The organism is Bradyrhizobium sp. CCBAU 11386 (assembly GCF_028128955.1).
Taxonomy (GTDB): Bacteria; Pseudomonadota; Alphaproteobacteria; order Rhizobiales; family Xanthobacteraceae; genus Bradyrhizobium.
In genome coordinates, this window is record NZ_LBKA01000224.1 from 1 (window position 1) to 57,671 (window position 57,671).

43 protein-coding genes and 3 pseudogenes are annotated in these 57,671 nt (G+C 66.0%); 18 read left to right on the forward strand and 28 right to left on the reverse strand.

The genetic code is table 11. From position 1 onward, the window contains the following. Positions 1-630, forward strand: a pseudogene (locus XI09_RS20035) (DUF2155 domain-containing protein); the annotation flags it as partial. A gap of 231 nt (positions 631-861) precedes the next feature. On the opposite strand, the gene aat reads toward XI09_RS20035, so the two are convergent. From aat to XI09_RS20085, 10 genes are all read right to left on the reverse strand, one after another. Beyond that, a complete protein-coding gene (gene aat / locus XI09_RS20040; protein ID WP_271568366.1) occupies positions 862-1,542 on the reverse strand; it encodes a leucyl/phenylalanyl-tRNA--protein transferase in 681 nt (226 codons plus the stop codon). Positions 1,543-1,589: 47 nt separating this feature from the next. Next, positions 1,590-2,705 (reverse strand): sensor histidine kinase, encoded by a 1,116-nt coding sequence (locus XI09_RS20045; RefSeq protein ID WP_271568367.1) that lies wholly within the window; start codon positions 2,703-2,705, stop codon positions 1,590-1,592. Continuing rightward, on the reverse strand, positions 2,702-3,139 hold the full coding sequence (locus XI09_RS20050; protein WP_271568368.1) for a response regulator: 438 nt from the start codon (positions 3,137-3,139) through the stop codon (positions 2,702-2,704). Before XI09_RS20050 ends, XI09_RS20045 begins: the two co-directional genes overlap by 4 nt. Next, on the reverse strand, positions 3,136-4,662 hold the full coding sequence (locus XI09_RS20055; protein ID WP_271568369.1) for a sensor histidine kinase: 1,527 nt from the start codon (positions 4,660-4,662) through the stop codon (positions 3,136-3,138). The genes XI09_RS20050 and XI09_RS20055 overlap by 4 nt, the downstream gene beginning before the upstream one ends. Before the next feature lie 102 nt (positions 4,663-4,764). After that, positions 4,765-6,123, reverse strand: a complete 1,359-nt coding sequence (gene accC / locus XI09_RS20060) for an acetyl-CoA carboxylase biotin carboxylase subunit (protein WP_271568370.1) — start codon at positions 6,121-6,123, stop codon at positions 4,765-4,767. Positions 6,124-6,211: 88 nt separating this feature from the next. Beyond that, entirely contained in the window at positions 6,212-6,700 is a 489-nt protein-coding gene (accB, locus tag XI09_RS20065; RefSeq protein ID WP_271568371.1) for an acetyl-CoA carboxylase biotin carboxyl carrier protein, read from the reverse strand. Between the two features lie 37 nt (positions 6,701-6,737). Next, positions 6,738-7,205, reverse strand: coding sequence for a type II 3-dehydroquinate dehydratase (gene aroQ / locus XI09_RS20070; protein WP_092182532.1), 468 nt, complete (start codon positions 7,203-7,205; stop codon positions 6,738-6,740). A gap of 227 nt (positions 7,206-7,432) precedes the next feature. Beyond that, entirely contained in the window at positions 7,433-8,281 is an 849-nt protein-coding gene (locus tag XI09_RS20075) for a DUF1236 domain-containing protein (protein WP_271568372.1), read from the reverse strand. Between the two features lie 208 nt (positions 8,282-8,489). Continuing rightward, the gene (locus XI09_RS20080) at positions 8,490-9,257 is read right to left on the reverse strand and encodes a DsbA family protein (RefSeq protein ID WP_271568373.1); all 768 of its coding nucleotides are present in this window, start codon (positions 9,255-9,257) and stop codon (positions 8,490-8,492) included. A gap of 94 nt (positions 9,258-9,351) precedes the next feature. Continuing rightward, positions 9,352-10,752: a M48 family metalloprotease gene (locus XI09_RS20085; protein ID WP_271568374.1), complete on the reverse strand. Its 1,401-nt coding sequence runs from the start codon at positions 10,750-10,752 to the stop codon at positions 9,352-9,354. A gap of 206 nt (positions 10,753-10,958) precedes the next feature. On the opposite strand from XI09_RS20085, the gene XI09_RS20090 reads away from it, so the two are divergent. From XI09_RS20090 to XI09_RS20100, 3 genes are all read left to right on the forward strand, one after another. After that, positions 10,959-12,146 (forward strand): pyridoxal phosphate-dependent aminotransferase, encoded by a 1,188-nt coding sequence (locus tag XI09_RS20090; protein WP_271568375.1) that lies wholly within the window; start codon positions 10,959-10,961, stop codon positions 12,144-12,146. A gap of 90 nt (positions 12,147-12,236) precedes the next feature. Further along, a complete protein-coding gene (locus tag XI09_RS20095) occupies positions 12,237-12,794 on the forward strand; it encodes a biotin transporter BioY (protein WP_271568408.1) in 558 nt (185 codons plus the stop codon). An 84-nt stretch (positions 12,795-12,878) separates the two neighbouring features. Then, positions 12,879-14,213, forward strand: coding sequence for a dicarboxylate/amino acid:cation symporter (locus XI09_RS20100; protein WP_271568376.1), 1,335 nt, complete (start codon positions 12,879-12,881; stop codon positions 14,211-14,213). Positions 14,214-14,252: 39 nt separating this feature from the next. On the opposite strand, the pseudogene XI09_RS20105 reads toward XI09_RS20100, so the two are convergent. Beyond that, positions 14,253-14,405: pseudogene (locus XI09_RS20105) on the reverse strand (3-beta hydroxysteroid dehydrogenase); the annotation flags it as partial. A gap of 102 nt (positions 14,406-14,507) precedes the next feature. Here XI09_RS20105 and XI09_RS20110 point away from each other — a divergent pair. Continuing rightward, on the forward strand, positions 14,508-16,577 hold the full coding sequence (locus XI09_RS20110; protein WP_271568377.1) for a tetratricopeptide repeat protein: 2,070 nt from the start codon (positions 14,508-14,510) through the stop codon (positions 16,575-16,577). On the opposite strand, the gene XI09_RS20115 is transcribed toward XI09_RS20110, so the two are convergent. Genes XI09_RS20115 through XI09_RS20125 form a run of 3 tightly spaced genes read right to left on the reverse strand, consistent with a single transcriptional unit; the run spans position 16,574 to position 20,586 of the window. Further along, positions 16,574-17,806 (reverse strand): NAD(P)/FAD-dependent oxidoreductase, encoded by a 1,233-nt coding sequence (locus XI09_RS20115; protein WP_092182516.1) that lies wholly within the window; start codon positions 17,804-17,806, stop codon positions 16,574-16,576. The genes XI09_RS20110 and XI09_RS20115 overlap by 4 nt on opposite strands. Positions 17,807-17,821: 15 nt before the next feature. Next, on the reverse strand, positions 17,822-19,045 hold the full coding sequence (locus tag XI09_RS20120; protein ID WP_271568378.1) for an MFS transporter: 1,224 nt from the start codon (positions 19,043-19,045) through the stop codon (positions 17,822-17,824). A gap of 44 nt (positions 19,046-19,089) precedes the next feature. Next, positions 19,090-20,586 carry an amidase gene (locus XI09_RS20125; RefSeq protein ID WP_271568379.1) on the reverse strand — a complete coding sequence of 499 codons (1,497 nt, stop codon included), beginning with the start codon at positions 20,584-20,586 and terminating at the stop codon, positions 19,090-19,092. 208 nt (positions 20,587-20,794) lie between these two features. Here XI09_RS20125 and XI09_RS20130 point away from each other — a divergent pair, with 208 nt between their 5' ends. Further along, a complete protein-coding gene (locus XI09_RS20130; RefSeq protein WP_271568380.1) occupies positions 20,795-21,475 on the forward strand; it encodes a helix-turn-helix domain-containing protein in 681 nt (226 codons plus the stop codon). Between the two features lie 67 nt (positions 21,476-21,542). Here XI09_RS20130 and XI09_RS20135 read toward each other — a convergent pair. Continuing rightward, positions 21,543-24,618: pseudogene (locus tag XI09_RS20135) on the reverse strand (Rne/Rng family ribonuclease). A gap of 701 nt (positions 24,619-25,319) precedes the next feature. On the opposite strand from XI09_RS20135, the gene XI09_RS20140 reads away from it, so the two are divergent. The 6 genes from XI09_RS20140 to XI09_RS20165 all read left to right on the forward strand — a co-directional run bounded on the left by XI09_RS20140 (position 25,320) and on the right by XI09_RS20165 (position 33,891). Continuing rightward, complete coding sequence (locus XI09_RS20140; RefSeq protein WP_271568381.1) at positions 25,320-26,615, forward strand: N-acetylmuramoyl-L-alanine amidase; 1,296 nt, start codon at positions 25,320-25,322, stop codon at positions 26,613-26,615. A 258-nt stretch (positions 26,616-26,873) separates the two neighbouring features. After that, positions 26,874-29,375: a penicillin-binding protein 1A gene (locus XI09_RS20145; protein WP_271568382.1), complete on the forward strand. Its 2,502-nt coding sequence runs from the start codon at positions 26,874-26,876 to the stop codon at positions 29,373-29,375. Between the two features lie 108 nt (positions 29,376-29,483). After that, a protein-coding gene (gene prfB / locus XI09_RS20150; protein ID WP_271568383.1) for a peptide chain release factor 2 occupies positions 29,484-30,615 on the forward strand; the annotation gives its coding sequence in 2 pieces (ribosomal slippage) (positions 29,484-29,552 and positions 29,554-30,615; 1,131 coding nt in all). A 2-nt stretch (positions 30,616-30,617) separates the two neighbouring features. Next, positions 30,618-31,499 carry an NAD(P)-dependent oxidoreductase gene (locus tag XI09_RS20155; RefSeq protein ID WP_271568384.1) on the forward strand — a complete coding sequence of 294 codons (882 nt, stop codon included), beginning with the start codon at positions 30,618-30,620 and terminating at the stop codon, positions 31,497-31,499. Between the two features lie 135 nt (positions 31,500-31,634). Continuing rightward, the gene (locus XI09_RS20160) at positions 31,635-32,546 is read left to right on the forward strand and encodes a DMT family transporter (protein ID WP_271568385.1); all 912 of its coding nucleotides are present in this window, start codon (positions 31,635-31,637) and stop codon (positions 32,544-32,546) included. A gap of 109 nt (positions 32,547-32,655) precedes the next feature. After that, positions 32,656-33,891: an ABC transporter substrate-binding protein gene (locus tag XI09_RS20165; protein ID WP_271568386.1), complete on the forward strand. Its 1,236-nt coding sequence runs from the start codon at positions 32,656-32,658 to the stop codon at positions 33,889-33,891. On the opposite strand, the gene XI09_RS20170 is transcribed toward XI09_RS20165, so the two are convergent. Genes XI09_RS20170 through XI09_RS20190 form a run of 5 tightly spaced genes read right to left on the reverse strand, consistent with a single transcriptional unit; the run spans position 33,892 to position 39,402 of the window. After that, positions 33,892-35,172, reverse strand: coding sequence for an O-antigen ligase family protein (locus tag XI09_RS20170; protein ID WP_271568387.1), 1,281 nt, complete (start codon positions 35,170-35,172; stop codon positions 33,892-33,894). A 2-nt stretch (positions 35,173-35,174) separates the two neighbouring features. Then, a complete protein-coding gene (locus XI09_RS20175; RefSeq protein WP_271568388.1) occupies positions 35,175-36,563 on the reverse strand; it encodes a glycosyltransferase family 4 protein in 1,389 nt (462 codons plus the stop codon). Beyond that, the gene (locus tag XI09_RS20180; RefSeq protein ID WP_271568389.1) at positions 36,560-37,300 is read right to left on the reverse strand and encodes an ABC transporter ATP-binding protein; all 741 of its coding nucleotides are present in this window, start codon (positions 37,298-37,300) and stop codon (positions 36,560-36,562) included. The genes XI09_RS20175 and XI09_RS20180 overlap by 4 nt, the downstream gene beginning before the upstream one ends. 3 nt (positions 37,301-37,303) lie before the next feature. Beyond that, on the reverse strand, positions 37,304-39,232 hold the full coding sequence (locus tag XI09_RS20185; protein ID WP_271568390.1) for a glycosyltransferase: 1,929 nt from the start codon (positions 39,230-39,232) through the stop codon (positions 37,304-37,306). 8 nt (positions 39,233-39,240) lie between these two features. Then, on the reverse strand, positions 39,241-39,402 hold the full coding sequence (locus XI09_RS20190) for a hypothetical protein (protein WP_271568391.1): 162 nt from the start codon (positions 39,400-39,402) through the stop codon (positions 39,241-39,243). Between the two features lie 126 nt (positions 39,403-39,528). Between XI09_RS20190 and XI09_RS20195 the strand changes: the two genes are divergently transcribed. Together XI09_RS20195 and XI09_RS20200 are read left to right on the forward strand one after the other, a co-directional pair. Next, positions 39,529-40,443, forward strand: a complete 915-nt coding sequence (locus tag XI09_RS20195) for a DUF6502 family protein (RefSeq protein ID WP_271568409.1) — start codon at positions 39,529-39,531, stop codon at positions 40,441-40,443. Further along, positions 40,440-41,642 (forward strand): DUF5666 domain-containing protein, encoded by a 1,203-nt coding sequence (locus tag XI09_RS20200; RefSeq protein ID WP_271568392.1) that lies wholly within the window; start codon positions 40,440-40,442, stop codon positions 41,640-41,642. Before XI09_RS20195 ends, XI09_RS20200 begins: the two co-directional genes overlap by 4 nt. A gap of 40 nt (positions 41,643-41,682) precedes the next feature. Here the strand turns inward: XI09_RS20200 and XI09_RS20205 are convergent, their stop codons facing one another. Together XI09_RS20205 and XI09_RS20210 are read right to left on the reverse strand one after the other, a co-directional pair. Then, positions 41,683-43,038 carry a M23 family metallopeptidase gene (locus tag XI09_RS20205; protein WP_271568393.1) on the reverse strand — a complete coding sequence of 452 codons (1,356 nt, stop codon included), beginning with the start codon at positions 43,036-43,038 and terminating at the stop codon, positions 41,683-41,685. A 110-nt stretch (positions 43,039-43,148) separates the two neighbouring features. Beyond that, positions 43,149-43,835, reverse strand: a complete 687-nt coding sequence (locus XI09_RS20210; RefSeq protein ID WP_271568394.1) for a peroxiredoxin — start codon at positions 43,833-43,835, stop codon at positions 43,149-43,151. A 204-nt stretch (positions 43,836-44,039) separates the two neighbouring features. Here XI09_RS20210 and XI09_RS20215 point away from each other — a divergent pair, with 204 nt between their 5' ends. After that, positions 44,040-47,846: a YhdP family protein gene (locus tag XI09_RS20215; protein WP_271568410.1), complete on the forward strand. Its 3,807-nt coding sequence runs from the start codon at positions 44,040-44,042 to the stop codon at positions 47,844-47,846. A gap of 168 nt (positions 47,847-48,014) precedes the next feature. Here the strand turns inward: XI09_RS20215 and XI09_RS20220 are convergent, their stop codons facing one another. From XI09_RS20220 to tyrS, 4 genes are all read right to left on the reverse strand, one after another. After that, positions 48,015-49,709 carry a methyl-accepting chemotaxis protein gene (locus XI09_RS20220; protein WP_271568395.1) on the reverse strand — a complete coding sequence of 565 codons (1,695 nt, stop codon included), beginning with the start codon at positions 49,707-49,709 and terminating at the stop codon, positions 48,015-48,017. 363 nt (positions 49,710-50,072) lie between these two features. Then, the gene (locus XI09_RS20225; RefSeq protein WP_271568396.1) at positions 50,073-50,510 is read right to left on the reverse strand and encodes a DoxX family protein; all 438 of its coding nucleotides are present in this window, start codon (positions 50,508-50,510) and stop codon (positions 50,073-50,075) included. A 225-nt stretch (positions 50,511-50,735) separates the two neighbouring features. Then, positions 50,736-51,995 (reverse strand): MFS transporter, encoded by a 1,260-nt coding sequence (locus tag XI09_RS20230; RefSeq protein ID WP_271568397.1) that lies wholly within the window; start codon positions 51,993-51,995, stop codon positions 50,736-50,738. 57 nt (positions 51,996-52,052) lie between these two features. Beyond that, positions 52,053-53,306: a tyrosine--tRNA ligase gene (tyrS, locus tag XI09_RS20235; RefSeq protein WP_271568398.1), complete on the reverse strand. Its 1,254-nt coding sequence runs from the start codon at positions 53,304-53,306 to the stop codon at positions 52,053-52,055. A 165-nt stretch (positions 53,307-53,471) separates the two neighbouring features. On the opposite strand from tyrS, the gene XI09_RS20240 reads away from it, so the two are divergent. The 3 genes from XI09_RS20240 (at position 53,472) to XI09_RS20250 (ending at position 55,683) form a co-directional block, all read left to right on the forward strand. Continuing rightward, on the forward strand, positions 53,472-54,575 hold the full coding sequence (locus tag XI09_RS20240; protein WP_271568399.1) for an anhydro-N-acetylmuramic acid kinase: 1,104 nt from the start codon (positions 53,472-53,474) through the stop codon (positions 54,573-54,575). A gap of 96 nt (positions 54,576-54,671) precedes the next feature. Next, positions 54,672-55,349: a glutathione S-transferase family protein gene (locus XI09_RS20245; protein ID WP_271568400.1), complete on the forward strand. Its 678-nt coding sequence runs from the start codon at positions 54,672-54,674 to the stop codon at positions 55,347-55,349. 10 nt (positions 55,350-55,359) lie between these two features. Further along, positions 55,360-55,683, forward strand: a complete 324-nt coding sequence (locus XI09_RS20250; protein WP_271568401.1) for a DMT family transporter — start codon at positions 55,360-55,362, stop codon at positions 55,681-55,683. Positions 55,684-55,795: 112 nt separating this feature from the next. Here the strand turns inward: XI09_RS20250 and XI09_RS20255 are convergent, their stop codons facing one another. Both XI09_RS20255 and XI09_RS20260 read right to left on the reverse strand, forming a co-directional pair. Next, positions 55,796-56,443, reverse strand: a complete 648-nt coding sequence (locus XI09_RS20255) for an alpha/beta hydrolase (protein ID WP_018641706.1) — start codon at positions 56,441-56,443, stop codon at positions 55,796-55,798. 363 nt (positions 56,444-56,806) lie between these two features. Beyond that, complete coding sequence (locus XI09_RS20260) at positions 56,807-57,625, reverse strand: LytTR family DNA-binding domain-containing protein (RefSeq protein WP_271568402.1); 819 nt, start codon at positions 57,623-57,625, stop codon at positions 56,807-56,809. Positions 57,626-57,671 lie beyond the last annotated feature (46 nt).

The window sequence follows — 57,671 nt, forward strand, 5'->3', positions numbered from 1 at the left end:
CCCCCCAGCCGGGCGCGCCCGGGCAGCGCCAGCCCCAGCAGAAGGGCGGGCCGGGCGGTGCCGTGCCGCAGACGCCGGCGAGCCTGCAGCCGGGCGACGAGGTCGTGACCGAGCCGCCGGCCCAGAAGATCGTGAACAAGAAGGCGACCTTCTCCGGCCTCGACAAGATCACCGGCCGCATCATCAATTTCGACGAAGATATCGGCGAGACCGTCCAGTTCGGCGCGCTGCGCGTCAAGACCGATGCCTGCTACACAAGGCCGGCGACGGAAGCCGCCAACACCGACGCCTTCGTCGAGGTCGACGAGATCACCTTGCAGGGCGAAGGTCTTCTCGGGCTGGATGTACGCGGCAAGCCCCGGCCTGCACGGCGTCGAGCATCCGATCTACGACATCTGGCTGACCGACTGCAAAGAGCCGCAGCAGACCATTGCGACCGCTGCGCCGGATCCCGCGAGCAAGCCGGCTGCGCCGCCGCCGCCCGCGCAGAAGAAGGCCGCGCCCAAGCAGGCCGTGCAGCAGCGTCCGCCGCAGCCATTGCCGCCTCCGCAGCAACAACAACCGGCGCCGCCACCTCCGCCGCCGGAGCAGCGGCCAGGCCTGTTCGGGATCCCCGGGTTCGGTCGTTAGGGCTTGATGTAATTGGGTCCAGCGAGCTGCCCGTGGTTCACCTCTCCCCGACGGGGAGAGGTCGGATTGCGCAGCAATCCGGGTGAGGGGCTGCGGCACTTAGTGAGACCTGGGCCCCTCACCCGGATCGCATCTTCGATGCGCTCCGACCTCTCCCTCCGGGAGAGATGAACCGAGTCCTGTGCGCGCATCGATTCAACCAAAACTCATCGCGCTAGTCCCGGTCGCCGACTACTGCCGCGAGGCGATGATCTCGAGCGCGCGGGCGCCCGGGATCGCCTCGCCGGTCGAGAGCTCGAGGAAATCGCCGGGCTCGCCCGCCAGCGCCCTGTCGAGCAGCGCGGTGTAGCGCCGCCGCGGAATCTCGACCGCGCCGAAGCTCTTCAGATGCTCGGTGACATATTGCGTGTCGAGCAGCTCGAAACCGCCATGGATGAGTCGCGCGACCAGGTGCACCAGCGCGACCTTCGAGGCATCGCGCGCGGTGTGAAACATGCTCTCGCCGAAGAAGGCGCGCCCTAAGCTCACGCCGTAGAGCCCGCCGACGAGGTCGTCGCCCTGCCAGGCCTCGACGCTGTGGCAATGGCCGAGTTCGAACAGGCCACCATAGAGGTCGCGGATGCGCTTGTTGATCCAGGTGTCCTCGCGCCCGGCCTGCGGCGCGGCGCAGCCGGCAATCGTGGCCTTGAACGCGGTGTTGACGGTCACGCGAAACATATCCGAACGCACGGTGCGCGCGAGCCGCGAAACCACGCGGAATCCGTCGAGCGGGATGACGCCGCGCAATTCCGGCTCGACCCAGAACAGGGTTGGATCGTCGGCGCTCTCGGCCATCGGAAAGATGCCGCAGGCATAGGCGCGCAGCAGCACGGCCGGCGTAATTTCAGACGAAGCGGAGTCGCGCGAAGTCATGGCGCAACAATAGCAGGATCGCAATGCGGTTGCGATGGGGGCGCCGGTCAGCTCGCGGCGGCGGTGCTGGTCTTGCCGGGCGCCGCGGGCACGCGGCGGAACCTGAGCAGGATGCGGGTTCCGGAATGGGCGGGGTCGCGCTCGACCGAGGCGTCGAGCTTGGTGGCCATCGCCGCGACGATGCGCTGGCCCATGCCGGTGGAGCGCGGATCGGCCTTGACGTTGTCGCCGACGCCGTCGTCGGCGATCGCCAGCAGGAGATCCTCGCCCTGCAGGGTCAGCTCGACATGGATCGGGCCGGCTCCGTCGGGATAGGCGTATTTCACCGCGTTCATCACCAGCTCGTTGACGATGATGCCGACGGCGACCGCACGGTCCGGATCGATCTCGATCGGCTCGGCCTTCAGCGTCAGGCGCGACATCCGGTTGCCTTCGGCCGAGCGGCGCAGGTCCTCGAGCAGCGAGTCCAGGTACTGGCTCAGGACGACGCTCTTGAGGTCCTGCGAGGTGTAGAGGCGGCGGTGCACCTGCGCGACCGCGGCGACGCGGCCCATCGCGTTGGTCAGCGCGGCCTTGACCTCTTCCTGTCCGGCGGAGCTCGCCTGAAGATGCAGCAGCGAGGCGATGATCTGGAGCGAATTGCCGACGCGGTGATTGACCTCGCGCAGCAGCAGCTCGCGCTCGGCGGCGAGCGCAGCATAGCGGTCGCGCGAGGCGTGGATCTCGGCTTCGGCTTCCTCGCGCGCCTTCTGCAATTCGGCCTGCCGCAGCGCGCCCTCGGCCGCGACATGAAGCAGGGGGATGAAGTCGCCCTTGACGTCCTTGACGAGATAATCGGCCGCGCCCGCCTTCAGCGCGGTGACCGCGATGCTGGAATCCTGCGACGCGGTGACGAACACCACGGGAGGGGCGCCCGGGATCGCCATGATCTGCTCGAGCGTATCGAGGCCGTCGAGACCCGGCATGTACTGGTCGAGCGCAACGACGTCGATGCTGTCTTCGATGTTGTCTTGGGCAGCCGCGCGGCGGATGTGCTCGAGGCCTTCCTCGCCGCTGGCGGCATGAACGACCCTGTAGCCGCGCCGCGTCAGGCCGCGGTCGACCAGTCGCGCGAGCGCGTCGTCGTCGTCGATATACAGCAGTGTCGGTGTTCTCTGGTTCATGTGGCGGGCGGGACCTGGATGACCGAGAAGAACAGCCCGAGCTGCCGGATGGCGTTGGCGAAATTCTCGTAGTTGACCGGTTTGGTGATGTAGACGTTGCAGCCGAGCTCGTAGCAGCGCTTGATCTCCTGGGAGTCGTCGGTGGTCGTCAGCACGACCACCGGCGAGGCCTTGAGATGATTGTTTTCCTTGATCTGCTTCAGGATGTCGATCCCGCTCATGTCAGGCAGGTTGAGGTCGAGCAGGATCAGGAGGGCATTTCCCTTCTGGGAAAGCCCGCTGCCGTCGGCGCCGAACAGGTGTCTCATCGCATCGGTGCCGTTGCCGAACGAGATGATCTCGTTGTTGACGCCGGAACGGCGGATGTTGCGCTCGATCAGCCGGGCGTGCCCCTCGTCGTCCTCGATCATGATGATGGTGACAGGCTGCGTCATTTGTCTGCGTTCCGGTTGCTGGCGTTCCAGGCAACGGGCAGCGTGATCGTGAACGTGCTGCCCACGTTCAGTTCCGACGATACCGACATGGTGCCGCCAAGACGGCGCACAAGTGCACGCACATGTGCAAGACCTATGCCCTGTCCCGGCTTGTCCTGGGTTCCCGCGCGCCGGAACAGGTCGAAGATCCGCTGATGATCTTTCGGATCGATGCCGCGACCGTTGTCGCTGATCTCGAAGATAGCGTAGCCGAGCTTGGTGCGCCCGCGAATTCTGATCTCTCCGGGCACCCCGCTCTTGAGATATTTGATCGCGTTGTCGATCAGATTGGAGAAGATCTGCTCCAGGGCAAGGCGGTCGCTGACGATGTTGGGCAGGGACCCGACGTGGATCTCGGCCTGCGCTTCCACGGCCTGATGCGCCAGCGTCGACACGATGGCCTCGACGAACTCGCGGATGTCGATCTTCTCCGGCCGGAATTCGCGCCGGCCCTCGCGGGTGAGGTTGAGGATCGCCGAGATCAGCCGGTCCATCTTGGCGATCGACGATTTGATGAAGCCGAGCGCCTCGGAAAAGTCCGCTGAGAGCTGCTTGTCGGGGCCTTCGAGCGCGATCTCGCCGGAAGAGCCAGATGTCAGCGGTGGTCCGTCGGCCGGGACGTGGGCGAGGCTGCTGATGCGGCGGAAGATGTCGCCGCCAAGTTCTTCAAGCTCGCTGGTGAAGCCCATGATGTTGACGAGTGGCGAGCGCAGATCGTGGCTGACGATATAGGCAAAGCGCTGGATTTCGTCATTGGCCTCGCGCAGGTCCGCCGTGCGTACGTCGACGACGGTCTCCAGGTTGACGTTGGCGTCGCGCAGGCGCGCCTCGGCCTCGTCACGGGCGCGGGCCGAGCGCCGCACCAGCCAGGTCGAGACCAGCGCCAGTAGCACGACGAGGCCGGAGCCGATGCCGGTCATCGAGGCGGCCAGCGTCTGGCTCCGGTCGGAGTTGGCGGTGCGGATCCGGAACAGCCGCTCCTCTTCGCGGATCATCGCGTTGGCCAGGTTGCTGATCGTGGTCGTGGTGTTGCCGGCGGCGGCCTCGCGGATGAGCGCCGTGGCCTTGTCGGGTTGACCCTGCTTCACGAAGTCCATCTCGCGCGAGAACTGGTCGAGCCGGGTCTCGATCGCCGCGCTCAGCTTCTCGATGCTGTCGCGTTGCGCCGGATCGTCGCCGATCTGACGTGTGAGCTTGGCGAGCGCCGGAATGATCGCTGCGACGGCCTTCTCGTGATCCGACTGGAAATCCGGGCCCTGCGTCAGGAGAAAGCCGCGGGCGCTGCTCTCGGCGCGTCGGACTTCGAGCAGCAGGGCGTTGATCTGGTTCTCCACCTCGATGGTGTGGATGACCCATTTGCTGTCTTCCCGCGCCTTGTTGACGAGATAGACCGAGCCGGCGCTGATCACGGTCAGCACCAGGAGCCCCGCCGCGATCAGCAGGATCTGCCAAAATGCGCGCCGCCGCTGCGCCTCAGCCGTCACGACGGTCTCGCCCTGTTACGCCAGTGGAGTTCAAAACGCCCCCTTGGAACTGCCCAACCGTCCAAAACGCGATTGGGGCGAAAGGGTTCCACGGGCGAGAGGCTATTTCGCGGTGGGTTCCGCCTTGCCGGCCAGGTACTGTTCCAGCCAGTGGATGTGGTAGTCGCCGTTGATGATGTCGTCCTCGCGCACCAGCGCGCGGAACAGCGGCAGCGTGGTCTCGATGCCTTCGACCACCATCTCGTCCAGCGCCCGGCGCAGCCGCATCAGGCATTCGGCGCGCGTCTTGCCGTGCACGATCAGCTTGCCGACGAGGGAGTCGTAGTAGGGCGGGATCGTGTAGCCCTGATAGACGGCGGAATCGATCCGGACGCCGAGGCCCCCGGGCGGATGGTATTGCAGGATCCGGCCGGGCGACGGGCGGAAGGTCTCCGGATTTTCGGCGTTGATGCGGCATTCGATCGCGTGGCCGATGACCTGGACTTCCTCCTGCTTCGCCGGCAGCTCGCCGCCGGCGGCGATGCGGATCTGCTCCAGCACGAGGTCGATGTCGGTGATGCTCTCGGTGACGGGATGCTCGACCTGGATGCGGGTGTTCATCTCGATGAAGTAGAACTCGCCGTCCTCGAACAGGAACTCGATGGTGCCGACGCCGAGATATTTCATCTCGCGCATCGCTTTCGCACAGGTCTCGCCGATCTTGGCGCGCGCGGCGGCGGACAGGACGGGCGAGGGGCCTTCCTCCCAGACCTTCTGGTGGCGGCGTTGCAGCGAGCAGTCGCGCTCGCCGAGATGGATCGCGCCGCCGCGGCCGTCGCCGAGGATCTGGATCTCGATATGGCGCGGCTTCTGGAGATATTTTTCGAGGTAGACGGACGCATCGCCAAAGGCGGATTTGGCTTCGTTCGCCGCCGTCGACAGCGCCACCTGGAGGTCGGCCTCGCTATGCGCGACCTTCATGCCGCGGCCACCGCCGCCCGCCGCCGCCTTCACCAGCACCGGGAAGCCGATCTTCCTGGCGATCGCCAGCGCATCGTCGTCGGGGCCGACCGCGCCGTCGGAGCCGGGCACAACGGGGATGCCGAGCTTCCTGGCGGTCTTCTTGGCCTCGATCTTGTCGCCCATCAGGCGGATATGCTCGGCCTTGGGGCCGATGAAGTGCAGATTGTGCTCGGAGAGGATTTCCGCGAAGCGCGCGTTCTCGGACAGGAAGCCGTAGCCGGGATGCACGGCGTCCGCCCCGGTGATCTCGCAGGCAGCGAGCAGCGCGGGCACGTTGAGATAGCTGTCCTTGGACGGCGGCGGTCCGATGCACACGCTCTCGTCCGACAGGCGCACATGCATGGCGTCGGCGTCGGCCGTGGAGTGCACGGCGACGGTCGCGATCCCGAGCTCCTTGCAGGCCCTGAGGATGCGAAGGGCGATCTCGCCGCGATTGGCTATGAGGATCTTGTCGAACATGGTGTCCTGTCGCGAATGGCGAGTGGCGAATGGCGAGTAGGGAAGGGGTGTACCATTCGCTATTCGCTATTCGCTATTCCCCATTCGCTTACTCAATAATCACCAGCGGCTCACCGAACTCGACCGGCTGGCCGTCCTCGACCAGGATCTGCGTCACCGTGCCGGCGCGCAACGATGGGATCTGGTTCATGGTCTTCATGGCTTCGATGATCAGCAGCGTCTGGCCGACCGAGACCTTGCTGCCGACCTCGATGAACGGCTTGGCGCCGGGCTCCGGCGCCCAGTAGGCGGTGCCGACCATCGGCGAGGTGACGGCGCCGGGATGCTTCGACAGGTCGGCTGCGGCGGCAGCGGGCGCGGCGGCGGCCACCGGCAGGCCGGCGGGAGCGGCAGCGACCGGCATCGGCATGGTCGCGGCGACGCTGATGTTGCGGGCGACGCGCAGGCGCAGGCCCGCGCGTTCGATCTCGATCTCGGTGAGGCTGGTCTCATCGAGCAGCAGGGCGAGCTCGCGGACGAGCGCGGAATCCTCGCTGGAAAACTTTGCGGCTGCTTTGTCGTCTGGCTGGCGCGCCATGTTCTTTGATCCGAATGTTCTGTGTGATGAGGGAGCGTCAGGCTTTGGGCTTGAGGCCGAGCTTGACGGCAAGGCCCTGGATGGCGAGGCGGTAGCCCTCGATGCCGAAACCGCAGAGCGAGGCGAAGGCCGCGCGCGCGGTGTAGGAGTGGTGACGGAAGCTCTCGCGGGCGTGGATGTTGGTCACGTGCACTTCGACCGTCGGAATCTGCACCGCGAGCAGCGCGTCGTGCAGCGCGATCGAGGTGTGCGAATAGCCGCCGGCATTGATGATGATGCCCTTCATCTTGCGCGCATGCGCTTCGTGGATGAAGTCGATCAACTCGCCCTCGCGGTTGGACTGCCGGCAGTCGGCCTTGAGACCGAACGCCGCCGCCGTCTCCCGGCACAGCGCCTCGACGTCGGCCAGCGTGGCATGGCCGTACTTTTCGGGCTCGCGCGTCCCCAGCATGTTGAGGTTCGGCCCGTTGAGAACGAGGATCGTGTCGGTTGCAGGTTCGGCCATTCCAATCCCGTAAGAGGTGTTTCGGCGTGGCGGGGGTTATAGGTAACAAAGCGCCCTAGGGGAAGCCTTGTAGGACCTCCCGGAGGCCTTCAGGCACCTCATCCGGGGTGCAAAAACCTGTGCGGAAGCTACGGAAATTGCTTGTTAACCAGTCCAAAGCATGGCTGCCGGCGGAACGCAAAGGGGCGGGCATCGCTGCCCGCCCCTGAGGTTGCCGTCATCCGGCCTTAGACGTCGAGGACCGCGACGATCTCATAGGTGTTCGGATCGATGATCACGATCTGCTCGCGGACCAGCACGTAGCGGTAGCTGCGCCACTCCGGATAGATCGTCACGACGCGGGACGGCAGGGCGTGCAGCTCGATGCCCTCGCGCGGCACGCGGCTGCCGACCGAGATCGAGAAGGTCACGTTGGTCACGGGGGCCACGCGCTCCTCGCGGATCACCGACGTGATCTGGGTCCGCTGCTCGGTCGAGAGCTTGGCGGCGGCACCGGCCTGGCCGACCGTCGTCGTTGAGGACGAGGTCGAGCTCTTGCCCTCGGCCTTCATGTCGGTCGAGGTGCCCGAGCCCGGACGGTTCTCGGCGTTGCTCTTGGTGGACGTGCCGGCCTTGTTGTCCTCGGCCTTCATGTCCTTGTGGTCCTTGGCGCCGGACTTGGTCGTATCCTGGCTCATGCTCTTGGACTTGTCCTGCTGCGACTTGTCCATCTGACCCTGCGCGCGTTCGTCGGTGCGCTGGCCCTTGGTCGCGCCGGCCTTGTCCTCGGCGGCGTTCTTGTGCATCGCGCCGCCCGGGCGCTCGTCCTTCATCGCGCCCGGAGATTTCTCCTCGGCGGCCGCACCCGGCTTCGCGGTGCTGGCGCCGCCAGCCTGACCGACGGTGCCCTTTTCCTTCGTCATGGAGTCCTTGCCCGTGGCGCCGCGCTCGGCCGCACCGCCCGACGGCTGTGTTTGCTGCGCGGGCTGCGCGCCGGCGCCGCCGCTTTCGCGGTTGATGGTGCCCTGTGCGTTCGCCAGTCCGGTGCCGGCGACGAGCGCGAGCGCGGCAACAGAGATCATAAAGCGGTTCGACATTGAATTTCTCCTCACGTGTTTATTTGCGTCATTGCCCGCGCCAACAACGAAAGGAGATATCGGTTGTTCCGGAACATCAGCGGTTCCGCGGTATTTGTTTGTTGAACGCCAGATGAATGATTGTGCCGGATCGCGCCAAGGTCTGACCCAGCAAAAAGGCCGGCTTTTCAGCCGGCCTCGTTGCATGCGTAAGTTGTGAAGCGCGTGATCAGCAGGTCGCCTTGCCGCAGCGGGCAACGCCGATCTTCTCCTTGAGGCCTTCGAGGCCGATGGCGCCGATCACGATCTGCTTGCCGATCACGTAGCTCGGCGTGCCGTTCATGCCCATCGCCTCGGCGAGCTTGAAGTTCTCCTCGATGGTGGCGCGCACTTCGGGGCTGGCGAGATCCTTCTCGATTTTCGCGGTGTCGAGACCGGCCTCCTTGGCCGCTTGCAGCGCGCGCGCCTTGTCGGCCGCGCCGCGGCCGCCGAGCAGCTTCTGGTGGAAGTCGAGATATTTCTTGCCGGTGGGATCCTGCATGCGCACGGCGACGGCGACCTGGGCGGCCTCGACGGAGCCCTGGCTCAGCACCGGAAACTCCTTCAGCACGACCTTCAGCTTCGGATCGCTCTTCATGAGGTCGAGCATGTCGGTCATCGCGCGTTTGCAGTAGCCGCAATTGTAGTCGAAGAACTCGACGAAGGTGACGTCGCCCTCCTTGTTGCCGAGCACGACCTGGCGCGGCGAGTTGAAGATCGCGTCGGCGTTCTGCGCGATGCTGGCCTCGTGCTTCTGCGTTTCGGCCGCGGCCTGGCGCTTGCTGAGCTCGGTCATCGCCTCCTCGAGCACCTCGGGATGGGTGACGAGGTAGTTCTTGATGATCGCCTCGATGTCGGTGCGCTGGGCATCGGAGAAGCTGTCGGCCGACGCGGGCGCGGCTGCGCCGAACATGGCGAGCGCAAACAGCGCGGGAGCAAGCAGACGCAGCGAAGGCATAGGCAAATCCTCTTATCCAAAGCAGGTTTCGGAAAACGTCCCGGCGGACTTAAAGCTCGGTGTCGTGACGTCGTGGTGTCGGGCGTCGTTCTAGCTAGTTGCGCGGTGGCTTGGCCGCCACGATGTCGTCGGCCTTGACCCATCCGGGCGTGCCGACGGCGAAACGGGTTTTCGCGCGCGTGGCGAGCTCGCGGGCGGTCTTGTTGTCGCCGCGTAAGTAAGCGGCCTGCGCCGACGCGAGATCCGCCTCGGCATAATCTCCCTTCCGGCCATAGGCCATCGCGAGCTGGGTATAGCCGATTGGCGCTTCGGGCTCCCGTGCCACCGCGGCGCGGAGAATCCGAACGGCGTCGTCGGTGTAGGCCTTATTATCGGTTCCAACCAGAGCCTGCCCAAGTAACATCTCGATGAGGGGCGCGTTGTTCGAGAGCGCGACAGCCTTGCGCAGGGGGGCGATCGCCTCGGCGGGCTTGCCGCTCTCGAGCAGGGCCTGGCCGCGCACCTCGTAGAAGTACGGGTTGTTCGGCTGGACCTGGATCAGCGCGTCGATCTGGGCGAGCGCGCTGCGCAGATCGCCGTGCAGATAGGTGCTGATGGCGCGGGCATAGCGCGCCGGCAGGCTGTCGTTGGTCTGGGGATAGCGGCGGTACACCGTCTCCGGCCGCTCCATGAACGCGGAGATCTTGGCGCGCACCATGTCATGGCGGAGCTGGAGCGCGGGATCGTCCTTCTTGTCCCAATAGGGGCTTGAGCTTGCGAACTCCTGGAGCGCGGCGACGCGCTCGGCCGGCATCGGGTGCGACTGGAGATAGGGATCGGCGCCGCGCGCCGCGAACAGGCTCTCGCTGGTGAAGCGCTTGAAGGTCTCGTACATGCCCTTCGGCGACTGCCCCGTCGCGGTCAGGAATTTCACGCCGGCACGGTCGGCATTCTCCTCCTGCTGGCGCTGGTAGGACAACAACGTGCGGCGGATCATCTCCTGCGGACCGGCGATCGCGGCGGCCCCCGCATTGGCAAGGCCGTTGTTGCCGGTGCTGCTGCGCTGGGTGCTGCCGGCGGCGATCGCGCCGGCGCCGAGCAGCATCGCGATGATCATCTGGGTCTGGGCGGCGGCGAGCTGCTCGCGCAGCTTGGACAGATGGCCGCCCGCCAGATGCCCGGTCTCGTGCGCGAGCACGCCGATGATCTGGTTCGGCGTCTCCGACTGGAGGATCGCGCCGTAATTGACGAAGATGCGGCGGCCGTCCGCGACGAACGCGTTGAACGAGCCGTCGTTGATGATCACCATCTGGATGTTCTGCTTTTCCAGACCGGCGACGCGCAGGATCGGGCGCGTATATTCGCGCAGCAGCTGCTCGGTCTCGGTGTCGCGCAGGACCGGCGGGCCCTTTTGCTGCGCCTGCGCCGCCGGAAGCGGCAGCAAGGCGATCGCCGCGGCCGTGACGACGGCGGTGAGGGCGGAGGTCTTTTTGCGCAATGCGATCTGGAGCAACATCAAGCGGTCTTGGTCAAACGGTCTTGGCAAGTGATCTTGGCGCAAGCAGTTTCGTGATTGGTTTTGGCGATTGGCGGCAGACCGGATACGCGATATGGCCTATGAGCCTTACCCCCTTATGAGCCGTACAATGCGGCCAGTCTGGGGCGCAAGCGCCCCGTTCCCCGGACCGGACGGACCGGTCCGCCAGCGAATAGCAGAAATCGATGCACGATGCGATATTGAGGAACCGGTTGGGACAGTGGCTCGAGCCCTCCCGCCGTAGCGATGTTCCCCCGTTCATGGTCATGGACGTGATGGCCGCGGCGGCCCGAATCGAGGCCGCCGGAGGCCATGTCATCCATATGGAGGTCGGCCAGCCCGCGGCTGGCGCGCCGAAGACCGCAATTGCGGCCGCTCAGGCGGCGCTCGAGGCGGGACGGATCGATTATACCTCCGCGCTCGGCATTCCCTCCTTGCGCGAGCGCATCGCGCGGCACTATCGCGATGCCTATGGCTGTGACGTCAGCGCCGAGCGGATCGTGGTGACGACGGGCTCTTCGGGCGGCTTCATCCTCGCCTTCCTGTCGATGTTCGAGCCTGGCGATCGCGTCGCCGTGACGGTGCCGGGCTATCCGCCGTACCGTCATATCCTCACCGCGCTCGGCTGCGAGCCGGTGCTGATCGAGACCACGAACGAGACGCGCCACGCGCTCACCGGCGAGGCGCTGCTTGCCGCCCATCGCAAGACGCCGCTGAAGGGTGTGCTGGTCGGCAGCCCGGCCAATCCGACGGGAACGATGATGTCCCGCGAGGCGCTCTCCGGCCTGATCGCGGCGGCGGAAGACGCCAAAATCCGCTTCATCTCGGACGAGATCTATCACGGGCTCGACTACGCGTTTCCGGCGGTGACGGCGGCGGCATTGTCGGACCACGCCCTCGTGATCAACTCGTTCTCGAAGTATTTTTGCATGACGGGCTGGCGCGTCGGCTGGATGGTCGTGCCGGAGATTCTGGTGCGGCCGATCGAGCGGCTGCAGCAGAACCTGTCGATCTCGGTGCCGTCGCTGTCGCAGATCGCGGCCGAGGCCGCCTTCGACGGCGCGGCCGAGATGGAGGAGATCAAGCACGGCTATCAGGAAAACCGGCGCATCCTGATCGAGGGATTGCCCAAGGCGGGCCTCACCAGGTTCCTGCCGGCCGACGGCGCCTTCTATCTCTATGCCGATGTCTCGGACTTCACCTCCGACAGTTTCGAGTTCGCCAAGCAGATGCTCGAACAGGCCCATGTCGCGGCAACGCCCGGCCTCGATTTCGATCCCATCCATGGCCGCTCGTTCATCCGGTTCTCTTACGCGCGTTCGGCAGAGGAGATGCGGGAGGCAGTTGACCGGATCGCTCACTGGCTTAAATAGCCGCCAGTTTTCGCCCCACCTCCGGAGCTCACCTTGTCTGACCGATCCGTCCCGTCCGCTGCTGCACCGCATTCTCCTCTCGCCGCATTGATGTGGCCGACCCGGCCGGGTGAAACCGTGGGCGGCTTCCGCGCCTTCGTGCTGATCGCGCTTGGCACAGCGCTGCTGGCGCTGTCGGCCAAGGTGAACCTGCCGCTGCCTTACGTGCCCATGACGTTGCAGACGCTGGTGGTGCTGATGATCGGCGCCGCCTATGGCTGGCGCCTTGGCAGCGCAACCATGATCGCCTACCTCGCCGAGGGCGCGCTCGGCCTGCCCGTATTCGCAGGTCCCGTGGGTGGAATTGCACCGCTGGTCGGTCCGACCGCGGGCTATCTGTTCGGTTTCATCGCTGCGGCCTTCGTGACCGGCTGGCTCGCCGAACGCGGCTGGGATCGCAGCGTGGTGCTGCTGTTTGCCGCGATGGCCGTCGGGCACATCGTCATTCTGGCCGCCGGGTTCGGCTGGCTGGCCTTTGGCCTCGGTCTTGGCGCGTCCAAGGCCTGGCAGGTCGGCCTTGCGCCGTTCATTGCGGCCTCGCTGGTCAAGAACGCGCTGGGCGCGACGCTGATGCCGGCGGTACGCCGGATCGTCGATCGCCGCGGGTAAAGCGCGCCATTCCGAGCAGTTCCAATTGACAGGGCCGGCCAAGTTGATCTTGGCTGGCCCGGCGTTTTGAGGGGGAGTGAAACAATGACAACGACAACGATGGCCGGGGCGCCGGTCGCGCCGGCCGCAGCCAAACCGTGGTACAAGGTTCTCTATGTCCAGGTGCTGATCGCCATCGTGCTCGGCGCCATCGTCGGCTGGCTCTGGCCGACGGTTGCCACCAACGACTGGATCAAGGCGCTCGGCGACGGCTTCATCAAGCTGATCAAGATGGTGATCGCCCCGATCATCTTCTGCACCGTGGTCTCGGGCATCGCCCACATCCAGGACGCCAAGAAGGTTGGGCGCATCGGCGTCAAGGCGCTGGTCTATTTCGAGGTCGTCTCCACCTTCGCCCTGGTGATCGGACTCATCATCGGCAATTTGGTGAAGCCGGGCGCAGGCTTCGGCAATGCGGCGGCAAACGAGGCGGCCGTTGCGAATTACGCCAAGCAGGCCGCCGGTCAGAAGTCCGTCGACTTCGTGCTGCACATCATTCCGGACACCGTGGTCGGCGCCTTCGCCCAGGGCGAGATTCTCCAGGTGCTGCTGTTCTCGGTGCTGTTCGGCTTCGCGATCATGAGCCTCGGTGAACGCGGCCACACGATCCGCTCGTTCATCGATGATGCCGCGCATGCGGTGTTCGGCGTTATCTCCATTGTGATGCGCGCGGCGCCGATCGGCGCGTTCGGTGCGATGGCCTACACCATCGGCAAGTTCGGCACCGGGGCGATCCTCAATTTGATCGGGCTGATCGCCACGTTCTACGTCACGGCCGCGCTGTTCGTGTTCGTCGTGCTCGGCATCATCGCGCGCATGGCCGGGTTCTCGATCTTCAAGTTCCTGGCCTACATCAAGGATGAGCTCCTGATCGTGCTCGGCACCTCGTCCTCGGAAAGCGCGCTGCCGTCCCTGATGGAGAAGCTGGAGCGGCTCGGCTGCTCCAAGTCGGTTGTCGGCCTCGTGGTGCCCACGGGGTACTCGTTCAACCTCGACGGCACCAACATCTACATGACGCTGGCGACGCTCTTCATCGCACAGGCGCTCGGCTACGATCTCTCCTTCAGCCAGCAGGCCACGATCCTGATTGTGGCAATGCTGACATCGAAGGGCGCCTCGGGCATCACCGGCGCGGGCTTCATCACGCTCGCGGCGACGCTCGCCGTGGTCGACCCGCGCCTCGTGCCGGGCATGGCGATCGTGCTCGGCATCGACAAGTTCATGAGCGAATGCCGCGCGCTGACCAATCTGTGCGGCAACGGCGTGGCCTGCGTGATCGTCGCCTGGTGGGAGGGTGAGCTCGACCGTGACAAGCTCAACGCCAACCTCGCCAAGCGGATCGACCCGACGGACATGGAAACTGCGATCACGACGGACTGATCTGCCGATTGCCTGCGGCGGCGCGATGCGCCGCCGCGTCTTGAAGTAACAGGGCTGGTCGAGATCCTCGATCAGCCCTTTTTCTTTCGGCGCCCGACCGAGCAGGGCGCGCGTCTTCGCGCTCGACGTCGGAACGTCGGCGCCCGCGAACTGCGCGAACCAGCCGAAATGGGCGGGCGCTTCCTTCGGCGACGCTGCTCGCCGAGCGCGCCGACTGACGGAATTTTCGACCTCGCGCGTTTAACCCGCATCTCGGACCTCGAAGGGGTGGGTGGTATCGTGGGCGATGCGGCTGTGAATCCGATTGTGTTGCAGGCGGCGGAGCACTTTGCGGCGGGACGGCCGGAGCAGGCCGATGCACTGTGCGCGGAGGTCCTGAGGGCCGACCCGGATCACATCCCGGCGCTGCATCTGGCCGCCGTCGCCGCCTTCGTCACCGACCGCGCGAGCGTGGGCGCCGCGCTGCTCGGCCGTATCTTCAGCGTCGATCCCGAGCACGCGCCGGCACTCGTCACGCTCGGCGACGCGCTGGCGGTGAAGGGCGAGCAGGAGGGGGCGGTGGCGGCGTTCCGGCGCGCCCTGGTCCGGCGGCCGGACGATGCGGGCCTGCACAACAAGCTCGGCGTGGCGCTCGGCGAGCTCGCCCGGTTCGACGAGGCCGAGGCCGCCTATCGCCGCGCGCTGGCGCTCGATGCGCATCTGACACGGGCCTGCTTCAACCTTGCCATCGCGCTCGCGGAGCAGGGGCGGCTCGCCGAGGCCGAAGAGGCTTATCGCGCCGTCATTGCAAGGGAGCCAACCTATCGCGGCGTCTGGCTCAATCTCGGCAATCTCCTCGTGGACCAGGCAAGGCTCGACGAGGCGGAAGCCGCCTATCGCCGCGCGCTCGACGAAGACCCTGACGATCCCGGGCTGCTCTGCAATCTCGGCGCCGCGCTCTACCGGCAGGGGTTGCTCGATGACGCCATCGTCTCCTACCGCCGGGCGATTGCGCGTGCGCCGGGCAACGGTCCGGCGCTGCCTCTGCTCGGCCTCGTGCTGCACGAGGCCGGCCACTTGCACGATGCTGCCGAGATCTACCGGCGGACTTTTGCGCTCGATGCGTCCGATCACGTGATCGCAAGCAATCTCGGTGCCTGCCTCTCCGAGCTCGGCACGCTGGACGAGGCGATTTCCGCCTGCGAGCACGCGCTGCTGCTCAAGCCGGATCACGCCCCGGCCTGGACCAATCTCGGCATCATGTTCGAGAAGCAGGAGCGGGCTGCCGACGCGGTCGCGGCGCATCGCTGCGCCGTCGTGGCCGATCCCGCCTATGCCAAGGGCCACGCCAATCTCGCGGTCGCGCTGCGCAATGCCGGCGCGATCGACGAGGCGCTCGCGGTCTCGCATCGCGCGATCGCGCTCGATCCGGAGCAGCCGCTCGCGCAGTACAATCATGCGCATTTCCTGCTGATGAACGGCGACTTCGCTGATGGCTTCGAGGCCTATCGCTGGCGGCGCAAATGCAGGACGCTGTCGGACGGCGATCCCTCGTTCACCGAGCCGGAATGGCAGGGCGAGCCGCTTGATGGCCGCACATTGCTGCTGTTCGCCGAATACGGGCTCGGCGATGTCCTGCATTTCGTGCGCTATCTGCCGATGGTGGTTGCGCGAGGCGCAAGGATCATTCTCCAGGTTCAGCCCGCGCTTGCCTCGCTGCTGCGGCAATTGCCCGACGTGACCGTGATCCCGCGCGGCGAAGTGCTGCCGCCGTTCGATCTGCAACTGCCGTTGATGAGCCTGCCGCGGATCTTCGGCACCACGCTCGACACCATTCCGGCCGACATCCCCTATCTGCATCCAGATCCCGCAACACTGTTACGCTGGCGTGCGGCGCTCGCGGATGTGACGGCCCTGAAGGTCGGCGTGGTCTGGGCCGGCAATGCCAGGCACAAGGGCGACCGGCAGCGCTCGCTGTCGGCCGAAGCCGTGCTGCCGCGCCTCGCGATGCCAGGCGTGCAGCTCTACAGCCTGCAAAAGGAGCCGCGGCCCGGGGATGGCGAGGTGCTGGCGGCGCTCGGCAGCGGCATCGTCGATCTTGCGCCCGCGCTCGGCGATTTCGCCGACACCGCAGCGGCGGTCGCCGCGCTCGATCTCGTCATCGCCGTCGACACGTCGGTTGCGCATCTTGCCGGCGCGCTCGGCCGTCCAGTGTGGATGCTGACGCCTTACGCGCTCGACTGGCGCTGGTTGCGCGACCGCGAGGACAGTCCGTGGTATCCGACCATGCGGCTGTTCCGGCAACGTGTCCCGCGCGAATGGGATGACCCGCTGATGCGCCTGTCAGCCGCGCTCGCGATCCTCGCCGCGAAAACCGAAAGCTAGAACCGCTCCGGCCGGTACGGCGTCGGATCGATCGCCGGCGTCTCGCCGCTCATCATCTCGGCGAGCAGGCGCCCGGTCGCGGGGCCCAGCGTAAAGCCCTGGTGGCCGTGGCCGAAATTCATCCAGAGGCCCGGGTGGCGCGGGGCGGGGCCGAGCACCGGCAGCATGTCGGGCGTGCAAGGACGGGTGCCGAACCACGGGTCGGGCTCGACGCGTTTGCCGAGATCGATCAGCTCGCGGGCGGATGCTTCGGCACTGGCGAGCTGCACCGGTGTTGCAAGCGCGTCCGGGCTCGTCAGCTCCGCACCCGTGGTGATGCGGATGCCCTTGGCCATCGGCCCCATGGCGTAGCCGCCGGCCTTGTCGATCAGCGGCAGATCGAGCGAGGCGCCGCCGCTGTAATGCATGTGGTAGCCGCGCTTGCGCACCAGCGGGATGCGATAGCCGAATTTGTACAACAGATCGGGCGACCATGGCCCGAGTGTCACGACGGCATGGGCGGCATCGATGCGCCCCTGATCAGTGTCGACCGACCAGCCGCTCGCGGTCTGCCGCAGCGACTGCGCATCACCCAGCACGATCCTGCCGCCGAGGCGCTCGAACAGCTCGGCATAGGCCGTCACCAGTGCGCCGGGATCGGACACGGTCCAGGTGTCGAGCCAATGGATCGCGCCAGGGAGATCGTCGCGCAGGACCGGCTCGGCCTTGGCGAGCTCGCTGCCCGAGAGCACACGAAAGTTCACGCCGAACTCGTGCTGGTCTTCCTCGGCAGCCTTGATCGAGAGATCCAGTGACGCGGCGTCGCGATACAGCGCCCGGTAGCCGGCGCGACGGATGAGATTGTCGGCATGGGCCTCGCGAATGAGGATGTCGTGCTCTGCCGTCGCATAGGCGATCAGCCGGGCCCAGGCGTCGATCGCCTCACGATGCCGCTTCGGCGCCGAATGCCACCAGTAGCGGAGCAGGGGCTCGATATGGAGATGCAGCGACGACAGGCTGTAGCGCACGTCATTGGTGCGCCCGGTCGCGATCTTCAGGAGCGAGGCGAGGTCGCGCGGCATCGGATAGGGGCGGACGGCTTCCGCCTGGATCATCCCGGCATTGCCGTAGCTGGTCTCGCGGCCCGGCTCCCTGCGGTCGACCAGCGTGACGGACCAGCCGCGCTGCTGGAGGTGCAGCGCCGCGCTCACGCCGATCATGCCGCCGCCGAGAACGATCGCGCTTTGCATGGCAGAATGCTCCTGTCAGGCCGGTTGTGGTGCGAGCCTCGGCTGCGCCGTGCTGATGGTTGCCGCGACCACGACGGACAACGCCGTCATCGCCACCAGGAAACCGAAGGCGGCATCGAACGATCCGGTTCCGGTCACGATGAAGCCGATGGCGACGGGGGCGACGAAGCCCGCGCTCTGACCGCCGAGATTGACCATGCCGACGCCGGATCCGATCTGGTCGTCGCGGAGCAGTTTGGTCGGAAGCGCAATCACCGAGGCCAGCACGAAGGATTTGAAGAAGTAGACCAGCGACTGGAAGACGATCAGCATCGTGATCGTCTCCGCCTTGTACATGGCGTAGAGGAAGATGCCGGTCAATGCGGAGCTGCCGATCAGCAGATATTTTTCGCGCTCGGAGAAGAACGTCGTCATCACCCAGCCGCCGATCGCGGTCGCGATCGTCGCCATCACGAACGGGATCGGCGCCACCACGCCGACGGTCTTGAGGTCGAGCCCGCGGTGCTGGAGCAGATAGAGCGGCATCCAGGAATCCAGGCCCTTGTTGACGCAGCTGAGGCCAAACCACACCACCATCAACTGCCACAGCAGCGGATTCTTCATGAGCTCGCGCATCGGCGCGCGGCTTTCGGGCTTGGCCGGCGCGCCGGCATCGGCGTTGCCCGGGCGTCCCAGATAGGGGACGAAGACGAAATAGACCACCGCGAAGACGATGCCCGCGATGCCGATGGCGTTGAAAGCATGGCGCCAGCCGAGCCAAAGGATCAGCGGCGCCATGATCAGCGGCGCGACCATGCTGCCGGCATAGTTCGAGGACAGCAGCAGCGCCGACATCTTCGGCCGGCTATCCTTCTTGAACACTTCGGAGATGGCGCGGATGCTCGCCGGCGGAAAGCCGCCCTCGGCGATGCCGAAGATGAAGCGGATCGCGATCAGCGAGGTCAGCGACCAGGCGATGCTCGTGAACGCCGTGAACAGCGACCACATCACGATGGTGACGATCACCACATATTTCGAGCCGAAGCGGTCGGAGAGCCAGCCGCCCGGTACCTGCATCGCGGCATAGCCGAGGAAGAACGCGCTGATGACGATGCCGAGATCGGCGGCCTGGAGATTGAAGTCCTTGCCGATCTGCGCCAGCGCCAGCGAGATCGCCGCGCGGTCGATGTAGGAGATGCAGTAGGCGATGTAGAGCAGGACGAAGGCGATGACGCTGGTTTTCCTCGGCAGTTCCGTCATGCTCATCTCCGTTGGCGGGCGGTGCAGCCAGGGCTGGTGTCGGCTCATTCCCAGGTGAGGAAACCGGGCGCGGCCGACAGTGGCGGTGCCGCGGCGAGCCGTGCCAGGTCGGGTACCGGCCGGCACAATTGCGCATCGCTTGCGAACGCGGCCTCGATGCTTGCGGCGACCGAGAGCACGATCGCGTCGCCGCCGCGCGGGCCGACGATCTGAAGGCCGAACGGCAGGCCGGCTTCATCGAGGCCGAGCGGAATGCTGATCGCGGGGTGGCCGGGAAGCGTGACGGCATAGGCGAGCGCGAGCCAGTGGAAATAGGATTTGGTCGGCACGCCGTCGATCTCGGCGGGATAGAGTTCTGACCAGGGTCGCGGGCTCAGCGTAATGGTCGGGCTGATCAGCACGTCGCAGGTTTCAAAGAAGGTCTGGTAGGCGCGATAGATCCGCGTCTGCGTCGTTGCGGCGCGCCCATGGTCCTCGAGCGTGTAGCTCAGGCCTTCCTCGACATTGGCGCGGACATTCGGGCCGAGCATTTCGGGGCGCTCTTTGTAATTCTTGCCGTGCATCGCCAGGAACAGGCCGGCGCGCAGAACCGCGAATGCGTCGTCGGCGCCGGAGCAATCCGGCGTCGCCTCGCGGCAGTCGGCGAACAGCGGCGCGAGCTTGTTCACGCGATCGCGGAACACGCGGCGGATTGCCTGCTCGGTCGGGGCGAAGCGGAAGTCCTCCGTGAAGGCGAGGCGCAGCTTGCCGAGGTCGGCGGGACGGGGGGCGGCCCAGCGTTCGGCGCGACCGCGCACGGGCTCGCCGGGCAGCGTATAGGCCAAGGGATCGCGGACATCGTCGCTCGCCATCACCGACAGCATCAGCGCGGTGTCGGCGACATTGCGTGCCATCGGTCCGTCGGTCGACAGGTTCGACCAGCCGAAGGCGCGCTTCTCGCTGGCCACGAGACCGTAGGACGGACGCAGGCCGACGATGCCGGAGAAGCCGGCCGGATTGCGCAAGGAGCCGCCGGTGTCCGAGCCCGAGGCGAGCGGGGCCATGCCGCAGGCGAGCGCCACCGCCGAGCCACCGGAGGAGCCGGCCGCCGAGCGCATGGGATCGAAGGGATTGCCGGTCGCGCCGAACACGGGATTGCGGGTGTTGCCGCCGGCGGCCCATTCCGGCGTGTTGGTCTTGCCGAAGATGATGGCGCCGGCAGCGCGCAGCCGCGCGACCGAGCCCTGGTCGGCAACCGGGACATTGTCGCGCAACAGGGGGCTGCCATAGGTGGAACGCAGCCCGGCGGTGTCCTGGGTGTCCTTGATCAGGACGGGGAGGCCGTGCAGCGCGCCGCGATCCTCGCCGCGCAGGATGGCGGCTTCGGCTGCCTTTGCCGCCTGGTGTGCGCCTGACACGTCCAATGTCACGACGGCATTCACGGCAGGATTGATGGTGGCGATGCGCGACAGGCAGGCCTCCAGCAGCTCGACGGGCGAGATTGCCCGCGCGGCCAGCAGGCGGCGCAGCTCAACGGCACTGGAATCGCAAAGTCCGGACAATGCCAATCCCTTTCAGATTATGAAAACGATTTAGCATATCGGAAAGTAAAGGAGGCGCACCAATAATCGTCAAACCGGGGCATTTCATGCACAAATGCTGGTGCTTTTGCCCAACCGGCCACCAAATGGGCTTCTCAAGGGGCGTTTTGGCCAAAAAGATTAGACGGATAGGCCAACAATTTTTCCATCGCCGTGATAGGGTTGTCGCATGAGCGAGATAACGACGCCCGAAGGTGCCAATTCCCAGCTCGGCCAATGCCTGAAGGCGGCCCGCCAGGCCCGCGGCCTGACGCTCAAGCAGGTGGCGGAGCGGACCGGCATGGCGCTCTCGACCCTGTCGAAGGTCGAGAACGGCCTGATGTCGCTCACCTATGACAAGCTGCTCCAGCTCACCTCGGGCCTGAAGATGGAGATCGCCGAGCTGTTCAATCCGGCGGTCGCGGCCCCTGCGCAGGGCCGGCCGGTCACCGCGCGGCGGAGCATCAGCCGGGCCGGGCAGGGCCAGGTGATCACCACCAAGTTCTACACCTACACCTATCAGTGCACCGATCTGATCGGCAAACGCATGGTGCCGATCGTGGCCGAGGTTCGTGCGCGCTCGCTGGAGGAGTTCGGCCCGCTGCTGCGCCATGGCGGTGAGGAATATTTTCTGGTGACGAGCGGACGCGTCGCCGTCCATACCGAGTTCTACGCGCCCGAGATCCTCGGTGAGGGCGACGGCATCTATCTCGACAGCACCATGGGCCACGCCTACCTCAATGCCGGCGAGGCGCCTTCCGCAAAAGGCGTCTGCCTGTGCACCAGCGAGGCGCCCGATCTCTACGACCAGCTCCGCCAGATCGCCTCGCGCGATGTGGCGCCGCTCGGTGATGACGAACTGCCGCCATAGCGGTTCGGCGGGCGGTGAAACGAAAAACGCCCGGCCTGGCCGGGCGTTTTCTATTCTGTGTCCGATTTTACTCGCCGCCGCCGAAACGGCGGGACCACCAGCCGGCGCGGCGCGGGGCGGCCGGCGTCTCGCTTGCCGGTTCCGGTGCGGGCGCAGGTGCCGGCGCGGGCGGCGCGACCGGTTCGCTCGCCTGCGCAACCGGTGCTGCGGGCTCGCTCGGGCTGCTCGACAGGAAGCTCACCTTTTCCCGGACCGTGGAGCGACGCCGCGCGGCCTTGTCGTCGGCGGGCTCTTCTTCTGCCGCTACGACAGCAGGAGCTGGCTCCGGCTGGGCCGGTGCCTCAGCCTGCACGTCGGCGCGCGGCTCTGGCTGGGTGACTTGCGGCTCGGCGGTGTGCTCGGCCTGCGCGATCGAGGGCGCAGCCTCGCCGCCAAAGCTGTCGAAATGCCGCTTCGACAGCTTCCGATGGTGACTGGGTGCCGAGTTCGTCGCCGATGGAGCCGGCAAGACCTTCCTCGCCACCGCCACGCCGACGGCGTCCGCCACGGCGACCACGCCGGCGCCGGCGCTCGCCGCCGCCCTGCTGCTCGCCACGGGCTGCCTGTTCCTCGCCTTCTTCGCCGTCCTGCTCGGACTCGGCGTCCTCATCGCCTTCGCCGGCAGCCACGGCCGCCTCGGGAAGCATGGGGGCGCTATCCTCGCGCAGCTCGCCGTCGCGCTGGCCACCGCGGCCGCGCCGGCGACGGCGGCGCTTGCGGCGCTGACCGTCCTGCTCGGGGGCTGCCTCGCCGGCAGCCTGCTCTTCAGTGAGACCTTCGGTCTCCTCGGACTCGATCTCGGATTCCAGCTCCGGATCGAACTCCTCGTCGTCATAGGCCTCTTCAACCGCCGGGGGCGGGCTTGCCGCGGCCTGCGCCGCGAGCAGCGCCTTGGCGGCTTCGAGCGTATGCACCTGCTCGCCGCGATCGATGAGGTAGGCCTGCGGTCCGCTGACGCTCGGGTCGGCGATGACCGCCAGGGTGACCTTGAAGCCGTTTTCGAGGTCGCGCAGATGGCCGCGCTTGTGGTTCAGCACGTAGAGCGCGACATCGGTGCGGGTGCGGACCACGAGATTGTGGGTCGCGCCCTTCATCAGGATCTCTTCGAGGCCGCGCAGAAGCTGGAGCGCAACCGAGGACACCGAGCGGACATGGCCGGTGCCGCCGCAATGCGGGCAGGGATCGGTCGAGGATTCCAGCACGCTGGCACGGATGCGCTGGCGCGACATCTCGAGCAGGCCGAAATGCGAGATGCGTCCGACCTGGATGCGCGCGCGGTCCTGCCGCAGGCAATCGGACAGTTTGCGCTCGACCGCACGGTTGTTGCGCTTCTCGTCCATGTCGATGAAGTCGATGACGATCAGGCCGGCGAGGTCGCGCAGGCGGAGCTGGCGGGCGACCTCTTCGGCCGCTTCCAGATTGGTCTTGAGCGCGGTGTCCTCGATATGGTGTTCGCGCGTCGAGCGACCGGAGTTGACGTCGATCGAGACCAGCGCCTCGGTCTGGTTGATCACGATGTAGCCGCCGGAGCGCAGCTGCACGGTCGGCGAGAACATCGCATCCAGCTGGCTCTCGACGCCCATGCGCGAGAACAGCGGCTGGCCGTCGCGATACTGCTTCACCGCACTGACATTGGCGGGCATCAGCATCTTCATGAAGTCGCGTGCTTCGCGGTAGCCGGATTCGCCGGCAACCGAGATCTCGTCGATCTCCTTGTTGTAGAGGTCGCGCAGCGAGCGCTTGATCAGCGAGCCTTCCTCATAGACGAGGGTCGGGGCCTGCGACTTCAGCGTCAGGTCGCGCACCGTCTCCCACATCCGGATCAAATATTCGAAGTCGCGCTTGATCTCGGGCTTGGTGCGGGCGGCGCCGGCGGTGCGCAGGATGATGCCCATGCCCTCGGGCACGTCGAGATCCTGCACCACTTCCTTCAGACGCGAGCGGTCCTGGGCGCTGGTGATCTTGCGGCTGATGCCGCCGCCGCGCGCGGTGTTCGGCATCAAGACGGCGTAGCGGCCGGCGAGCGAGAGATAGGTCGTCAGCGCCGCACCCTTGTTGCCGCGCTCTTCCTTGACGACCTGCACCAGCATCACCTGGCGGCGCTTGATCACTTCCTGGATCTTGTACTGGCGGCGCGGACGGAAGGTGCGCTCCGGCACTTCCTCCATCACGTCATCGCCACCGACGGATTCGACGACTTCCTCTTCGGCTTCCTCGCCGTCGTCATCCTCCTCGTCGTCGTCCTCGGCCGCCGCTTCAGCGTCGTGATGCGGAGCTTCCGCGCTTTCGCCGGCAGCGTACACGGCATCAGCCGGTTCAGCGGCGGCGGTCACGGCTTCGGCCAGAGCCTCTGCGTGCGCTTCGGAGGTCGCCTCCTGCGGTTCGGCAGCGGCCTCGACCACCGGTTCGGCGCCAACGGCCGCGACAGGCGCGGGCGTCTCGTCGGCATGATCATGGTCGTGATGATCGTGCCCGCCGTCATGACCACGGTCGTCGTGATCGTGATGATGGTCGTCGTGCCCGTGTTCATGGTGATCATGATCGTGGTGATCATGTTCGTTGTGATCATGGGCATCGTGCTCGCCGTGATGCTCCGCGTCGGCGTGCAGATGCTCGCCCTCTTGCGGAGCGCCCTCGGCGTTGGCGGCCCTCGGCTCGCCATCGACCGGCTGGGCCGCGGGATCGGCGCCGGCGTCGAGGCCCTCGACGATGTCGCTGCGGACCCGTTCGCCATGACCGCGGCGGCGGGCATTGCGGTGACGCGAGCGGCGGCGGCCGTGCGAGCGGTTCTCGCTCTCTTCCTCGGCCTCGCGATGGGCCTGTTCCTCGGCCTCGATCAGCGCCTGCCGGTCGGCGACCGGGATCTGGTAGTAGTCGGGATGGATTTCGCTGAAGGCGAGGAAGCCGTGGCGGTTGCCGCCATATTCGACGAAGGCGGCCTGGAGCGAGGGTTCGACCCTTGTGACCTTGGCGAGGTAGATATTCCCGCGCAGTTGCTTGCGTTGCGCAGTCTCGAAATCAAACTCTTCGACGCGATTGCCGCGGACCACGACGACCCGGGTCTCCTCCGGGTGGGTGGCATCGATCAACATCTTGTTCGGCATGTCTTAACTCTTGGCGGCGGCGGGCGCGATACACCGTGGGCGCGTATCGCGCCGCCGGGTGACGCGACGGTCCACCTGATTCGGGGGTGAGGGGAAGGCCGAAACGCCGTCTCTCGCGCCTTGCCGGACCGGAAGCCTCAGGGCCATGGCGGCGCGCGGGATTATCACTCCGCAGCGTCGCGAATGGTCCTTCAGAATTCGTCGGCACAGTCTGGCGCATCAAGCGTCGGCCCGTATGAAACATTGGGCGGCGGGGCCGCCCCTCAATCAGTTGCTGCTGGCCAGGCATGGCGCGAGCGCGCTCGCCTTGGGGATCACGAACCGCTCCCTTGGGATCAAGGGACCGGGCAATGAGTTACGTCGCTGTCCGAACCGTCCCGGAAACGTGGTATCCGGGAACCGTCCGCCGCCGGGGCTTGGCCCGCTCCACCTCGCTGCCGCGCACCGCGCTGGTCTTAGAGGAGAACGGAAAACGCTGGAATTCCCAAACCTTGAGAGTTCCGGCGCTGCACCGGGAGGCTGAATGCGACACAACCGGAAATATCGGCCGTCAGCATTCCGTACATACGAGGAATGGGCCATCCGTGCAAGGGAGCGTCGCACGGCGGTCACAGTCAGCGAGTTTCGCGTTTCTGTCATTAAGGATCGATTAACCCTGTGGTTCTATTGCGTTAAAAAAGCTGCTCGGAGGCACGGAATCGGTGGCGAGCCGCGCAAAACAAAGGGTCTTGCTGGGATGCGCGCTTCTGTGCGCCGCAGCATTGCCATGTGCTGATTCCTCCCGCCTGAGCGCTGCGGAAAGCCAGCCGCAACCCTCTGCTGCGGCAGCGAATTTTCCAATCGCCTCGGCCGCCCGGCTGGCTGGCGATGGCAAGCAGACCCGCTTCATCCTCGACATCGACCAGACCGTCAGCTTCCGCGCCGTGACGCTCGCCGACCCGTACCGGGTGGTGGTGGATGTGCCCCAGGTCAATTTTCAGCTGCCCGCCGGCACGGGATCCGGGGGGCGGGGGCTGGTCAAGGCCTTCCGCTATGGGCTCGTCATGCCCGGCGGCTCGCGAATCGTGTTCGACCTGACGGGGCCGGCCAAGATCGCCAATTCTTACGTAGTGGAGGCGGCCAACGGCCAGCCGGCCCGGCTCGTGCTCGAGCTGGAGGAGGTCGACCGCGCCGCCTTCGTGCAATCGCTCGCCCCTGAAAACCGTCCCGAACTGCGGCCCGCGATTGCCGATGCGCCGCCCGCCACGGTGCCCGCGACGGCAGCCCCGGAAACGGCGCAGCAGAAGGCCGATGGTCGGCCGGTCGTCGTGATCGACCCCGGCCACGGCGGCATCGACAACGGCACGCAGTCGAGCGGCGAAAGCGAGAAGAACCTGGTGCTGGCCTTCGGTCTGGCATTGCGCGACCGACTGGAAAAGGCCGGCAAGTATCGTGTTGTGATGACGCGGAACGACGACACGTTCATCCCGCTCAACGACCGGGTCAAAGTCGCCCGCAACCTCAAGGCCGCGCTGTTCGTCTCGATTCATGCCGACGCGCTGCCGCGCGCCGAGGGGGATGCCCAGGGCGCCACCATCTATACGCTGTCCGACAAGGCCTCCGATGCCGAGGCCCAACGTCTGGCTGATGCGGAAAACCGCGCGGACGCGATCGCCGGCTTCAACCTCACGGAGGAGCCGACCGATGTCGCCGACATCCTGATCGATCTGACGCAGCGGGAAACCCGCACATTTTCAAACCGTTTTGCGCATTTGCTGATGGGCGAAATGAAGTCGACCGTGCGGATGCACAAGCATCCGCTGAAATCGGCCGGTTTCCGGGTGCTGAAGGCGCCCGATGTGCCGTCGGTGCTGGTCGAGATCGGTTATGTCTCCAATAAAGGCGATCTCGGGCATCTTGTCTCCGAGGGCTGGCGGTCCCGTGCCGTGGGCTCGATGGCGCAAGCCATCGACGGGTTCCTGGCCAAACGGCTGGCGACCGCCGGATCGTCGAATTGACGACCGGGGGATCGTCGAATTGAGGAAGGGTTTTTCCGTCCCGCCGCAAAAGCCCTAGTTTGGCCACAGCGGGCGATTTATAAAAACGCCGCAGGGGGTTCCGGAATCGGCGAGAATCCCGTTCGGCGAGCGTCTTAGGTCCGGCACTGACGTAATTGAGTAGGCCGGTGAATTCGCGACGTGAGGTTGGCGCCTGTTTTGGTGGGCGCCTTGGGCTGATCTTCGGGCTGATCCAGAGTTTGAACGGATAAACAGATAATGCGCTTGCTGGTGCGGTTCATGGGCTTCCTGTTCGCCGCGGGAACGGTGGTGTTCCTTGTCGGTGTCGGGGCCGTGGCGGGCCTGATCTGGCATTTCTCCAAGGACTTGCCGGACTACTCTCAGCTTCAGGATTACGAGCCGCCGGTGATGACGCGTGTGCACGCGGTCGACGGTTCGCTGCTCGGCGAATACGCCAAGGAGCGGCGGCTGTATCTGCCGATCCAGGCGGTGCCGAAGCTCGTGATCAACGCCTTCCTCGCGGCCGAGGACAAGAATTTCTACGAGCATGGCGGCATCGACTACACCGGCATGGCGCGCGCAGGTCTGGTCTACATCCAGAACTACGGCTCCAACCGGCGTCCGCAGGGCGCCTCCACCATCACCCAGCAGGTCGCCAAGAACTTCCTTCTGACCAACGAGGTCTCCTTCGCCCGCAAGATCAAGGAAGCCTTGCTGGCGATGCGGATCGAGAAGACCTACTCGAAGGACAAGATCCTCGAGCTGTATCTGAACGAAATCTATCTGGGCCTCGGTGCCTACGGCATCGCGGCCGCCTCGCTGGTCTATTTCGACAAGTCGGTGAACGAGCTGACGGTGGCGGAAGCCGCCTATCTCGCGGCGTTGCCGAAGATGCCGGCGACGCTGCATCCGGTGCGTAACCGCGACCGCGCCATCGAGCGCCGCAACTACGTGGTCGACCGTCTCCAGGAGAACGGCTGGATCAAGCAGGCCGACGCCGAGAAGGCGCGCAAGGAGCCGCTGGCCGTCACCAACCGGTCCAACGGCGCCCACACCTTCGCCGGTGAATATTTCGCCGAGGAGGTCCGCCGCGACATCTTCGAGCGCTACGGTGAGAAGAAGCTTTACGAGGGCGGCCTGTCTGTCCGCACCACGCTCGATCCGAAGATCCAGGTCATGGCGCGCAAGACTATGGTCGCGGGCCTCGTGAACTATGACGAGCAGCAGGGCTATCGCGGCGCCATGAGCAAGCTCGATACGTCGGGCGACTGGGGCGTCAAGCTCGCCGAGATCAAGTCGCTCTCCGACATCTCGCCGTGGCGTATGGCAGTGGTGCTGGAGACCAGCGACCAGTCGGCGCGCATCGGCTTCCAGCCGAGCCGCGAGCTCGGCGGCGCCGTCAGCAAGCAGCGCGAGACCGGCCTCATCACGCTCGATGGCATCAAATGGGCAAGGGCGGCTACCGGCCCTGCGAAGGGCAGGGCGGCAACGGCGGTGTCGCAGGTGCTCCAGCCCGGCGACGTGATCTATGCCGATCCGCTCTACAAGGACGGCAACCCGGTCGAGGGACAGTACCGGCTGCGCCAGATCCCCGAAGTGTCGGGCGCGATGGTGGTGATGGATCCCTGGACCGGCCGCGTGCTCGCGATGGTCGGCGGCTTCTCGTTCGACCAGAGCCAGTTCAACCGCGCCACCCAGGCCTACCGGCAGCCCGGTTCGTCCTTCAAGCCGATCGTCTATTCGGCCGCGCTCGACAACGGCTATACGCCCTCGACCGTGGTGCTCGACGCGCCGATCGAAATCGACCAGGGCCAGGGCGCCGGCGTGTGGCGGCCGGAAAACTTCTCCTCGGGCAAGTTCCAGGGGCCGGTGACGCTGCGTAACGCGCTGCGGCAGTCGCTCAACACCGTGACGGTGCGCCTCGCGCAGGACATCGGCATGCCCCTGATCGGCGAATATGCCCGCCGCTTCGGCGTCTATGACGAGCTGCCGAACTATCTCTCCTACGCGCTCGGCGCCGGCGAGACCACGGCGATGCGCATGGTCACGGCCTATTCGATGCTCGCCAATGGTGGTCGCCGCGTGAAGCCGACCCTGATCGACCGTATCCAGGATCGCTACGGCCGCACCATCTTCAAGCACGACCAGCGCGAATGCCGCGGCTGCGACGCGCCGGGCGGCTGGAAGAACCAGGCCGAGCCGCAGCTGATCGATCGCCGCGAGCAGGTGCTCGACTCCATGACCGCCTATCAGATCACCGAGCTGATGGAAGGCGTGGTCCAGGCCGGTACCGCGACCGTGGTCAAGGAGGTCGGCAAGCCGATCGCCGGCAAGACCGGTACGACCAACGAGGCCAAGGACGCCTGGTTCGTCGGCTTCTCGCCCGACGTCGCCGTCGCCATCTATATGGGCTACGACAAGCCGCGTGCGCTCGGCAGAGGCAACGCTGCGACCGGCGGCCATCTGGCTGCTCCCATCGCGCGCGATTTCCTCAAGCTCGCACTCGCCGACAAGCCGGCGGTCCCGTTCAAGGTGCCGGCCGGCATCAAGCTCGTGCGCGTCGTCGCCAAGAGCGGCATGCGCGCCGGTCCGGGCGAGACCGGCGGGACCATCCTCGAAGCCTTCAAGCCGGGCACGGCGCCGCCGGACAATTATTCGGTCATCGGCGTTGCCGACGCCGACGGGCGCATGCCGGCGTCGCAGCAGCAGCAGCCGGATTCCGGCTTCTTCATGCGGCCGGGCACCGGCGGGCTCTACTAGGCTTAGGACAAGACAGACGTTATTCGCAGCGGCGGTTGCGCTTTGCGGCCGCCGCCGCTACATCCCCAGCTCCAATGCACGCGGGATTCCGCGAGACCAGAGAACGAGATGCGCGCCGAAATCGAACGGTTGGTAGAAGAGATCAAGCAGTCAGTCGGGCTGCTGAGGAGGCATCTTTGACGTCGAGAAATCGACGGCGCGCCTCGCTGAGCTGAACAAGCTCGCAGAAGATCCCAACCTCTGGAACGATCCCCAGAAGGCCCAGAAGCTGATGCAGGAGCGGACCTCGCTGGAGGACTCGCTCTCAGGCATCGGCAAGGTCGAGCAGGAGCTCGAGGACGACATCGGCATGATCGAGCTCGGCGAGGCCGAGGGCGATGACGGCGTCGTCGCCGAAGCCGAAGCTGCGCTGAAGGCCCTGAAGAAGGAAGTCGCCCGGCGCGAACTCGAAGCGCTGCTGTCGGGCGAAGCCGACCGCTTCGATTCCTATCTCGAGGTCCATGCCGGAGCCGGCGGCACCGAGAGCCAGGACTGGGCGCAGATGCTGCTGCGCATGTACACGCGCTGGGCGGAGACGCACGGCTTCAAGGTCGAGTACCTCGAAGAGTCCGAGGGCGAAGAGGCCGGCATCAAGTCGGCGACGATCCAGGTGTTGGGGCACAACGCCTATGGCTGGTTGAAGACCGAAGCGGGCGTGCACCGGCTGGTGCGCATCTCGCCATTCGATTCCAACGCGCGGCGGCACACGTCCTTCTCCAGTGTGCAGGTGTTCCCGGTCATCGACGACAGCATCAAGATCGACATCAAGGAATCCGACGTCCGCACCGATACCATGCGCTCGGGCGGCGCCGGCGGCCAGCACGTCAACAAGACCGAATCCGCGGTGCGGCTGACGCATATTCCGACCGGCGTTGCGGTGGTCTGCCAGGCCGGCCGCTCCCAGCACAAGAACCGGGCGCAGGCCTGGGACATGCTGCGCGCTCGTCTCTATGAAATCGAGCTGAAGAAGCGCGAGGAGAAGGCCGCCGCCGACCAGGCCGCCAAGACCGATATCGGCTGGGGCCACCAGATCCGCTCCTACGTGCTCCAGCCCTACCAGATGGTGAAGGATCTGCGCACGGGCGTGCAGACCTCCGACACCTCGGGCGTGCTCAACGGCGAGCTCGACGACTTCATGGCCGCAACGCTGGCGCAGCGCGCCTTCGGCACCCCTGGCGCCGACATCGAGGATGTGGATTAGCCATGCCCCGCGTCGCCTTCATCGGGCTTGGACGGATGGGCCATGGCATGGCCGGCCGTTATCTCGATGCCGGCTTCACGGTGACGCTGTGGAATCGCAGCAAGCCCAAGGCTGAGGATTTGATCGCGCGCGGCGCGCATTGGGCGACCTCGCCTGAGGATGCCGCGATCGATGCCGATGCGGTCGTGACCATGGTCGCCGACGACGAGGCCTCGCGCGCGGTCTGGCTGGGACCGAAGGGCGCGGCCAAGACCGCCAAGGCCGGCACCATCGCGATCGAATGCTCCACCATCTCCTATGACCACGCGCGCGAGATGGGCCGCGAGCTCAACGCGCGCGGGCTGATCTACATCGACTGCCCCGTGACGGGATTGCCGGATGCGGCAGCAAGCGGAAAGCTGACGCTTTTGGTCGGCGCAGATGCCGCCGACCTCGATCGCGCGCGGCCCTATCTCGAACCGATCGGCTCGACCATTCGCCATTTCGGCGCGGTCGGCGCCGGCACGGTCTACAAGCTCATCAACAATTTGATGGGCGCGATCCAGATTGCCGGCCTTGCCGAAGGGCTCGCGATCGCCGAGCAGGCCGGGCTCGACATGAACCTGGTGCTGGAGTCGATCCAGGCCGGCGTTGCCGCAAGCCCGCAGGTGCAGCGTCATTCCAAGCGCATGGTCGCCCGCGACTTCAGCGGCGCGACCTTCACGGCGGCGCTGCGGCACAAGGATGCCGCCTATGCCGTGAAGCTTGCCGAGAGCCTGCTTGCCGACAAGCCGCTGGTGGCACGCGCCGCGGTCGAATCCTACGCGCGCGCGAAGGCTGCGATGCCTGATGACGACGAAGGCAAGATGATCGAGCTGGTGTCGCGGCCGAAGAAGCCGTCCTAGCCGGTCGCATCAACATGGGGCAGCCGCGTTCGCCCTATCGCTTCTGAACACGGGAATTCCAAACCTTCCCGGAAATCGGGTGGCAAAGCGCGTCGCGCCGTACTAGTCGGAGGTTGACTGCCGATGTGAGACGCCATGCCCCCCAACGACAACCGGATCGACGCGCGAGACTGGTCGCTGCTCGCCGTGCTCTCGATCCTCTGGGGTGGCTCGTTCTTCTTCAACGGCGCGGCGCTGCGGGAATTGCCGCCGCTCACGCTGGTGTTCCTGCGCGTCGCGCTGGGCGCGGCTATTCTCCTGCCGCTCCTGCGCGCGCAAGGGATCGGCTTTCCCAGGGGCATGACCGGCTGGAAGCCGTTCGTCGTGATCGGGCTGCTCAACAACGTCATTCCGTTTTCGCTGATCGTGATCGGCCAGACTTTCATTCCTAGCGGACTGGCTTCGATCCTGAATGCCACCACACCGCTGTTCACGGTGATCGTGATGGCGATGGCGGGAGAGGAAGCCCTGCAGGTGCGGCGGGTCACCGGTGTGGTTCTGGGCGTCGTCGGCGTGGTCATCCTGCGCGGATGGGGCATCGAGACGAGGCCAGGGCAGGGGTTCGGCATTCTGCTCTGCCTGGGCGGCGCCCTCAGTTATGGCTTTGCGGCGCTGGCGGCAAGACGGCTGTTGAAGGACTCGGCTCCGCTTGGAACGGCGACTTTTCAACTGATGGCCTCGACGGCGATGATGGCGGTTGTCGCCGGCGTGATGGAGCAGCCATGGCATCTGCCGATGCCGGACGTCACAACCTGGCTCGCGGTGCTTGGCCTTGCCGGCCTGTCGACGGCGCTCGCCTACATCGTCTTCTTTCAGATCCTGCGGCGTTCGGGCGCGACCAATGTCATGCTGGTGACGCTGCTCATTCCCGTCACCGCCATTCTGCTGGGATGGCTGTTGCTGGGCGAGCCGATCTCCATGCGCGAGATCACGGGCGCCATCGTCATCGGCAGTGCGTTGCTCGTGATCGACGGGCGCGCTCTCAGGATGCTGCAGCGCGTCGCGTAAGTCCCCGACCCGGCGTTTCATCTTGCGGAAAATCGCGGCGCTTGCCAGCGGCAAGCCCCCTTGCGACACTCGCCGCAAAACAAGACTACAAAACACAGGGGAGAGAACGATGCCGGGTCGTCGCAAGAACGTTGCTGCCCTCGCCATGCTTGCTGCCGGAGTGCTGGTCACGACACCGGCCTTTGCGCAGAAGAAATACGACGCCGGCGCCTCCGACACCGACATCAAGATCGGCAACATCATGCCCTATAGCGGGCCGGCCTCGTCCTATGGTGTGATCGGCAAGACCGAGGCCGCCTTCTTCAGGATGATCAACGACCAGGGCGGCATCAACGGCCGCAAGATCAACTTCATCAGCTATGACGATGCCTATTCGCCGCCGAAGGCGATCGAGCAGGCGCGCAAGCTGATCGAGAGCGACGAGGTCCTGTTGATCTTCCAGTCGCTCGGCACGCCCTCGAATTCGGCGATCATGAAATACATGAACGCCAAGAAGGTGCCGCAGCTCTTCGTCGCCTCCGGCGGCACCAAGTTCGGGGATCCCAGGAACTTTCCCTGGACCATGGGCTTCCAGCCGAACTACCAGAGCGAGGGACGGATCTACGCAAAATACATCCGCGATCATTTCCCGAACAGCAAGATCGCGGTGTTCTGGCAGAACGACGACGCCGGCAAGGACCAGTTCAAGGGTCTGAAGGACGGGCTCGGCGACAAGGCCGGCATGATCATCGCCGACAAATCCTACGAGGTCAGCGATCCCTCGATCGACTCGCAGATCGTCGCGCTGCATGACTCCGGCGCGGACATTTTCTTCTCGTGGGCCGCACCGAAAGGTTCGGCGCAGGCGATCCGCAAAGTCGGCGAGCTCGGCTGGAAGCCAAAGTTCTTCCTGGGCAACACAGCCACGTCGATCGCTTCGGTGCTGAAGCCCGCCGGGCTCGACTATTCCAAGGACATCATCTCGACCGCGTATCTGAAGGACCCGACCGATCCGACCTGGGATAAGGACCCGGCGGTGCTGGCATGGCGCGCATTCATGGACAAATATTACCCCGAGGGCGACAAGGCGAATGCCAACAACCTGTACGGCTACGTGCAGGCCGAGGCGATGGCGCAGGTCCTGAAGCAGTGCGGCGACAATCTCACCCGCGAGAACGTCATGAAGCAGGCCGCGAACCTGAAGGATTTCCACACCGACCTGATGCTGCCAGGCATCATGGTCAACACTTCGCCCGATGATTACTTCCCGATCGAGCAGATGCAGCTGATGCGCTTCAACGGGCAGGCCTGGGAGCTGTTCGGCGACGTCATCACCGGCGAAGTCGGCCACGAGCGCAGCCAGTAGTCACGGCCGGCTGCCGGCTTTGGCTTTCAGGGTCATGCCGCCGGCGATGCCGACGCCCAGCACATACATCCAGCCCTCGTGGAAATCGAACAGATGCGAGTTCAGCAGCGAGCTTGCGATGTTCTGCACGACGACCACCAGACCGATCCAGGCGGCAAGGCCTTCGTCCAGGAACAGGCGAAGCTGCGCGATCCACATCGCGTAGAGCAGGACGACGCCCATGAGGCCCCATTGCACCGCGACGTTGAGCGTCTGGTTGTGCGGATTGCTGACGATCTCCGCATCGAGGCTGCTCTCGTCCGTGGCGGCGCGTTCGAACTGGCGCTTGATCGAGCCGGTGCCATGGCCGATCAGAGGGGCCTCGGCAAAGGCATGCAGTGACTTGCGCCAATAGGTCAGCCGCTGCGCGGTCGAGGCGCGGCTGATGTTTTCACGGCCGTGGCTGTATTCGATGGCGATGTCCGTGATGCGCTGGCGCAGATAAGGCGATGTCGTCCAGGCGAGCGCGCTCGCGGCGAGCGTGCCTGCGAGCAGGACCAGCGCTGCCCGCCGGCTCAGATGCCTCCAGGCGAACAGGGCCAGCAGCACCGCAATGCAGAGCAGGGCCGTGCGGGCCGAGGCCACGAACACCATGTTGGCGGTGAACAGCAGGATCAATGCCAGGCAGGCGGTCGCCGCGGTCGCGCGTCCGCTGCGCCAGAAGATGAGCGCCGGAAGGGTGAGCGCAAAGGCGCAGAGCGTGAACTCCTGGCTCTGGTCGATGTAGTTCTTGACGGGAACGCCTGATGACGCCGTCGCGGCGATCTTCCAGGCGGGATTGACCAGCACGATCCAGGAGAACACCGCAAGCAGCGCGCAGGAGGCGAGAAAAGCAACGCAAACTTGGAAGCTGCGCTCGGATCGGCTGAAATGGTAGAGCAGCGGCGGAATGAGCACGAGCTTTGCGACCGGCTTGATCGCATGCAGCCGGTCCGGCCAGGCGCCGTCCGACCACAGCACCCCGAGGAGTGCAAGCAGCAGGAGTGCGAACGGCAGGGCAAACGCCGGCCGTGTGAGCGCGCGCGCATAGTCGCGCCAGTCGATGGTCGGCGTGACCGCCAGCAGCCAGAGTCCGACGAAGATCGAAGGTGCCGTGGTCGACCATGGCAGCGACGCCGCGATCAGGATGGCGAACACATCTGCCACCCGGGCCAGTGCGGCCGAGTGACCGAGGGTCCGCCATCGGCCGCGCCCGCCTTGCGGATCGGCAGGACCGGACCATGTCGCGGCTTCCGCGGTCATTCCTACGATGCGAGTTGTGCGGCGACGAGGCTCTCCGTGGGCATCTCGTGCCCGAGGAAGTCGCGGGCCTGGGTCTTGTAACCGAAGCGTTCGGCAAGCTCGTGGCGCCTCGCGCGGATATTGCCGCGCCACTCCTCCTGCCGCGTCAGCGCGCGGATGACGGAAGCGGCGATCGAGTCGGTCGAGAACGGGTCGAAATAGTCGGCGAGCTCGCCCGCGACCTCGCGGAACACCGCGATATCCGAGCACAGCACCGGTGTGGTCGCGGCCAGCGCCTCGATGATCGGAACGCCAAAGCCTTCGGCAAAGCTCGGCATGATCAGGCCATGCGCCTCCGCGATCAGGGCGGCCTTCTCGTGCTCGTCGACATAGCCGGCGAAGCGGACGTTCGGCGGGAGATTGCGCATCCGGCCGGTCTCGCCGGCATAGCCGATCACGACGAGATCGGCCTGGGGCACGCCACGAAAGGCACGAATGACGGTAGCGACGTTCTTGCGCGGTTCGTTCGAGACGATGACGACAAAGCTCGGCCGCCCCGGACGCCCCGACGGGGCTGGGAGGTGCAGGACATCCGGGGCGTCGAACCGGGTGCGGGGATACACGACCCGCGCCGGTAGGTGTGCAAATTGCGGCAACAGTTCCCTGAACCGCATCATGCTGTAGTTTGAAACGAAGGCGAGCTCGTCGGCCTGGCGCAGGCTGGTGAGGAGCCGCGACAGGAACAGTCGCGTGGCGACGTCGCTGAGCTTGAGGTCGGTGAGCGGCAAGAGGTCGTGGACGACGCAGATCACCTTGGCGTCTGGCCTGCGCCGGATCGCGACCCGCGTCGGGGTGTCCACGACGATGACGTCGTAGTCGCGCGCATCGACCCGCGGCGGCGGCAGCAGGAAGAAGGCCGAGGAGTCCTGATAGCTGTAGAAGCCGGGCTCGAGCTGGAAGTCGCGGAACAGCTCGAGATGGCGCAGGTCCGGCGGGACGTATTCGAGCGCGGCAGTCCGGTTCTCGATCAGCCGGGCGTTGAGGCCACGCAGGCCGACCGCGCGCAGCAGGCAGACGATGTAGTCCCACGACACCGACATGATGGCCTTGTGGCGGATCCAGTCGAGCGTGCGGCGCAGGCCGCCACGCACGACCGGCTCGCCCATGTTGACCTCGTCGAGGAAGCGGTACAGCGCGAGCAGCTCGATGTTGCGCGATTGCGCCGGGAACAGCCCGGTGCGCCGCTCGCGCCGCCGCAGCTTGCGATAGCGCCGCGTGGTCTCCACCAGCAGCGTCAGCTCGTGCCCCTCGGCTGCGAGCGAGCGCATCAATTCGCGCGTGAAGTGGAAGATGCCGCGCTTGTGGTTGGGCTCGCCCAGCGCTTCGGAGACGACAAGGATGTTCTGTTTCATGCGCGTTTCTCGCGGAGCTCAAGGGCGTGTGTGGCCGGCGGCTCGACCGTGACGGTCGAGGCGATGCGGCCGTGATCGAGATTGATGATGCTGGTGCAGGTGCGGCGCAGCAGCGGCTGGTCATGCGAGGCGATGATCACGATCGCCGCCTGCGACACGAGGTTCAACAGCCGTTCCTGTGCCTTCTCCGCAAAGTGCTCGTCGACAACGCTGAGCCATTCGTCGAGCAGGAGGATATCGGCCGGGAAGGCGGTGGCGGTCGCAAACAGCACCCGCATCAGCATTCCCGAGGAGAACATTCGCAGCGGTAGCCGCTGCATGCGGGCCTCGAGCTCGGTGAAGGCCCAGATCTTGTCGATCACCTCGCGGGTCGGCTTGCGGCCGCTGATCCGCAGCAGCAGCGCGATGTTGTCCTCGGCCACGAAATCCAGGTTGACGCCGGCGTTCAGGCCGAGCAGGGGCACGATGTTGCCCTGGACCGCGATGCTGCCGCTGCTCGGCGGATAGACGCCGGCGATCAGCCGCAGCAGCGTCGACTTGCCGGAGCCGTTGGGACCGGCAAGCCCGATGCGGCTGCCTGCTTCGGCCTCGATCGTGACGTTGTCGACGGCGCGGATGATCCGCATCTCGCCCGGCTCGCGGATGATGTGCCCGAGCAGTCGCCGCTTCAGCGAGAAGTCGTAGGCGCCGTAGAGCGGATAGTCGAGACAGACGTTGCGAAGGCTGATCGAGACCATGCGTCAGATCCAGAATGCCGCTTTGCGCAGGTGGACCAGCGTCAGGCCGCTCGCGACGATCAGGAGCGCCAGCGCGACGAGGACGTAGACGATGCTGACGGGATCGACATGGCCGCCCACCAGCGGCTCGCGCCACACCGCGAACAGATGCGTCAGCGGATTGAGCCGCATCACCGTCGAGCGGTGGTTGATCATGTCCGACGACCAGATCACGGGCGAGGCGAGAAAGGCGAGCATCAGGGTGGATTCGATGATCGGCTTGAGGTCGCGATAGCGCGTTGCCATGGCGCCGAGGACAAGGCTGAGGGCGAAGGTGCAGGCCACGAAAAGGAGGAGGCCGGGCAGCGCCGCCAGCGCGTGAGAGAGGTCATGTGGCGAGAGGAGAAGCCACAGCACCAGCGGCACGCAGGCGTTATGGAGCGCGAACAGCGCCTGGCGGAACGTGCATTGCAGGAGGAAGATGACCGGGGGCAGCGCCCGGTCGCGGATCAGGCTGGCGGAATTCTGGAGCGCCGTGGTCGCATCGAGCACCACGCTGTTGAGGAAGGTCCAGGCCGTCATCGACAGCGCCAGCATCGGCAGGCGTGTCATCATGTTGCCATTCGACATCTGCCCGATCACCGAGCCGAGCACCGCGACCACGATCGCCATCTGGAGTGACATCCAGAACGGGCCGAGCAGCGAGCGGACGTAACGGTGCCGCATGTCGGACCAGGCCAGCGCCGCCGCGATCCGGACGGTGTCCGGCCAGCCGGTCGCCTGCGGCGGCTCGGAGGTTGCCGATCGCTCCTCGCTCGGGGCGGCGACAGCGTCGCGGTAGACGGTCTCCATGCCCTGCTTGAAGGCGGTGGCCGAATAGCGGGTGAGGGCGCGCGTGCGCGCCGCAAGTCCCATGCGGCGGCGGCGCTCGGGGTCGCGGATCAGGGTGTCGATGGCCTCACCCAGCTTCGCGGCATCGCCGGGCGGTACGGTGATCGCCTCCATGCCGTGGCGGGCGACGCGCGGTACCGCCGTGTCGAGCGCCGTGTTCACGACCGGGCGGCCGGCGGCCATGGCCTCGAGCTGGACGAGGCCGAAGGTCTCGGCATTGGTCACCGACGGCATCACGAAGACGTCGGCGAGGCACATCAGCTTGATGCGTTCGCAATCGTTCACCGAGCCGATCAGGCGGACGCGGTCGCCGAGGCCAAGCTCCTGGATCAGTTGCTCGAGCCGCGGCCGCTCGGCGCCCTCGCCGATGATCCAGGTCTCGAAATTGTGCGCAGCCGCGGCGCGGATCAGCACGTCGAAGCCCTTGTAGGGCACCAGCCGGCCGCAGGCGAGCACCAGCCGGCCGCGATCATTGACATGGTGCGGCTCGATCTTCGGCCAGTCGTAACCCGTGGTGTCGATGCCGAACGGCACGACATAGCATTTGTCATCGAATTCGCGCAGCAACGGCGTGTTGTCGACCAGCACGTGGTCCGAGACGATGATCGCCTTGGCGCGACGCAGCGTTCGCCGCATCAGGGGTTCGATGAACCAGCGCAGGCCGGCATGGGTGACGATGTCGGCGTGCCAATGCACCACCAGCGGCCGCTTGGCGCCGAAGCCGAAGGCGAAGACGAGGTCGGCGAGCGGGAAGGGGGCGTGAAGCGCGAGCAGGTCGTGCTCGGCGATCTTGCGCCACAGCCGCCAGGGATAGGCGGGAGCCGCGGGCAGCGACAGCACGTCGCCGAACGAGCGCACGCGCTCGACCGGCACGTCGTTGACGACGATCTCGCGCCGCTCGGCGGATTGCGAACAGACCAGCACGGCGGAGGCGAAAGCGTCCTTCAGGCTCGCGCAGATGTCGCGGATCACGGTGAGCGTGCCGCCGAACAGGTCGGGATAGTAGATCTTGAAGATGTGCAGCACCGACGGACGGCGCGGGGACTCGCTGATGTGATGCATGGCGGCGGTCAGCCTGCGAGCAGCGCTGCAACGAACGGTGCGGCCAGCACCGAGATGAAGACGACGCCGCGCAGAAGCGCCGGCAGCATCGGTTCGATCGCGCCGCGCCCCCGATCGGGGGCCGGCATAGCACGCAGCGAAATGGAATTGCGGACCAAGCGGTCGGCCATGGGTGTGGGTCCCTCTACGTCGCGCCCTCAGTGGCGTCTCGTATATGTGGGAAAATTTACCACGTCAATCGCCAGGTGGAAAAAAGTGGGATTGTGTCCCACGTCACGGATTGGTACAATTCGGACATGAATGCCAAGTCCGGGTCCAAGGTCGCTGACAAGTCGAGCGCGCCACAGCCGAATGCTGCCGGGAAGCTGCACGCGCCGCTGGCGCGGCTGCTGCGCCCGCTCGTGCGGTTGTGCATCCGCAGCGGCATGACCTTTCCGGCGCTGGCGCAGTTGCTTCGCGAGCTTTTCGTCAACGTCGCCGAGCACGATTTCGCACTGGAAGGAAAAGAGCAGACCGACAGCCGCGTCAGTCTGCTCACCGGCATTCACCGCAAGGAGGTGGCGCGGCTGCGCGGCGCCGGCACGCCCGTGCACGAGGCGCCGGCGGCGGTGTCGCTGACGAGCGCCGTGATCGCGCGCTGGCTCGCCGCGCCGGAGTTCACCGACGCGAAAGGCGAGCCGCTCGCGCTGCCGCGTACGGCCGAGGGCGATGCGCCGTCGTTCGAGCATCTCGTCGCCTCCGTCACCAAGGACGTGCGCCCACGTGCGGTGCTCGACGAATGGATCGACCGCAAGCTCGTCACCATCAATGACGCTGACGAGATCGAGCTGGTCGAGGCGGCCTTCGTCCCGACTGGCGAGGACGACAGCAAGTGGCACTATCTCGGCCGCAATCTGCACGACCATATCGCCGCAGCCGCGCAAAACGTCTCAGGTGCAGCGCCGCGCTTTCTCGAACGCGCGGTGCACTACAACAACATCTCGCCGAAGCTGGCGCGGCGCCTCGAGGCACGCTCGCGCGAGCTCGCCATGGACGCGCTGAAGACCGCCAACCGCGAGGCCAACCGCGCGCTCGCCAAGGACAAGGGCGGCGACGCCCGCTGGAATTTTGGCATCTACATCTATTGCGAGGACGCTGACGAAGAGGGCGAGGCCAAGGAAGCCGGCAAGGAAAGCACCAAGGAAAGCGGCAAGGAGGGCGGTTCTTCATGAGCCGGCCGCCGCTCATCTCCCGCCGTCTGCTGCTGACGGGATTCTGGCTCGCCGGCACGGCCATTGCCCGCGCGCAGGTCAAGCGCGGCACCGATCAGGGCATCGGCGGCACCGGAATCACGCGAGGCGACGATCACGGCATCGGCGGCACCGGCATCGTCGGCGTGATCCAGCGCTTCGGCAGCATCTACGTCAACGGCGAGCGCATCACCTATGCGAGCGATGTTCCGGTCCGAATCGACGGCGAGGCGGCCAGCGCCAATTCGCTGCGCATCGGCCAGCTCGCGCGCGTGGTCGCGACGCGTCAGGCCGACGGCACGCTGGTCACGCGCAACATCGCGATCGCGAGCGAGGTCTCGGGTCCGATCGAGCAGGTGAAGGGCAACGAGCTGACGGTGCTCGGTCAGAAGATCGTCACCAGCGGCAAGGAGAGCAAGCTCCGTGCGGGCGCGCAGGTCGCGGTCTACGGCTTGCGCCGTACCGACGGTGTCATCGTCGCAAGCCTGGTCGAGCCGCGGCGCGATGCGGCTGCGCGCGTCACGGGCCTGGTCGAGCGCGGACCTGATGGTCTGCGTATCGGCGGGCTGAAGCTGAACGGCGTCGATCCCTTGCTCGTCGGCCAGCGCGTCCAGATCGAAGGCAGCGCGAGCCAGGGCGCGATGCAGGCCGCGCGCACCCGTATCGATGATTTTTCGGATCTCGTCGGCGCACGCCGCCTGTCGATCGAGGCCTATGTGCAGCGGATGGGCGCCAATCTCCAGCTCGGTTCCGGGCTCGTCGCCCGTGACGGCTCGCGCTTCGGGCCCGCGGCCGGCGAAGCCCGCATGGTGGTCAACGGCGCGTTCGATCGCGCGCGCGGCCTTCAGGTCGACTCCGCCCAGGCCGTCGGCCAATTTCCGGGGTCGCCGACGCAGGGGCCGGGTGGTGCCGGCCATCCCAACCGGTCGCCCGGCGGCTCGATCATGCATCCGGATCGCGGCGCCGCCACTCCGGGCGGTGGCCAGCCCGGCGCGCCGGGTGCGCCTGCGCCGGGATCGAGCCCCGGTCCGACCCCCGGCTCCGCGCCGACAGGATCTGGCGGTCCGTCAGGACCCGGCGGCATGGGCTCGCCTGGCGGGCCGATGGGGCCCGGCGGGTCCATGGGACCTGGCGGTGGAATGGGTGGCGGCTTTGGTGGTCCCGGAGGCGGCCGGCGATAAAGGCTGTCTACGCCGAAGAGAGTCGCGCGAGGCCGGCCAGTTAGCCCGCGCTGAGGCGCACGCCCGCGCGCAGGAACTTCTGCGGATCGACCGCGTCGCCGTCGATGCGGGTTTCGTAGTGCAGATGCGGACCGGTGGAACGGCCGGTCGAGCCGACAAGACCGACGACCTGGCCGATCTTCACGACCTCGCCGACCCTGACATTGATCTCGGAGAGATGGCCGTAGCGGGTCGAAAGCCCGTTGCCGTGATCGACCTCGATCATGCGGCCGTAGCCGCCGGACCAGCCGGCCGAGACCACCTTGCCGTTGGCGGTGACGCGGACGGGATCGCCCGTGGCGGCGCGGAAGTCGAGGCCGGTATGCATCGCAGGCCGGCCCAGGAAGGGATCGCTGCGCACGCCGAAGCCGGAGGTGAACTCGACCTCGCCGATGACGGGCTTGCGATAGGGCACCAGCGCCAGCGTGCGATTGAGGCGATCCATCTCGGCGCGGGTGACGTTGATGCGATTGAGCTGCTTCTCGAACGGCCCGGCGTTGGCGGTGAGTTTAACAGGTACGAACGGACCGCCCATCGCGGTCCGCGGCACGGCGGCTTCGAGATTGGCGAGGTTCAGACCGAGATCGCTGACGACGCCGCGCATCCGGCGCATGCGCGAATCCATGCCTTCCTCGACGGCGCTGAGCGCCGCCATCTGGCGACGCTCGACCTGATCGAGAGAGGTCGTGAGACGGACCAGGACATTGTCGAAGCCCTGGTTCTTGGCGAACTGATTGGTTGGAGGGGCCATGACGGCCGGCGCGCGCGACTCGAGCCGCGCTTCGCGATCCGGCGGCGCCACGAAGATCACGGTGTCGCTGATCGGCGACGGCTTCGGCGTGCTCTGGCCGGCGTCGCCACGCTGCGGGGTCGAGCGGGGAATCGAGCCTGTCACGTCAGGCATGGCCCCGAGCGCCGTGGCTCGGGACTCCAGCGCCGTCTGACGCTTCATGATCTGGTCGAGCTTCTGGTCGAACTGCTCCTGGTCGAGCAGCTGGCGGCTGGTGGTGCGATCGACCTTGGCGCGCAGCTCGGCGATGCGGTCTTCATAGGCGTACTGCATCTCGGCCTGGCGGGCGATCAGCCGGGTCAGGACGTCGTCGCGAAAGGCAAAGTACGTGGCGGTCGCGGCCGACCAGAGCCCGAGCAGCACGACGGTGCCGACCACGATCCAGAACACCACGGGCCCGAAGCGCACCTGCTTGCCGGCATGGACGATGGTGTAGGCGTCATCGGTCGCGGGCAGGGGAAGCGCGATTGCCGCTGCTGCGGCGACTGGACGGCGATGGAGAGCCCGTCCGTGGTCGTGAGGATGATGTTGGGGGTACTGCGAGTATTGGGCAGAACTTTTCGACATCGGCACTCCCGCGCCGGTCGGATGAGTCCGTACGGCCTAATTGCCGCAGCAATCTGGGCCGGTCATGGTTAATTTTCCGGAAATGGGAACAGTCGTATTTAAAGGACTGGTTAAAGACCTCTTGCCGCTTCGAGCACCTGATCGGCATGGCCGTCGACCCGGACGTTACGCCAGATCCTGGCCACCTTGCCGTCGCTTCCGACCAGCACCGTGGTGCGAAGAATCCCGAGGAAGCTCTTGCCATACATGGATTTTTCGCCCCAGGCGCCATACGCTTCCAGCATCTCGTGCTTTTCGTCCGAGATCAGCGGAATGCCGAGGCTGTGCTTGTCGCGAAACTTCTCCTGGGCCTTTAACGAATCCGCGGAAATACCGATCACGGCCGTACCGGCCGCGGTGAAGGCGTCGGCCAGGCGCGTGAAGTCGATGGCCTCCCTGGTGCAGCCGGGCGTATCGGCACGGGGGTAGAAGAACAGGACGAGCTTCCGGCCGGCATAATCCGACAGCGTGACCGCGCCGCCGCCGTCGCGGGGCAGGCGGAAGGCGGGGGCCTTCTGCCCCTCGGTCAGGACCGGCTTCGCGGCGGACGCAGGGGCCGATCTGGAGGAATTTAACTGTTTCGATGCGGCGCCATGCGATGCTGCTTTTGCTATGCTCCCGGTTGATTTGCTTGCCGGTGTCCGCTGTGTTTTCGCGGACTTTGTTTGAGTCGTTGCCCGGGTTTTCGGGGCCTTCTTTTTAGCCGCTGCAATGCCGGAGGGCGTCTTGGACGATTTCTTTTGGGATTTCTTGGACATACGCCTTCCTTTCGACGCTTTCGGCGGGTCAACCAAAGCGGTATTGCAGCTCTCGTCCGGTGTGCCGGAATCGCGCCCTCGGCTGGGCAAGTCTGATGGCGCCGGAGTATGGTTACAAGGAATTCCACGCACCACCCCACTGCTCGTTGAACGCGCTCCCGGGGCGAAATGACGAACAGCAGGAATATTCGAGGTATGGCGGCAATGCCGGCGCAGGGGCGTTCGCTCCCCGTCGACGGCTGCGGTCCCGGCGGCGCTCAATCCCACGATGGGCGCCTGTATCGAGAGGCAATGGCAAGGAATAAGTCGCCCCAGGATTACAATCGGGATTTCGATCGGCGCGGCGGTCATTCAGAGCCGCAGGAACGGGACGACGCCGACTGGGACCCGGATCAGGAAGCAGCGGCGGGCCATCGCGCGCGCCGGCTGTTGTCGCGTTCCAACTCGGGCTTTCATCGCTTCGGTGACGGGATCGGATCGCTGCGCGGCTGGCTGGGCGGCGGTCGCTGGCTGAAGCGCATGGCCATCGTCGTCGGCGCCCTCGTCGTGATCTTCGTCGGCTGTTTCGGCGCGCTGTGGTGGCGGCTCGGCGCCGGCCCGATCAATCTCGACATCGCAACGCCCTGGCTTGCGGCGGCGATCGAGGACAATATCGGTCACGGCAACACCGTCGAGGTCGGCGGCACCCAGATAGAGCGGGCCGGGCGGATCCGAATCGCCGTGCGCATCCGCGACATCATCGTGCGCGACCAGGACCATGCCATCGTCGCCACCGCGCCGAAGGCCGAAGTGAAGCTGTCGGGTGCGGGCCTGCTGATGGGGCACCTGCGCGCGGAAAGCCTCAATCTCGTCGATGCCGAGCTCGCGATCCGCATCGCGCCGGACGGCACCGTCACGGTCTCGGCCGGCGACACCGCAAAGCCGCTGGCCACCGGCGTGGCCTCCAAGAAGGACGCGGGCCTGCCGCCGACATTCCCGCGCAATGGCGCGCCCCCGCCGCCGTTCGCGACCGCGCCGGCAAGCCCGGACGCACCTCAGGCGGCGCCTCAGGCGACTGCGCAGAGCGGCATTCTCCAGGGCCTCGACTGGCTCGACAGTCTGAGCATGACCGGCCTGGACGGCCAGAACCTCAACGAGATCGGTCTGAAGAATGGCAATCTGATCGTCGACGATCAGCAGCGCGGCAGCAAATGGTCGTTCGAGAACATCACGCTCAGCCTGCGCCGGCCGAGCCGTGGCGGCGTCGCGCTCAGCCTCGGCGAGGAGGGCGCGCGCCCGTGGTCGCTGCGTGCCACGATCGGCCCCGCCGAGAACGGTGTGCGCTCGGTCGACATCCGCGCCGACAAGGTTTCCACCGCCAACATCCTGCTGGCGCTGCGGGTCAAGGATCTCACCTATACCGCCGACCTGCCGCTGACCGGCGAGCTCAAGGGCGAGCTCGGCCGCGACGGCGTGCCGACCTTCTTCCGCGGCAAGGTCATGGTCGGCGCGGGCAACATCATCGACACCGATACGCCCGATTATCCGATGGCGATCGACTCGGCCGAGATCAATGTCGAGTGGGACGCCAACCGGCGCGTGCTGGTCGCACCGTTCAAGATTCTCTCGGGCGCAAACCGCCTGACGCTGCTGGCGCATCTGGAGCCGCCCAACGGCAGCGTCAACGACTGGCAGCTCGGCTTCAGCGGCGGATCGATCCTGCTCGGCGGCATCGACAACGAGCCGCCGCTCGTCTTCAACCGTATTGCGATCGGTTTTCGCTTCGACACCGACCACAAGCGCCTCCTGCTGACGCAGGCCGATATCAGCAACGGCGAGATCGGTGTCGCCGGCACCGGCGCCATCGACTATTCGGGCGAGCCGCGGCTCACGCTGGGCTTTGCGGGAACGCCGATGTCGGCTTCCGCGCTCAAGCGGATGTGGCCGACGCTCGTCGTTCCGGAGTTGCGCGAATGGGTGATCGATCGGATCGAACGCGGCACGCTCCAGCGCATCGAGATCGGCGTCAATTCGCCGACGCGGAACCTTCCGCGGAAGGGGCCGCCCATTCCTGACGACGGCCTCTCGGTCAACATCGTGGCGAGCGGCGTCGCGGTCCGCCCGGTGGACGGCATGCCGGTGGTGCACGATGCCGATTTGAAGGCGCGCGTGACCGGGCGCACCGCCACCGTGAACATCGGGCAGGGCATTGCCGACACGCCCGCCGGCCGCAAGGTCACGATCTCCGACTTCGTCTTCGAGGTGCCGGACATGGCACCCAAACCGTCGCCGTCGCGCACCCGGTTTCGCGTCGACGGACCGGTGCCTGCGGCGGCCGAAATGCTCGCCAATGACCGGCTGAGCGATCTGTCGGCGACCGTCGTCGATCCCAACACCAGCAAGGGAACGTTCTCGGCGAACATCCAGCTCGGCTTGCCGGTCAAGGGCGAGCTGACCAAGGCCGACACCACCTACGCCGTCACCGCCGACCTCAACGGCTTTGCCGCCGACAAGCTGGTGATGAACCAGAAGCTGGAGGCCAACAGCCTGAAGATCGTCGCAAGCAACCAGGGCTACCAGGTCAAGGGCGACGTCAAGATCAACGGGCAGGCGGCCTCGCTCGACTATCGCAAGCCGGCCGAGGGCGATGCGGACGTCCGCATGCAGGCGACGCTGGACGATGCGAGCCGCGCGCGTCTCGGCTTCGATCTCAGCCCCGCCGTCAGCGGCTCGTTGCCGATCAAGATCTCGGGCAAGATCGCCGGCGGGGCAGACCAGACCACGAAGCTCGGCGTCGAGGCCGACCTGACCTCGGTCAAGCTCGACAACATCCTTCCGGGTTGGGTCAAGCTGCCGGGCAAATCGGGCAAGGCCAGCTTCAAGGTGGTGCCGACGGCACAATCGACCCGCTTCGAGGACATCGTCATCGAGGGCGGCGGCGCGTCGATCAAGGGCTCGCTCGAGGTCGACCCGAACGGCGACCTCATGAACGCGAACTTCCCGACCTACGCGCCGTCCGATGGCGACAAGGCATCGCTGAAGGTCGAGCGCAGCCAGGACGGCGTGGTGCGCGGCACGATGCGCGGCGACGTGTTCGACGGCCGCGGTTTCCTGAAGTCGGCGATCTCAGGCAATTCCAAGGACGATGCCAAGAGCAAGATGAAGAACGTCGATTTCGACATCGACGTGAAGCTCGGCGCCGTCGCCGGTTTCAACGGCGAGGCGATGCGCAGCGTCGATGCCAAGATGTCGCGGCGCAGCGGCGCCGTCAAAGCCTTCACGCTGAGCAGCAAGATCGGTCGCGACACGCCGGTGGCGGCCGACTTGCGGGGCGGCCGCGCCCAGGGCAGCCGCGAGGTGATCTACCTCCAGACCAACGACGCCGGCGCGCTGCTGCGCTTCACCGACACCTACACCAAGGCGATCGGCGGCCAGATGGTGGTGGCGATGGAACCGCCGGCGTCGGAGCCGAACACCTCGCGCGAGGGCCTCATCAACGTGCGCGACTTCACGGTGAAGGGCGAGGCGCAGCTCGAACGCGTCGCCGCGGGCGCCCCCAACGGCACCGGGAACGGTGTCTCCTTCAGTGCGTTGCGTGCCGAGTTCACGCGCCAGAACGGTGCGCTCACGATCCGCGACGGCGTGGTCAAGGGCCCGATGATCGGCGCCACCATCGAAGGCTCGATCGACTATCCCGGCAACCAGGTGTGCATGAGCGGCACCTTCGTGCCGATGTACGGCGTCAACAACATCTTCGGCCAGATCCCGTTGTTCGGCATCTTCCTCGGCGGCGGCAACAACGAAGGATTGATCGGCGTGACCTATGAGGTCGTCGGCACACCGGCCGCGCCCGTGATGCGCGTCAATCCGATCTCGGCGATGGCGCCCGGCCTGTTCCGCAAGATCTTCGAATTCAACACCGGCAAGCAGAACACGCCGTTCGACGAGCAGTTGCCGTCGGCGCAATCCGGCGACAGCCCGACGGGGTCAGCAAGACCGCTGTCGAGCGGTTGCAGCCTCGCGCGGCGGTAGCAGCGAAGCCTGAGTAGTCGTCATGCCCGGGCATAGCCGTCCGAAGGACGGCGTCGCTTTCGCTCGCCTATGTCCCGGGCATCCACGTTCTTTGTGCGGCGTGGCTAAACGTGGATGGCCGGGACAAGCCCGGCCATGACGAATGCGGAGGTTTAGGCGCCTGGAAACTTACGCCGCGCGGACGCCGGCGAGGAACGTGCCGACTTCGCCGGAGAGCTGCTCGGCCTGCTTGGAGAGGCTGCTGGCTGCCGCGAGCACCATGCCGGCGGCGTTGCCGGTCTCGTTCGCCGCGGTGCTGACGCCGCCGATATTGGTGGTGACCTCCTTGGTCGCCTCCGCGGTCTGCGAGACGCTGCGGGCGATCTCGGCGGTGGCGGCGCCTTGCTCCTCGATGGCCGCGCCGATCGAGGTGGCGATGCGGCTGACCTCCTCGATGGTGGCGGTGATGCCGCCGATCGCGTCCACGGCCTCCTTGGTTGCGCCCTGGATCTGGGCGATCTTGTCGCCGATCTCGCGGGTGGCTTCTGCGGTCTGGCTTGCGAGCGACTTCACCTCGGAGGCGACGACGGCAAAGCCGCGGCCGGCTTCGCCCGCACGCGCGGCCTCGATGGTGGCGTTGAGCGCCAGCAAATTGGTCTGCGCCGCGATGCTGGAGATCAGCTCGGCGACGTGTTCGATCTGCTGGGCGCCATCAGAGAGTGCGCGCACGATGGTGTCGGTGCGGCGGGCGCTGTCAACGGCGCGCCCCGTCACCTCGGCGGATTGCGCCACCTGGCGGCTAATCTCGGTGATCGAGGAGGAGAGCTCCTCGGCGGCCGCCGCGACGGTCTGGACGCGCTGGCTGGCTTCGGTGGCGGCCGAGCCGACCAATGCGGCGCGGCGGTTGGTGCCTTCGGCCGTGGACGACATCGACTTGGCGGTGGTCTCGAGTTCGCCGGAGCCGGAGGCCATCAGGCCGACGAGCTGGCCGACCGAGGCATCGAAGCGGTCGGCGAGCGCGATCAGGGCGTCGCGCTTCTCCTGCTCGTTGCGCGCCTTGGCCGCGACCTGTTCGGCCTCGAGCGTGCGCGCCGTGAGCGCCGTCTGCCTGAGCACTTCCAGCGTCTCGGCCATGCGGCCGATCTCGTCGCCGCGATCGGTCTCCTCGACGGGCTTGTCGATGGCCCCGTCGGCGATCTCCTGCATGCGGTTCTTCTGGCGGTCGAGCGCGCCGAGCACGTCGCGCGCGATCAGCCAGGACAGTGTCGCCATCAGCAGCATCAGGCCGACGCCGATGACGGCCAGCTCCAGCGTCAGTGCGCGCACGTCGGCGTCGATGTCGTCGACATAGAGGCCGTAGCTGATCGTCACGTTCCAGGGCGCGAATTTGCGCGCGAACACGGTCTTGCGGACCGGCTCGGTCTGGCCGGGGCGCGGATAGAGATAGGAGGTCACGCCGCCCGGCGCGGCCTGGTCGGCAGCCCTCAGAATGGCGTCGGCGATCAGCACGCCATTGGAGTCCTTGGCGCCCGTGATCTTGCCTTCGAGCTGCTGATTGGCGCCGTTCACCACCAGGGACGTGTCCTGATTGTAGACCACCGGATAGCCCTGGCCGCCATTGAAGCTCATGCGACGGCCGCGCTGGTGGAACAGGGACTTGGCCTCGGCCTGCGTCAGCTTGCCGGCGGTCACCTCGTCCTGGAGCGATTGCGCGTAATTGTAGAGGAGCTCCACCGCGGTCCGCATCTGCTGGACGCGGTCTTCCAACATGCGGCTCTTGCTGAGGACGGTCGATACCCCGATGATGGCCGTGACCGTGAGCGCCGCGAGGCAGACCATGCTGGCCAGCTTGGTGCGGATCTTCAGATGACTCAGCAGCTTCATCGCAGCCTCTACGGAATGGTTATTATTGCTCGCATCGGTAGCATGAAGTTCTTACCAATCATGAATGGAGGCACGCGGCGGCCTGCCGCGCAGGACAGCGTTCGCAGGCTTATGCGCAACCGTGCAGGCAAATCGCCATGCGCCGGCGGGCGCCGGTTCAGATGCCGGAGAAAATCGATCTTGGACTTTGGTAGCTACAGAGCCCGGCTGGACCTGCAATGAATCGATTCGTTCATCGCATCATCATGTCCGTGCTGCTCGCAGCAGTCCTCGTTCTCATCTGGAACGTGCTGGGGGCGCGCTAGGACGGCACCGGCGGATCTTGTGGGTGCCGTCCTGCTTGCGGGTTGATCCGCGGGCGCGTCAGCGCCGGGCGTAGGCCTCGCCGGATGCGTCGCTCTCCTTGCCCATTACGGCATCGACGCTGATCGAGCCGCCTCCGGCTGCCGAGAGATAGAGGCAGGCGAAGCAGAACAGGATCGCGGCGGTACCGCCATTGAGCAGCGGCAGGAACACCGGCGAGCCGGTCTTGAGCATGTGGCCCATGAAGTAGGCGAAGGCCATTTCGCCCGACAGGATGAACGCCGTGAGCCGCGTGAACAGGCCGAGCATCAGTGCTGCGCCGAGCACCAGCTCAAGCGTGCCGGCCGCGTAGATCAGCGGCGGAATGTCGGCGAAGTAGGGAAGCGCCGGAAACTTGAAAAGCTTTGCGACGCCATACTGGAACAGTAGCAGTCCGGTGGTGAAGCGAAACAGGCTCAGCAGAGCCGGTTGATAGCGAGAGAGATAGTTGAAGTTCATGGTTTGCGCCCTTCCATCCACAATTCCCAAGCGACTTGGAGCGTATTCAGTTCCGGCCTGCAAGACACCCAAGCTCAATTCGCGCTGACATTTTTGTCATGTCGGACAAAACACCGCGGGCTGCACTTTCGGCCGCGTGTGATCCGTATTTTTTGCGCCTGTTCGCGGCACGCCCATCCGTAATTTCCCGGTGACACGAATGCGCTCAGGTTACCTCCGAGACACCTAGCGCCGCAGGGCGGGCACGATCAGGAACGGAACCATCCCGAGCACCACGCTCGCAAGTGCGAAGGCGAGCAACGCGTTGTAGCCGTGGGTCGCGTCGTGGATCAGGCCGCCGCTCCAGGAGCCGAACGCCGAGCCGAGGCCACTGCCGATCGAGATGGTGCCGTAGATGGTGCCGACCCGCTTGCCCTGAAAGATCCGCATCGCGGTCGCGCTGATCAGCGGGCCGCGCGAGCCCATCATGCTGCCGAAGCAGACGACGAAGCCGGTGAGCACCAGGATGTTGGGGAAGTGTTGCAGCAGCCAGAGCAGAGCGATGCCGAGAATCGAGATCGCGTAGCTCAATAGCACGGACGGCCGGCGCCCGATCAGGCCGTCGAGCGCGGAGACCCCCAACATACCGAACACCAGCACGACGCCGGAGAAGCCCCAGGCCGTCGCGGCCTGGAGCGGCGGGAAACCTGCGTCGATCAGATAGGCCACGATCTGCGCGGCGATCGCATACATGCCGACGGCGGTGAAGAAGAAGGTTGAGAACAGCGCCCAGAAGGCGTGATGGCGCATCGCGCCGAGCAGCGTCCAGCCGTTGTCGACGAAATCAGGATCGGTCTTCTTCACCACATGCGGCGAGCCCGAGGCGAACAGCTGCCACGGCAGCAGCAGCAGCGGCACCAGCAGCCCCAATGCTGCAAAGCCGAACAGCTGATAAGTGCCGCGCCAGCCGAGATGGTCGATCAGGAGCTGCGAGGCCGGCAGCAGCGCCAGCACGCCGCCGCCCATTGCCGAATACACCACCGACATCGCGGTCGGCAGGCGCGGCCCGAACCAGCGGCCGAGCAGGACCGAGTTCGGCACGATGCCGATGAAGGCGACGCCGATGCCGACGCAGAGGCCGATCGAGAGCTGGAACTGCCACAGATGCTGTGCATGCGCCGCAATCAGGAACGCCGCGCCGAGCAGCGATAGCCCGAGCGCATAGATGATGCGCGGTCCGGAATGATCGAACAGCCGTCCGACGAAGGGGGCGGTGAGACCGCTCGCGAGCCAGGTGAGCGAATAGACCGAAACGATCTGTGCGCGGTCCCAGCCAAAACTTTCCGAGATCGGCTTCAGGAAAACCGTAAAACTGTCGCCGAGCCCACGGCCCAGCACGGCCAGCGTGAAGCAGAGAGCGAGCACGGTGAGGGCGATGCGCACGGCGCCTTGCGGCGTCGCCGCGGCTCCATCCTTGCTCGTTTCCTTGGGCGTGTTCTGGTCCATTGCCAGTCAGGGAGCGCGCTTCGGCGCGCCCTGACAAGCAGCGAAAAGCTCATACGCCTATGCAGGCTTGATGAGGATATGCTTCTTCTTGCCGAACGACAGCTTGATCACGCCCTCCGGCGTCAGATGGGCTGGTGAGAGCGCCATCTTCTCGTCGGTGACGGGCTCGTCGTTGACGCGCAGGCCGCCGCCCTTGATCTGGCGCCGTGCCTCACCGTTGGAGGTGACGAGGCCCGCCTTGACGAAGGCGTTGAGCACGCCGAGTCCGGTGTCGAGTTCGCCGCGCGGAATTTCCACGGTCGGCAGGCTTTCGGCGAGCGCGCCTTCCTCGAAGGTGCGGCGCGCGGTCTCAGCCGCCTCATTCGCTGCGTCGCGGCCGTGCAAAAGCGCGGTCGCCTCAGTCGCAAGCACCTTCTTGGCTTCGTTGATCTCCGAGCCTCCGAGCGCCTCGAGCTTCCTGATCTCGCTCATGGGCAGCGTCGTGAACAGCTTCAGGAATTTGCCGACGTCGGCATCCTCGGTGTTGCGCCAGTATTGCCAGAAGTCATACGGCGAGAACTGGTCGGCGTTGAGCCAGACCGCGCCTTGCGCGGTCTTGCCCATCTTGGCGCCGGAGGCCGTGGTCAGCAGCGGCGTCGTCAGCGCGAACAGCTGGTGTGTGCCCATGCGGCGGCCGAGATCGACGCCCATGATGATGTTGCCCCACTGGTCCGAGCCGCCCATCTGCAATTTGCAGCCGGTGCGCTTGGCGAGCTCGACGAAGTCGTAGGCCTGGCAGACCATGTAGTTGAACTCGATGAAGCTCATCTCGTGCTCGCGCTCGAGGCGCAGCCGCACGGAGTCCATGGTCAGCATCCGGTTGACCGAAAAATGCCGGCCGACGTCGCGCAGCATCTCGATCCAGTTCAGCTTGGTCAGCCACTCCGCGTTGTCGAGCATGACGGCGTCGCTCTTGCCGTCGCCGTAACGCAGCACCTTTGCGAACACGCCGCGGATCGACGCCTTGTTGGCCTCGATCTCGGCGACGGTGCGGATCGCGCGCGTCTCGTCCTTGCCGGAGGGATCTCCGACCATGGTGGTGCCGCCGCCCATCAGGGTGATCGGCTTGTTGCCGGACTCCTGGAGCCAGTGCAGCATCATCATGGTCAGGTAGTTGCCGATATGCAGCGACCGGGCGGTGCAATCGTAGCCGACATAGGCGGTCGCCTCGCCCTTGGCGGCGAGCGCATCCAGCCCCTCGAAATCGGAGCACTGGTGGACGAATCCACGTTCCTTTAGGGTATTGAGGAAATCCGATTTGAATGCAGTCATTTGTCGGCGTGCCTGACAATTCTTGGTTTACTGTTTTGGGGGCAATTTAAGGGTCTTCCGTGGGAACTCGACTGCCGCCCGCCACCTGGCGCTGAGGCATTATAAGATGTGTCCCTCTGGCACAAGATCGGCATGCCAGAGGGGGGCTATTGAGGACGCTGATCCATGATGTTGACGGCACTCGGTTTGATGAGCGGCACCTCGCTGGACGGGGTCGATGTCGCGCTGATCGAAACCGACGGAAAGCAGGTGAAGGGGTTCGGACCGTCCGGCTACCGGCCTTACAGCCCGGCGGAGCGCAACCTGCTGCGTCAGGCGCTGAGCGAAGCCGTGCACCTGCCACAGCGCGATGCCCGGCCGGGGATTTTGGCCACGGCCGAGCGCGCGGTGACGCTGGCGCATGCCGAGGCGGTGGCCGCCTTCATCGCCCAGAACCGGATGAAGGCGGAGGACATCGACATTGTCGGCTTCCACGGCCAGACCGTGCTGCATCGGCCCGAGAAGCGGCTGACGGTGCAGATCGGCGATGCGCCGGCGCTGGCCAGGGCAATCCATATCCCCGTGATGCACGACTTCCGCGCCGCCGACGTCGAGGCCGGCGGGCAGGGCGCACCCTTCGTGCCGGTCTACCACCGGGCGCTGGCCCATTCGCTGGCGCGTGAAGGGCCGATCGTCGTGGTCAATATCGGCGGTGTCTCCAACATCACCTATATCGACGGCAACGACACGCTGATCGCCTGCGACACCGGGCCCGGCAATGCGCTGCTCGACGATTTCATGTACCGCATCATGAACCAGGCGTTCGATGCGGAGGGCAAGTTCGCCGCGCTCGGAACGGCCGACGAGGCCTGGATCGCGCGGGCGCTGGAGCTGCCGTTCTTCGCAGCGCCGCCGCCGAAATCGCTCGACCGCAACGACTTTGCTGCGTTGAAGCTCGGCGACGTGCCGCCGGCCGACGGCGCCGCGACGCTCACCGCCTTCACCGCGGCGGCGATCGCCCGCATCATCCCGCTGCTGCCGCGGCGGCCGCGGAGCTGGATCGTCTGCGGCGGCGGCGCCCGCAACCTCACCATGCTGCGCATGTTGCGGGACCGGGTGGGCTCGGCCACCGTCGAGGCCGCCGAGGCGCTCGGCTGGGCTTCCGACGCCATCGAGGCGCAAGCCTTCGGCTTCCTCGCTGCGCGTGGCCTGAAGGGCCTGCCGTTGTCCTATCCGGCGACCACGGGCGTGCCGATGCCGATGACGGGCGGGGTGATCGCGCGGCCCTGAGGTTCACGTCCGGTTGATGCAGATGCATGGATCTTGACGGGTAGATGCAAGTGCATCTATTCTGGGTGCAGTTGCATCCAACCGCCGGGATTGGCCATGACCGCTTCGCTCAAACTGATCAGCCACAAGCTTTGCCCCTATGTGCAGCGCGCCGTAATCGCGCTCAAAGAGAAGGGCGTGCCGTTCGAGCGGGTCGACATCGACCTCGCCAACAAGCCCGACTGGTTTCTCAAACTGTCGCCGCTCGGCAAGGTGCCGGTGCTGGTGGTGACGACCGACAACGGGGAGGTCGCGCTGTTTGAGAGCAACGTGATCTGCGAATACATCGAGGAGACGCAAGACGGCGCCAGGCTGCATCCGGCGGATGCGCTCGAGCGTGCCGAGCACCGCGCCTGGATGGAATTCGGCTCGGCGATCCTTGGCGATCTCTGGGGCCTGGAGACGACGACGGATCCGGCGACGTTCGAGAGCAAGCGTCAGGCGCTTGTCGCGAAGTTCGCACGTGTGGAAGTCGCGCTAAGCGCAGGTCCGTTCTTCGCCGGCGAGCGGTTCAGCCTGGTCGACGCGGTGTTCGCACCCGTCTTCCGCTATTTCGACCTGTTCGACGAACTGACCGAGCACGGCATCTTCACGGATGTGCCGAAGGTGCGGGCGTGGCGGGCCGAGCTTGCGAAGCGTCCGAGCGTGCGGAGCGCCGTCGGCGCGGACTATCCGCAATTGCTCCGCGCCTTCCTCGTGCGCCACGACGCGCATCTGCTCAAGCTCGCGGCCTGAGCGCCCGCCGATGTCATCATCATTGGCCTGGCTCATGCTGGTGATCGCCGGCGTGCTCGATGTCGGCTGGGCGATCTCGATGAAATATGCGGAAGGCTACACGCGCACAGGCTGGAGCATCGCTTCGCTCGTGCTGCTCGCCGCCTTCGTGTTCCTGCTCGGACGCGCGCTGAAGGTGCTCGAGGTCGGCGTCGCCTATTCGGTGTGGACCGGCATCGGTGCGGCCGGTACCTTCGTGATGGGCGTCGTGCTGTTCGGCGAAACGCTGAGCGCGATGAAGCTTGCGGGCATCGCGCTCGTCCTGATGGGGATTGCTGCGTTGAAGCTGGCTTGAGTCGCGTGCCGTAGTTTCGAAGCCCGGATGGAGCGAAGCGCAATCCGGGGTCCTGTGTCCGCGGATGGAGTTTCACTCCATCCGCGCTACAAGGTCTTAGCGCAACGAGGCCTTAACGCACGTTGGCGAGGCGCATGTCCAGATAGGCCGTGATGGTTTCCATCAGCGGCTCGAGCTTGGCGTCGAAGAAGTGGTTGGCGCCGGGGATGATCTGCTGGTCGATCACGATGCCCTTCTGCGTCTTCAGCTTCTCGACCAGCGTGTTGACGTCCTTGGGCGGCACCACCGCGTCCTTCTCGCCATGCACGATCAGGCCCGAGGACGGGCAGGGCGCGAGGAACGAGAAGTCGTAAAGGTTCGCCGGCGGCGCGATCGAGATGAAGCCCTCGACCTCGGGACGGCGCATCAGGAGCTGCATGCCGATCCAGGCGCCGAAGGAGAAACCGGCGACCCAGCAGGCACGCGCTTCGGGGTTGATGGTCTGCGCCCAGTCGAGCGCGGCCGCCGCATCCGACAATTCGCCGGTGCCGTGGTCGAACGAGCCCTGGCTGCGGCCGACGCCGCGGAAATTGAAGCGCAGCACGGAGAAGCCGCGATGCGCGAAGGCGTAGTAGCACTGGTACACGATCTGATGGTTCATCGTGCCGTGAAACTGCGGATGCGGATGCAGGATCATCGCGATCGGCGCGTTCTTCTGCTTGGCCGGGTGATAGCGGCCTTCGAGGCGGCCAGCGGGGCCGGCGAAAATGACTTCAGGCATGACGGTCTCTGATTGAGTCCCTTAGAGGTGATCCCTGCACAATCAACCGATTGTGGCTCCATCAGCCGTTTTCGCCGACGAAAGCACGAATGATGGGTGAAGAGGCGCCCTCGGATGATGCGCGAGTGCGCTGAACTGACGCGCGCCTTCTAACACGAGGCAAGGGTCAAAAAGCAAGCTTCTTCGACATCTGCCAATGCACTCAAGAGCTTAGCTGGTCATCGCAGCGCCATGTGCAGCGTGCCGCAGGTGACAGGCCGCAACCAGCCTCCAGCGAAGCGCCGACAAGCGCCGCCCTGCGTGCCGCTCAACCGATTGGAATCATGATTATTTATGGATCGAGCGCCAATCCCCGGCGACGATTTACGCCGGCGCAATGCGGCCTCCGAGCGAAGCCACAGCCGGGCGGTAGCGCCGGCTGCCTCCGAGCGTCTGTCCGGTGTCGAAGGTGAGCTCGAAATCCCCTGACGCCTTGAGGTCCACGCCGGTCACTCGTTCGAGATTGGCAAGCCTGGTCCGATGTACGCGAACGATGGCGAAGCGCGCCAGCTCGCCTTCCGCCCCCGCGAGCGTGCCCCGGATCAGGTGCTGGGTGCCGTCGGCGAGGTTGTATTCGATGTAGTTGCCGGCAGAGGCGACCCAGAGAATGTCGCGCGGAGCAACGCGAATGCGGCTGGTGCCGTCCCGCAGCCAGATCAGATCGGAGGACAGCGGCTGTTGCGAGGCGGTCGGCCCGGACCGAGCGGCGAACGCGGCATTCTTGAGCTCACGCCGGCTTTCGATCAGCCAGAGCGTGCCACCGATCAGGGCAACGGCCACGGCGTCCTTGCGGAATTCGTACAGGACCGTCGCAAGCGAGAAGCGGAAGTCGTAGGCGCCCCCGGCGAGCCATAGCGCGAGCTTCCGGACCCAGACCATGCCGGTGACGTGGAGGGTGGAGAAGCCGAGCAGGGCGATCGCTCCGATTCCGACCTGCGCGGCAAGGCCCGGTGTCCGGCGCATACGGCGGACCGCCAGTACCAGAATCGGCAGCAGCAACAGGATGACGGCGACGCTCGACATCTCCCAGAACAGCCGCCGGCCGACGTCATAGCCGTCGCCGCGCCAGGCGGCGTCCTGCGCCCCCGAGAGCGCGTTGACGATTCCGATCGCGAGAGCGACGGCGGCAATCGAGACCAACATCGTCCAGTCGCCGCCGCTGATCCCGAAAGGCCTGCCGCTCGTCCCA

Coding starts and splice junctions, on each gene's coding strand:
- XI09_RS20195 (WP_271568409.1), top strand. CDS start 39,529: ATGAATGCCAAGTCCGGGTCCAAGGTCGCTGACAAGTCGAGCGCGCCA.
- XI09_RS20175 (WP_271568388.1), bottom strand. CDS start 36,563: ATGAAACAGAACATCCTTGTCGTCTCCGAAGCGCTGGGCGAGCCCAAC.
- tyrS (WP_271568398.1), bottom strand. CDS start 53,306: ATGACTGCATTCAAATCGGATTTCCTCAATACCCTAAAGGAACGTGGA.
- XI09_RS20260 (WP_271568402.1), bottom strand. CDS start 57,625: ATGTTGGTCTCGATTGCCGCCGTCGCTCTCGCGATCGGAATCGTCAAC.
- XI09_RS20245 (WP_271568400.1), top strand. CDS start 54,672: ATGACCGCTTCGCTCAAACTGATCAGCCACAAGCTTTGCCCCTATGTG.
- accB (WP_271568371.1), bottom strand. CDS start 6,700: ATGGCGCGCCAGCCAGACGACAAAGCAGCCGCAAAGTTTTCCAGCGAG.
- XI09_RS20200 (WP_271568392.1), top strand. CDS start 40,440: ATGAGCCGGCCGCCGCTCATCTCCCGCCGTCTGCTGCTGACGGGATTC.
- XI09_RS20180 (WP_271568389.1), bottom strand. CDS start 37,300: ATGGTCTCGATCAGCCTTCGCAACGTCTGTCTCGACTATCCGCTCTAC.
- aat (WP_271568366.1), bottom strand. CDS start 1,542: ATGACTTCGCGCGACTCCGCTTCGTCTGAAATTACGCCGGCCGTGCTG.
- XI09_RS20120 (WP_271568378.1), bottom strand. CDS start 19,045: ATGACGGAACTGCCGAGGAAAACCAGCGTCATCGCCTTCGTCCTGCTC.
- XI09_RS20075 (WP_271568372.1), bottom strand. CDS start 8,281: ATGTCGAACCGCTTTATGATCTCTGTTGCCGCGCTCGCGCTCGTCGCC.
- XI09_RS20255 (WP_018641706.1), bottom strand. CDS start 56,443: ATGCCTGAAGTCATTTTCGCCGGCCCCGCTGGCCGCCTCGAAGGCCGC.
- XI09_RS20170 (WP_271568387.1), bottom strand. CDS start 35,172: ATGACCGCGGAAGCCGCGACATGGTCCGGTCCTGCCGATCCGCAAGGC.
- aroQ (WP_092182532.1), bottom strand. CDS start 7,205: ATGGCCGAACCTGCAACCGACACGATCCTCGTTCTCAACGGGCCGAAC.
- XI09_RS20205 (WP_271568393.1), bottom strand. CDS start 43,038: ATGTCGAAAAGTTCTGCCCAATACTCGCAGTACCCCCAACATCATCCT.
- XI09_RS20095 (WP_271568408.1), top strand. CDS start 12,237: ATGTGGCCGACCCGGCCGGGTGAAACCGTGGGCGGCTTCCGCGCCTTC.
- XI09_RS20115 (WP_092182516.1), bottom strand. CDS start 17,806: ATGCAAAGCGCGATCGTTCTCGGCGGCGGCATGATCGGCGTGAGCGCG.
- XI09_RS20080 (WP_271568373.1), bottom strand. CDS start 9,257: ATGCCTTCGCTGCGTCTGCTTGCTCCCGCGCTGTTTGCGCTCGCCATG.
- XI09_RS20085 (WP_271568374.1), bottom strand. CDS start 10,752: ATGTTGCTCCAGATCGCATTGCGCAAAAAGACCTCCGCCCTCACCGCC.
- XI09_RS20250 (WP_271568401.1), top strand. CDS start 55,360: ATGTCATCATCATTGGCCTGGCTCATGCTGGTGATCGCCGGCGTGCTC.
- XI09_RS20225 (WP_271568396.1), bottom strand. CDS start 50,510: ATGAACTTCAACTATCTCTCTCGCTATCAACCGGCTCTGCTGAGCCTG.
- XI09_RS20050 (WP_271568368.1), bottom strand. CDS start 3,139: ATGACGCAGCCTGTCACCATCATCATGATCGAGGACGACGAGGGGCAC.
- XI09_RS20100 (WP_271568376.1), top strand. CDS start 12,879: ATGACAACGACAACGATGGCCGGGGCGCCGGTCGCGCCGGCCGCAGCC.
- XI09_RS20220 (WP_271568395.1), bottom strand. CDS start 49,709: ATGAAGCTGCTGAGTCATCTGAAGATCCGCACCAAGCTGGCCAGCATG.
- XI09_RS20230 (WP_271568397.1), bottom strand. CDS start 51,995: ATGGACCAGAACACGCCCAAGGAAACGAGCAAGGATGGAGCCGCGGCG.
- XI09_RS20090 (WP_271568375.1), top strand. CDS start 10,959: ATGCACGATGCGATATTGAGGAACCGGTTGGGACAGTGGCTCGAGCCC.
- XI09_RS20045 (WP_271568367.1), bottom strand. CDS start 2,705: ATGAACCAGAGAACACCGACACTGCTGTATATCGACGACGACGACGCG.
- XI09_RS20160 (WP_271568385.1), top strand. CDS start 31,635: ATGCCCCCCAACGACAACCGGATCGACGCGCGAGACTGGTCGCTGCTC.
- XI09_RS20165 (WP_271568386.1), top strand. CDS start 32,656: ATGCCGGGTCGTCGCAAGAACGTTGCTGCCCTCGCCATGCTTGCTGCC.
- XI09_RS20210 (WP_271568394.1), bottom strand. CDS start 43,835: ATGTCCAAGAAATCCCAAAAGAAATCGTCCAAGACGCCCTCCGGCATT.
- XI09_RS20185 (WP_271568390.1), bottom strand. CDS start 39,232: ATGCATCACATCAGCGAGTCCCCGCGCCGTCCGTCGGTGCTGCACATC.
- XI09_RS20130 (WP_271568380.1), top strand. CDS start 20,795: ATGAGCGAGATAACGACGCCCGAAGGTGCCAATTCCCAGCTCGGCCAA.
- XI09_RS20155 (WP_271568384.1), top strand. CDS start 30,618: ATGCCCCGCGTCGCCTTCATCGGGCTTGGACGGATGGGCCATGGCATG.
- XI09_RS20240 (WP_271568399.1), top strand. CDS start 53,472: ATGATGTTGACGGCACTCGGTTTGATGAGCGGCACCTCGCTGGACGGG.
- XI09_RS20190 (WP_271568391.1), bottom strand. CDS start 39,402: ATGGCCGACCGCTTGGTCCGCAATTCCATTTCGCTGCGTGCTATGCCG.
- XI09_RS20215 (WP_271568410.1), top strand. CDS start 44,040: ATGCCGGCGCAGGGGCGTTCGCTCCCCGTCGACGGCTGCGGTCCCGGC.
- XI09_RS20145 (WP_271568382.1), top strand. CDS start 26,874: ATGCGCTTGCTGGTGCGGTTCATGGGCTTCCTGTTCGCCGCGGGAACG.
- accC (WP_271568370.1), bottom strand. CDS start 6,123: ATGTTCGACAAGATCCTCATAGCCAATCGCGGCGAGATCGCCCTTCGC.